The organism is Salinibacterium sp. NG22 (genome assembly GCF_015864925.1).
Lineage (GTDB): Bacteria > Actinomycetota > Actinomycetes > Actinomycetales > Microbacteriaceae > Rhodoglobus.
The window spans coordinates 514393-571547 of sequence record NZ_JADYWG010000001.1 but is presented as its reverse complement, the minus strand read 5'-3'; the positions used below and the strand labels follow the sequence as shown (position 1 = coordinate 571547).

The 57155-nt window shown below is 60.6% G+C and carries 57 protein-coding genes and 1 tRNA gene (2 of these 58 only partly in view); 42 read left to right on the top strand and 16 right to left on the bottom strand.

Annotated features, from left to right (window positions below; all coding sequences use genetic code 11):
• The 4 genes in view from I6E81_RS02780 to I6E81_RS02765 are tightly spaced (at most 9 nt apart) and all read left to right on the top strand, a layout consistent with a single transcriptional unit that may run on beyond the window.
• Positions 1-317: the 3' portion of a permease gene (locus tag I6E81_RS02780; protein WP_307784087.1), read on the top strand. 733 nt of this gene lie to the left of the window's left edge; the window shows 317 of its 1050 coding nt (coding positions 734-1050); the start codon falls outside the window, past its left edge; the stop codon is at positions 315-317.
• On the top strand, positions 307-1056 hold the full coding sequence (locus I6E81_RS02775) for a TIGR03943 family protein (RefSeq protein WP_197105882.1): 750 nt from the start codon (positions 307-309) through the stop codon (positions 1054-1056). The genes I6E81_RS02780 and I6E81_RS02775 overlap by 11 nt, the downstream gene beginning before the upstream one ends.
• The gene (locus I6E81_RS02770; protein WP_307784086.1) at positions 1037-2440 is read left to right on the top strand and encodes an Ig-like domain-containing protein; all 1404 of its coding nucleotides are present in this window, start codon (positions 1037-1039) and stop codon (positions 2438-2440) included. Before I6E81_RS02775 ends, I6E81_RS02770 begins: the two co-directional genes overlap by 20 nt.
• A gap of 9 nt (positions 2441-2449) precedes the next feature.
• The gene (locus I6E81_RS02765; protein ID WP_197105881.1) at positions 2450-2851 is read left to right on the top strand and encodes an ACT domain-containing protein; all 402 of its coding nucleotides are present in this window, start codon (positions 2450-2452) and stop codon (positions 2849-2851) included.
• A gap of 43 nt (positions 2852-2894) precedes the next feature.
• Here the strand turns inward: I6E81_RS02765 and I6E81_RS02760 are convergent, their stop codons facing one another.
• Positions 2895-3167 carry a DUF4031 domain-containing protein gene (locus I6E81_RS02760; protein WP_197105880.1) on the bottom strand — a complete coding sequence of 91 codons (273 nt, stop codon included), beginning with the start codon at positions 3165-3167 and terminating at the stop codon, positions 2895-2897.
• A 315-nt stretch (positions 3168-3482) separates the two neighbouring features.
• On the opposite strand from I6E81_RS02760, the gene rplU reads away from it, so the two are divergent.
• From rplU to I6E81_RS02685, 15 genes are all read left to right on the top strand, one after another.
• Positions 3483-3791, top strand: coding sequence for a 50S ribosomal protein L21 (gene rplU / locus I6E81_RS02755; protein WP_009772527.1), 309 nt, complete (start codon positions 3483-3485; stop codon positions 3789-3791).
• Between the two features lie 31 nt (positions 3792-3822).
• On the top strand, positions 3823-4074 hold the full coding sequence (rpmA, locus tag I6E81_RS02750) for a 50S ribosomal protein L27 (RefSeq protein WP_197105879.1): 252 nt from the start codon (positions 3823-3825) through the stop codon (positions 4072-4074).
• A 131-nt stretch (positions 4075-4205) separates the two neighbouring features.
• On the top strand, positions 4206-5750 hold the full coding sequence (gene obgE / locus I6E81_RS02745) for a GTPase ObgE (RefSeq protein ID WP_197105878.1): 1545 nt from the start codon (positions 4206-4208) through the stop codon (positions 5748-5750).
• The gene (gene proB, locus I6E81_RS02740) at positions 5743-6540 is read left to right on the top strand and encodes a glutamate 5-kinase (RefSeq protein WP_307784084.1); all 798 of its coding nucleotides are present in this window, start codon (positions 5743-5745) and stop codon (positions 6538-6540) included. Before obgE ends, proB begins: the two co-directional genes overlap by 8 nt.
• Before the next feature lie 77 nt (positions 6541-6617).
• Positions 6618-7886, top strand: coding sequence for a glutamate-5-semialdehyde dehydrogenase (locus I6E81_RS02735; RefSeq protein ID WP_197105877.1), 1269 nt, complete (start codon positions 6618-6620; stop codon positions 7884-7886).
• Between the two features lie 30 nt (positions 7887-7916).
• Positions 7917-8111, top strand: a complete 195-nt coding sequence (locus I6E81_RS02730) for a hypothetical protein (protein ID WP_197105876.1) — start codon at positions 7917-7919, stop codon at positions 8109-8111.
• A 9-nt stretch (positions 8112-8120) separates the two neighbouring features.
• On the top strand, positions 8121-8723 hold the full coding sequence (nadD, locus tag I6E81_RS02725; RefSeq protein ID WP_197105875.1) for a nicotinate-nucleotide adenylyltransferase: 603 nt from the start codon (positions 8121-8123) through the stop codon (positions 8721-8723).
• A complete protein-coding gene (locus tag I6E81_RS02720; protein WP_197105874.1) occupies positions 8723-10474 on the top strand; it encodes a hypothetical protein in 1752 nt (583 codons plus the stop codon). Before nadD ends, I6E81_RS02720 begins: the two co-directional genes overlap by 1 nt.
• 42 nt (positions 10475-10516) lie before the next feature.
• Positions 10517-10909 carry a ribosome silencing factor gene (gene rsfS / locus I6E81_RS02715; protein WP_197105873.1) on the top strand — a complete coding sequence of 131 codons (393 nt, stop codon included), beginning with the start codon at positions 10517-10519 and terminating at the stop codon, positions 10907-10909.
• A gap of 119 nt (positions 10910-11028) precedes the next feature.
• Positions 11029-12018, top strand: a complete 990-nt coding sequence (locus I6E81_RS02710) for a methionine ABC transporter ATP-binding protein (RefSeq protein WP_197105872.1) — start codon at positions 11029-11031, stop codon at positions 12016-12018.
• Positions 12015-12716: a methionine ABC transporter permease gene (locus tag I6E81_RS02705; protein ID WP_197105871.1), complete on the top strand. Its 702-nt coding sequence runs from the start codon at positions 12015-12017 to the stop codon at positions 12714-12716. The genes I6E81_RS02710 and I6E81_RS02705 overlap by 4 nt, the downstream gene beginning before the upstream one ends.
• Positions 12717-12788: 72 nt before the next feature.
• Complete coding sequence (locus I6E81_RS02700; protein WP_197105870.1) at positions 12789-13616, top strand: MetQ/NlpA family ABC transporter substrate-binding protein; 828 nt, start codon at positions 12789-12791, stop codon at positions 13614-13616.
• Between the two features lie 199 nt (positions 13617-13815).
• A tRNA-Ala gene (locus I6E81_RS02695) sits at positions 13816-13892 on the top strand.
• Between the two features lie 173 nt (positions 13893-14065).
• Positions 14066-15490 carry a DUF2130 domain-containing protein gene (locus tag I6E81_RS02690; protein ID WP_255528999.1) on the top strand — a complete coding sequence of 475 codons (1425 nt, stop codon included), beginning with the start codon at positions 14066-14068 and terminating at the stop codon, positions 15488-15490.
• Positions 15491-15535: 45 nt separating this feature from the next.
• Positions 15536-16600, top strand: coding sequence for a hypothetical protein (locus I6E81_RS02685; protein ID WP_197105869.1), 1065 nt, complete (start codon positions 15536-15538; stop codon positions 16598-16600).
• Positions 16601-16640: 40 nt separating this feature from the next.
• Here the strand turns inward: I6E81_RS02685 and I6E81_RS02680 are convergent, their stop codons facing one another.
• The 4 genes from I6E81_RS02680 to I6E81_RS02665 all read right to left on the bottom strand — a co-directional run bounded on the left by I6E81_RS02680 (position 16641) and on the right by I6E81_RS02665 (position 20129).
• Complete coding sequence (locus I6E81_RS02680; protein WP_197105868.1) at positions 16641-17840, bottom strand: cation:proton antiporter; 1200 nt, start codon at positions 17838-17840, stop codon at positions 16641-16643.
• Positions 17841-17849: 9 nt separating this feature from the next.
• Positions 17850-18344 carry a cation:proton antiporter regulatory subunit gene (locus I6E81_RS14460; RefSeq protein WP_197105867.1) on the bottom strand — a complete coding sequence of 165 codons (495 nt, stop codon included), beginning with the start codon at positions 18342-18344 and terminating at the stop codon, positions 17850-17852.
• 73 nt (positions 18345-18417) lie between these two features.
• Positions 18418-18657: a hypothetical protein gene (locus I6E81_RS02670; protein WP_197105866.1), complete on the bottom strand. Its 240-nt coding sequence runs from the start codon at positions 18655-18657 to the stop codon at positions 18418-18420.
• Positions 18651-20129, bottom strand: coding sequence for an SDR family oxidoreductase (locus I6E81_RS02665; RefSeq protein ID WP_197105865.1), 1479 nt, complete (start codon positions 20127-20129; stop codon positions 18651-18653). The genes I6E81_RS02670 and I6E81_RS02665 overlap by 7 nt, the downstream gene beginning before the upstream one ends.
• Before the next feature lie 69 nt (positions 20130-20198).
• Between I6E81_RS02665 and I6E81_RS02660 the strand changes: the two genes are divergently transcribed.
• The 3 genes from I6E81_RS02660 to I6E81_RS02650 are packed head-to-tail and all read left to right on the top strand — an operon-like array spanning position 20199 to position 25111.
• Positions 20199-21092, top strand: coding sequence for an EamA family transporter (locus I6E81_RS02660; RefSeq protein ID WP_197105864.1), 894 nt, complete (start codon positions 20199-20201; stop codon positions 21090-21092).
• Between the two features lie 38 nt (positions 21093-21130).
• Positions 21131-23680: an RNA helicase gene (locus I6E81_RS02655; protein WP_197105863.1), complete on the top strand. Its 2550-nt coding sequence runs from the start codon at positions 21131-21133 to the stop codon at positions 23678-23680.
• Between the two features lie 45 nt (positions 23681-23725).
• Complete coding sequence (locus tag I6E81_RS02650; protein ID WP_197105862.1) at positions 23726-25111, top strand: DHA2 family efflux MFS transporter permease subunit; 1386 nt, start codon at positions 23726-23728, stop codon at positions 25109-25111.
• Positions 25112-25162: 51 nt separating this feature from the next.
• On the opposite strand, the gene I6E81_RS02645 is transcribed toward I6E81_RS02650, so the two are convergent.
• Positions 25163-25984, bottom strand: coding sequence for a UbiA family prenyltransferase (locus I6E81_RS02645; protein WP_197105861.1), 822 nt, complete (start codon positions 25982-25984; stop codon positions 25163-25165).
• 68 nt (positions 25985-26052) lie between these two features.
• Between I6E81_RS02645 and I6E81_RS02640 the strand changes: the two genes are divergently transcribed.
• Both I6E81_RS02640 and I6E81_RS02635 read left to right on the top strand, forming a co-directional pair.
• Positions 26053-26523 carry a hypothetical protein gene (locus I6E81_RS02640; protein ID WP_307783856.1) on the top strand — a complete coding sequence of 157 codons (471 nt, stop codon included), beginning with the start codon at positions 26053-26055 and terminating at the stop codon, positions 26521-26523.
• 33 nt (positions 26524-26556) lie between these two features.
• Positions 26557-27747: a glycoside hydrolase family 3 N-terminal domain-containing protein gene (locus I6E81_RS02635; RefSeq protein WP_197105859.1), complete on the top strand. Its 1191-nt coding sequence runs from the start codon at positions 26557-26559 to the stop codon at positions 27745-27747.
• A 25-nt stretch (positions 27748-27772) separates the two neighbouring features.
• Here I6E81_RS02635 and I6E81_RS02630 read toward each other — a convergent pair whose 3' ends face one another.
• From I6E81_RS02630 to I6E81_RS02615, 4 genes are all read right to left on the bottom strand, one after another.
• Positions 27773-28816, bottom strand: a complete 1044-nt coding sequence (locus I6E81_RS02630) for an FUSC family protein (protein ID WP_197105858.1) — start codon at positions 28814-28816, stop codon at positions 27773-27775.
• Complete coding sequence (locus tag I6E81_RS02625) at positions 28813-30609, bottom strand: glycoside hydrolase family 15 protein (protein WP_197105857.1); 1797 nt, start codon at positions 30607-30609, stop codon at positions 28813-28815. Before I6E81_RS02625 ends, I6E81_RS02630 begins: the two co-directional genes overlap by 4 nt.
• 79 nt (positions 30610-30688) lie before the next feature.
• A complete protein-coding gene (locus tag I6E81_RS02620) occupies positions 30689-31741 on the bottom strand; it encodes an App1 family protein (RefSeq protein WP_197105856.1) in 1053 nt (350 codons plus the stop codon).
• A 59-nt stretch (positions 31742-31800) separates the two neighbouring features.
• The gene (locus I6E81_RS02615; protein ID WP_197105855.1) at positions 31801-32484 is read right to left on the bottom strand and encodes an SOS response-associated peptidase; all 684 of its coding nucleotides are present in this window, start codon (positions 32482-32484) and stop codon (positions 31801-31803) included.
• A 103-nt stretch (positions 32485-32587) separates the two neighbouring features.
• Here I6E81_RS02615 and I6E81_RS14585 point away from each other — a divergent pair, with 103 nt between their 5' ends.
• From I6E81_RS14585 to I6E81_RS02590, 5 genes are all read left to right on the top strand, one after another.
• A complete protein-coding gene (locus I6E81_RS14585; protein WP_197105854.1) occupies positions 32588-33238 on the top strand; it encodes a TetR/AcrR family transcriptional regulator in 651 nt (216 codons plus the stop codon).
• Between the two features lie 129 nt (positions 33239-33367).
• The gene (locus I6E81_RS02605; protein ID WP_197105853.1) at positions 33368-34195 is read left to right on the top strand and encodes an ABC transporter ATP-binding protein; all 828 of its coding nucleotides are present in this window, start codon (positions 33368-33370) and stop codon (positions 34193-34195) included.
• Positions 34192-34869 carry an ABC transporter permease gene (locus tag I6E81_RS02600; RefSeq protein ID WP_197105852.1) on the top strand — a complete coding sequence of 226 codons (678 nt, stop codon included), beginning with the start codon at positions 34192-34194 and terminating at the stop codon, positions 34867-34869. Before I6E81_RS02605 ends, I6E81_RS02600 begins: the two co-directional genes overlap by 4 nt.
• Positions 34866-35618, top strand: coding sequence for an ABC transporter permease (locus tag I6E81_RS02595; protein WP_197105851.1), 753 nt, complete (start codon positions 34866-34868; stop codon positions 35616-35618). Before I6E81_RS02600 ends, I6E81_RS02595 begins: the two co-directional genes overlap by 4 nt.
• A 2-nt stretch (positions 35619-35620) precedes the next feature.
• Positions 35621-36532 (top strand): ABC transporter substrate-binding protein, encoded by a 912-nt coding sequence (locus I6E81_RS02590; protein WP_197105850.1) that lies wholly within the window; start codon positions 35621-35623, stop codon positions 36530-36532.
• A gap of 83 nt (positions 36533-36615) precedes the next feature.
• Here the strand turns inward: I6E81_RS02590 and I6E81_RS02585 are convergent, their stop codons facing one another.
• Together I6E81_RS02585 and I6E81_RS02580 are read right to left on the bottom strand one after the other, a co-directional pair.
• Positions 36616-37296 carry a DedA family protein gene (locus tag I6E81_RS02585; RefSeq protein ID WP_197107131.1) on the bottom strand — a complete coding sequence of 227 codons (681 nt, stop codon included), beginning with the start codon at positions 37294-37296 and terminating at the stop codon, positions 36616-36618.
• A gap of 73 nt (positions 37297-37369) precedes the next feature.
• The gene (locus I6E81_RS02580; protein WP_197105849.1) at positions 37370-38134 is read right to left on the bottom strand and encodes an aminotransferase class IV; all 765 of its coding nucleotides are present in this window, start codon (positions 38132-38134) and stop codon (positions 37370-37372) included.
• A gap of 11 nt (positions 38135-38145) precedes the next feature.
• On the opposite strand from I6E81_RS02580, the gene I6E81_RS02575 reads away from it, so the two are divergent.
• The 7 genes from I6E81_RS02575 to holA all read left to right on the top strand — a co-directional run bounded on the left by I6E81_RS02575 (position 38146) and on the right by holA (position 48736).
• Positions 38146-39549 (top strand): anthranilate synthase component I family protein, encoded by a 1404-nt coding sequence (locus tag I6E81_RS02575; RefSeq protein ID WP_197105848.1) that lies wholly within the window; start codon positions 38146-38148, stop codon positions 39547-39549.
• Positions 39550-39724: 175 nt separating this feature from the next.
• Positions 39725-42331, top strand: coding sequence for a leucine--tRNA ligase (leuS, locus tag I6E81_RS02570; RefSeq protein ID WP_197105847.1), 2607 nt, complete (start codon positions 39725-39727; stop codon positions 42329-42331).
• A gap of 23 nt (positions 42332-42354) precedes the next feature.
• Complete coding sequence (locus I6E81_RS02565) at positions 42355-42735, top strand: hypothetical protein (protein ID WP_197105846.1); 381 nt, start codon at positions 42355-42357, stop codon at positions 42733-42735.
• Between the two features lie 179 nt (positions 42736-42914).
• Positions 42915-43505 carry a ComEA family DNA-binding protein gene (locus I6E81_RS02560; RefSeq protein ID WP_307784083.1) on the top strand — a complete coding sequence of 197 codons (591 nt, stop codon included), beginning with the start codon at positions 42915-42917 and terminating at the stop codon, positions 43503-43505.
• Positions 43502-45877 carry a ComEC/Rec2 family competence protein gene (locus tag I6E81_RS02555; RefSeq protein ID WP_197105845.1) on the top strand — a complete coding sequence of 792 codons (2376 nt, stop codon included), beginning with the start codon at positions 43502-43504 and terminating at the stop codon, positions 45875-45877. Before I6E81_RS02560 ends, I6E81_RS02555 begins: the two co-directional genes overlap by 4 nt.
• Before the next feature lie 117 nt (positions 45878-45994).
• Entirely contained in the window at positions 45995-47662 is a 1668-nt protein-coding gene (locus tag I6E81_RS02550) for a DUF2142 domain-containing protein (protein ID WP_197105844.1), read from the top strand.
• A 45-nt stretch (positions 47663-47707) separates the two neighbouring features.
• Positions 47708-48736 carry a DNA polymerase III subunit delta gene (holA, locus tag I6E81_RS02545; RefSeq protein WP_197105843.1) on the top strand — a complete coding sequence of 343 codons (1029 nt, stop codon included), beginning with the start codon at positions 47708-47710 and terminating at the stop codon, positions 48734-48736.
• Positions 48737-48865: 129 nt separating this feature from the next.
• Here holA and rpsT read toward each other — a convergent pair whose 3' ends face one another.
• On the bottom strand, positions 48866-49126 hold the full coding sequence (gene rpsT, locus I6E81_RS02540; RefSeq protein WP_197105842.1) for a 30S ribosomal protein S20: 261 nt from the start codon (positions 49124-49126) through the stop codon (positions 48866-48868).
• Positions 49127-49494: 368 nt separating this feature from the next.
• On the opposite strand from rpsT, the gene I6E81_RS02535 reads away from it, so the two are divergent.
• The 3 genes from I6E81_RS02535 to I6E81_RS02525 all read left to right on the top strand — a co-directional run bounded on the left by I6E81_RS02535 (position 49495) and on the right by I6E81_RS02525 (position 52547).
• Positions 49495-49935 (top strand): DUF4190 domain-containing protein, encoded by a 441-nt coding sequence (locus I6E81_RS02535; RefSeq protein ID WP_197105841.1) that lies wholly within the window; start codon positions 49495-49497, stop codon positions 49933-49935.
• Positions 49936-50035: 100 nt separating this feature from the next.
• On the top strand, positions 50036-51904 hold the full coding sequence (lepA, locus tag I6E81_RS02530; RefSeq protein ID WP_197105840.1) for a translation elongation factor 4: 1869 nt from the start codon (positions 50036-50038) through the stop codon (positions 51902-51904).
• A gap of 4 nt (positions 51905-51908) precedes the next feature.
• Complete coding sequence (locus tag I6E81_RS02525) at positions 51909-52547, top strand: DUF1990 family protein (RefSeq protein ID WP_197105839.1); 639 nt, start codon at positions 51909-51911, stop codon at positions 52545-52547.
• Between the two features lie 47 nt (positions 52548-52594).
• Here the strand turns inward: I6E81_RS02525 and I6E81_RS02520 are convergent, their stop codons facing one another.
• A complete protein-coding gene (locus I6E81_RS02520) occupies positions 52595-53266 on the bottom strand; it encodes an HAD family hydrolase (RefSeq protein WP_231599946.1) in 672 nt (223 codons plus the stop codon).
• A 104-nt stretch (positions 53267-53370) separates the two neighbouring features.
• Here I6E81_RS02520 and hemW point away from each other — a divergent pair, with 104 nt between their 5' ends.
• Positions 53371-54621, top strand: coding sequence for a radical SAM family heme chaperone HemW (gene hemW, locus I6E81_RS02515; RefSeq protein ID WP_197105837.1), 1251 nt, complete (start codon positions 53371-53373; stop codon positions 54619-54621).
• A gap of 43 nt (positions 54622-54664) precedes the next feature.
• Here hemW and I6E81_RS02510 read toward each other — a convergent pair whose 3' ends face one another.
• Positions 54665-55039: a DUF4870 domain-containing protein gene (locus I6E81_RS02510; RefSeq protein WP_231599681.1), complete on the bottom strand. Its 375-nt coding sequence runs from the start codon at positions 55037-55039 to the stop codon at positions 54665-54667.
• Positions 55040-55164: 125 nt separating this feature from the next.
• Positions 55165-55533 (bottom strand): DUF4870 domain-containing protein, encoded by a 369-nt coding sequence (locus I6E81_RS02505; RefSeq protein WP_197105836.1) that lies wholly within the window; start codon positions 55531-55533, stop codon positions 55165-55167.
• A 211-nt stretch (positions 55534-55744) separates the two neighbouring features.
• Between I6E81_RS02505 and hrcA the strand changes: the two genes are divergently transcribed.
• Complete coding sequence (gene hrcA, locus I6E81_RS02500; RefSeq protein WP_197105835.1) at positions 55745-56767, top strand: heat-inducible transcriptional repressor HrcA; 1023 nt, start codon at positions 55745-55747, stop codon at positions 56765-56767.
• Between the two features lie 23 nt (positions 56768-56790).
• A protein-coding gene (gene dnaJ, locus I6E81_RS02495) for a molecular chaperone DnaJ (RefSeq protein ID WP_197105834.1) crosses the window boundary here: on the top strand, positions 56791-57155 show its beginning. 736 nt of this gene lie beyond the right edge of the window; only the first 365 of its 1101 coding nucleotides appear in the window; the start codon lies at positions 56791-56793; the stop codon falls past the right edge of the window.

Genomic DNA, 57155 nt, shown 5'->3' with positions numbered 1-57155 from the left:
GCGCCATTCAGGTTGCGGTACCGCGAGACGTCTTGGTGTCGCTCGGTAGCAATCCACTCTGGTCGATTCTCGCGATGATGGCGCTGGCGTTCGTTATCTCTGTGTGTTCCAGCGTTGATGCGTTCTTTATTTTGCCCTTTGCCAGCACCTTCATGCCCGGTTCGATCGTGACGTTCCTGGTGTTCGGACCGATCATCGACATCAAGATGCTGGCCATTATGCGCACTACCTTTACGGCCAAGGTGCTGCTGCAGCTATCGCTTGTCGTTGCCCTGATGAGTGCCTTTATCGGATTGGTGATCAACTATGTGGTCTAGCCTCCAACGCTGGTGGGGCGTCATCCTGATTCTCGTGGCCGTAAGCGCCACGGTGTGGCTTGGGGCGACTCAGCAGCTTGTTCTCTACATTCACCCCCGCTATGTGGTGTTCACGGTAGTTATGGCGGCTCTCGCGCTCGTGATGGGTGTGCTGAGCCTCGCAATCCGTCCGGCTAACACCGAAGAAGGGGTGGCTCCGCGCGGGTGGTCGCGGGTTGTTGGGGGAGTAGCGCTGCTTCTCTCTGGTGCAATCGCTCTCACGTTGGTCGTTGTGCCTCCGACGACGCTGTCGAGTGCTACCGCAAGTCAGCGCGACATTGTTGGTTCCACGGTGGGCAGTGATAGTCAGAACGTGGATGAGGTCGCGAATGCCGACGATGAACTCATCGCGAGTTTCACAGTCGTCGATTGGTCGTCCTTGCTCCGTCAAACAAGCGATCCGAATTTCTATTCGAACAAGACGGCGGATGTCGTGGGCTTCATCACGGCCAGCGAAGATGATCCCGCCAACATTTTCTATCTCTCGCGCTTCACCGTCACGTGCTGCGCGGTTGACGCGCAGCCCACGGGTGTTGCCGTCTACGCCCCAGACTGGGCGAACGAGTTCGACGTTGATGCGTGGGTGGAGATCACCGGCTCTTTTGAGATCAACCCGAGTTCGCGCAGCGATCTGCCGCTCGTCCTTGTTCCGGAGACGATGACTGTTGTGGAGCGGCCGAGTGAGCCATATCTCTATTAGTGCACGCCCTCCGGAGACGGAGCACAGCATCCACTCGTTTCGGCGAACTTTCGCCTGGACGATTGCTGTGCTGTTGGTGCTGTGCGGAATTTTTCTCGGGCTGGGGTACCTGCAGGGACCCAAGTTGTCGAGCGCTCAGGTCGATGTGGATGCGGTGGTGTCATCGTCAGATCAAACGTTGCGTCTCTTCGCGAATCAGACTCTCGCTGCTGTGGACTCTGGCGCGGTCACTGTTAGTCCGGATGTCGCGGCAACGGTGTCGAGTGAGGGCGACCTGATCTCGGTGCAGTTCGCGGAAGCGTTGGACTACAACACGGAGTACACGGTGTCGGTGGATGACGTCGTGAGTCCCTCTGGTGGGTCTGAGTCCACGCTGAGTTATTCGTTCACGACGGGGGAACCCACGCTGTACTACCTCGACCGTGGCGTGCCGAACGACGAGATCGTGCAGACCGGGATGAGTTCGCAGGAGCGCACCGTGGTGTACTCGGGAGAAGGCATCCAAGAGTTCGTGCCGGTGGGGGACGTGTTTGCGGTTACGACCGCGGCTGCTGATCGCACTGGAACCCTCACGCTCGTGAACCCCGACACGGGAGTCACCGAACAAGTGCTACTTCCCGAGGTCGGTGAAGTCGCAGATCTGGATGCGGCCCGCTCGGGTTCACTCTTAGGTTTCACGATTTCGAGTCTCGATCCGGGGCCAATTCCCACGGTCTCGCACACGCTGTACACGATGGATGTTAATCGTGGCCGTGACGTCGTAGCCGTAACTGACTTGGATGGCGACCCCATGCGGGTCGTTGGCTGGCAATTTGTGCCTGGTTCGTCCACGATTGTGGCGCTCACGACTGAGAGCACGCTCGTGCGGGTCGATACGGCATCGGGCTTGGTGGTGCCGCTCGGCGGTTACTTCGAGTTCGATCGGGTCTCGGCCGACGGCTCAAACGTGGTGGTCGTTGATCCGCGAGGCAGTGCGGCGGTCGCGCTCTCCGACGGTACCGAGTTGCGTTTGAACCCGTCGACAATCGATGGTGAGCAGCCTTTCTTGGGGCAAACCGATGCGGATGCTGCAGGAAACCTGGTGGCCAAGATGGTGTTGGTGGATGCCGACGGCGGCTCGTTCAGCAGTGTGCTGGCTTTCGATGACGGTGAGGCTTCGCGCATCCTGTACCAAACGGTTGATGACAAGGGTGCAATTTTGGACTTCCACGTGTCGCCAAACAACCAGTTTGTGGCGGTCGAGGTGCAACCGAACGTCTCGAACTTCGACTCTGATGAGTATGTGAAGAATCCGCGTCCGCAGAGCGTGACGACCTACCTTGTGGAGATTGCGACGGGCGCGGTGACGCGCAGTGTTGAGGGATTCGGCCTCGTGTGGCGCTAGGTTCGTCCTATGACAGCGATTTCTGATCTCAACGAGTTGGTTGCGTCGATGGAGCCTCATCTCAACGAGGGCGTCTTCGTGTTCGCGACGGTGGGCTCGCTGGCGGAGGTCGACGAGTCTTCGATTGTGGCGCTGATGCGGGAGCCTGAGGGGCTTTCTGTCGTGATGTCCGAGGCGGATGCCGTGCGTCAGGGCATCGCGCATGAGTTCCGCTCGTCGTGGATCACACTTACGGTCACGTCCGCTCTCGAAGCTGTGGGGCTGACGGCAGCGTTTGCGCAGGCGCTTGGTGATGTTCAGATCAGCTGCAATGTCATCGCCGGACGTCACCACGACCACATCTTCGTACCCACTGATTCGACGGATGCCGCCCTTGCGGCGCTACGCGGACTGCAGGTGTCCGCTCGCTAGGCGGACCGCAAATGGCCTGGCGCGCGTCTCAGGAGCGCGCTGACTACTTCGCTGGTCGGTCGCGTTGGGCTACGCGCAGCCCGCTCGCTTCGAGCCTGCGCACGAACTCGCGCACGCCGACGGGTTCCGCTCCGAGAGTGACGAGCTGTGTCCACATGCGGGCAGGTACGTCGTAATGGTCGAGGTCGAACCCGCGGCGGGGGATGCCGGCCCGGCTCGCAAACTCGTGCAATTCGTCGAGTGATACGTCGCTGACGATGTGCGCCCAGACCGTGTCGTGGGCTGGCCAAATTGGCTGGTCGATCAACACGGTCATACTGTGAGCCTAATTGACGGCGAATCGTGAGGTGGAGGTTTTGACCCAGTGCCCCTTCGCAACGTACTATGGACTCTGCTGCACCCGAGTTGTGGTTCCGATCGTCGAGATCGTGACCAATGTTGGTGTACACGTTCTCGTTTTCGTCGGGTCAAGATCATGATTGATTCAGTCGAAAGCTACTGCAGCGTGTCGTTTGACCGGGAGTGCCCACGTCGAGTATTGTTGATCCTTGGCGTGTGCTGGGCAAAGCCCGCAGAATTCGCCACAAGCTTCAGTAGTTCTAGCTATTCAATCGTTAAGTAAGGGTCAAAAGTGGTTTACGCAGTTGTGCGCGCCGGTGGGCGGCAGGAGAAGGTAGAGGTCGGCACGATTGTCGTTCTCGACCGCATCGCAGCCGACAAGAACGGCAATGTTGAGCTCGCTCCAGTTCTGTTCGTTGACGGCGACAAGATCACTCACGACGCCAAGGCGCTTGAGAAGATCAAGGTCGTTGCCGAGGTATTGAACGATGAGCGCGGTCCCAAGATCGTTATCCAGAAGTTCAAGAACAAGACCGGCTACAAGGTTCGCCAGGGTCACCGTCAAGAACTGACCCGTATCAAGATCACCAGCATCAAGTAACTGCTGACGGACGTAAAGGACTTCTAGACAGATGGCACATAAAAAGGGCGCAAGCTCCACCCGTAACGGCCGCGATTCCAACGCACAGCGCCTCGGCGTAAAGCGCTTCGGCGGCCAAGAGGTTCTCGCCGGCGAAATCATCGTTCGCCAGCGTGGCACTCACTTCCACCCCGGCGTTAACGTCGGCCGTGGCGGCGACGACACTCTGTTCGCTCTCGCACCGGGCGCTGTTCAGTTCGGCGCAAAGGGCGGCCGCAAGGTCGTCAACATCGTTTCCGCGTAACTTTCCGCGGCATTTCCACGCAGCCTGCTTGCAGGCACGCGTTACAGCGAAGAGCGAGCTTCGGCTCGCTCTCGCCATTTAAGATGGCACTACAGGCCAGTCATTAGCTCACGAGAACAGGAGGAACCATTGTGGCATCGTTCGTCGACCAGGTAACCCTTCATCTCCTAGCAGGCCATGGTGGCAATGGGTGTGTTTCGGTCAAGCGCGAGAAGTTCAAGCCTCTCGCCGGCCCCGACGGTGGCAAGGGCGGTGACGGTGGAGACATCGTTCTCATCAGTGACCCGCAGGTAACGACACTTCTTAATTACCACCGCTCTCCGCACCGCAAGTCTCAGCACGGTCAGCCCGGTCAGGGTGACCACAAGGCTGGCACCGCCGGCGCAGAGCTGCTGGTTCCTGTTCCCGTCGGCACCGTGGTCCGTGATGCTTCAGGCGAAGTTCTCATCGACATGGATGCCCCGGGAATGCGACTGATCGTTGCTCCCGGTGGTCAGGGTGGACTCGGCAACGCCGCGCTGTCATCCACGAAGCGCAAGGCTCCCGGATTCGCGCTGCTCGGCACGCCTGGCTTTGAGGGCGATATTCACCTTGAACTCAAGACTGTTGCAGATGTCGCACTCGTCGGTTATCCCTCCGCGGGAAAGTCGAGTCTGATCGCCGCCATGAGCGCGGCCAAGCCCAAGATCGCTGACTACCCCTTCACGACTCTCCACCCCAACCTCGGTGTGGTTGAGTCTGGCGAGGTCCGCTACACGATCGCTGACGTTCCCGGTCTTATTGAGGGTGCCAGCGAAGGCAAGGGGCTCGGCCTCGAGTTCCTGCGGCACGTTGAGCGCTGTACTGCTCTGTTGCACGTCCTTGACTGTGCAACGTTGGAGCCCGGTCGCGACCCCATCACTGACCTCGATGTCATTCTTGGTGAGCTTGCGGCGTATCCCGTTCCCGAGGGGCAGAAGCCTCTCCTCGAGCGCGAACAGATCATCGCCCTCAACAAGGTCGATGTTCCTGAGGGCAACGAACTTGCTGACATGGTCAAGGCTGAGCTCGAGGGCCGCGGTTACCGCGTCTTTGAAGTCTCGGCAGTCTCCCGCCACGGTCTCCGTGAACTTTCTTTCGCCTTGGCAGCACTCGTGCTCGCCGACCGTGAAGCCCGCATCTCTGAGCCGGCCAAGGAGCGCATTGTCTTGCGTCCCCGCGCCGTGAACGCGAAAGACTTCGCGGTCAAGGTCGAGGGTGGCACGTACGGCAACATCTACCGCGTGGTGGGCGATAAGCCCGAACGTTGGGTTGCCCAGACAGATTTCACCAACGAAGAAGCAGTGGGCTACCTCGCTGACCGTCTCGCACGCCTCGGCGTTGAAGACGATCTCTTCAAGGCGGGCGCCGTTCCCGGTTCTACCGTCATCATCGGTGCCGGCGGAGGCGTTGTCTTCGACTGGGAGCCGACGTTGTCGTCTGCCGCAGAATTGATTGTCGCGCCGCGTGGTACTGACCCGCGACTCGACGACAACCCCCGCGAGACCAACCGCAGCCGCCGCCGCAACTACCTTGAGCGCATGGATGCCAAGGCCGCTGCACGTGCGGAGCTTGAGGGCGAGCGCGAAGCTGGCGTGTGGCAAGACGATGAAGGTTTCGCTATTCAGCGTGACGATGAGCCGGAGGATCGTGACTAACAAGCCCACCGTGCGCGCCGAGATTCCTCGTGCGCGCCGCATCGTTGTCAAAGTCGGCTCTTCGTCGGTGAGCGGTGCCAACGTGGGCCAGATCGGTGCTCTAGTTGATGCTCTCGTGTCAGCTCATGCCACCGGTTCTGAAGTCATTCTTGTATCATCCGGCGCAATCGCCACCGGCATCCCTTTCTTGAAATTGGATGGTCGGCCGACCGATCTCGCGACCCAACAAGCCGCGGCTGCCGTGGGCCAAAACGTGCTCATCTACCGCTACCAAGAGAGCTTCGACCGCTACGGCGTTGTCGCCGCGCAAATCTTGTTGACGGCGGGGGACATGGAAAACCCCACCCACCACAGCAATGCTCAGCGCGCGCTCGAACGGTTGCTTGGGTTGAAGATCCTGCCCATCGTGAACGAGAACGACACTGTCGCAACCCACGAGATCCGCTTTGGTGACAACGATCGCCTTGCTGCGCTCGTCTCGGTGTTGGTTCGAGCAGATGTGCTCGTGTTGCTGTCGGACATTGACGCGCTGTACACGAAGCCGCCGTCTGAGCCTGGAGCTGAGCGCATAGACGTGGTGTCGTTCGCGAATGACCTCAGCGATGTCACTTTTGGCGACATCGGTGCGGCTGGAGTCGGAACCGGAGGCGCGGGAACGAAGGTTGCTGCTGCCAAGCATGCTGCGGCGGCTGGCATCCCGGTATTGCTCGCTGAAACAGGCAGCGTCGCTGCCGCTCTGGCGGGGGAGTCGATCGGGACCTGGTTCGAGGCAGACCCCGCCGCTCTGTAGCTGCCGCCGTAGTTCGCGCTGTAGTCATCGCCGCGTAACGTTCGAGTGGGGTGGATGAGCGCCGCTACACTCTGATCATGGGTGATTCAGTAGCAACCGCGCTCTCTATTGACGACAAACTTCACGCCGCACGTGCCGCATCGCGCACTCTGGCGACCGTTACTACGGTGCAGAAGAATGCCGCGCTCGAAGCCATTGCGGCCGGTGTGGTTGCTCACGCCGACCGAATTGTTGAGGCGAACGCGCGAGACCTCGAACGTGGTCGCAGCAATGGCATGACCGTGGGGCTCCAAGACCGACTTCGGTTGACCCCGGAACGAATCGCGCAGCTCTCTGCAGCAGTGCTCGAAATCGTTGAGCTTGCTGATCCGGTCGGCACCGTTGTGCGCGGCTCAGTACTGCCCAACGGGCTCTCGGTGGCGCAAACGCGCGTGCCTTTTGGCGTCATCGGGGCGATCTACGAAGCTCGGCCCAATGTCACGATCGATATCGCTGCCCTCGCGCTCAAGAGCGGTAACGCTGTGCTCCTTCGGGGTGGCTCGGCTGCCGAAGACTCCAACCGCGTGCTCGTAGAGGTTATTCAGTCTGCGTTGTCGAGCGTCGGCATCGACCCGGCATCCGTCCAGACCGTCGACGAATTTGGTCGTGAGGGGGCTAAAGCGTTGATGCAAGCCCGTGGCTTTGTCGATGTGCTGATTCCGCGCGGAAGCGCTCAGCTGATCCAGGCCGTCGTTACTGAGTCGACAGTTCCCGTGATCGAGACCGGAGCGGGAATCGTTCACATTTTCTTGGATGAGTCTGCCGACGAGACCACCGCGGTTGAGATCGTGCACAACGCGAAAGTTCAACGCCCGAGCGTGTGCAACGCTCTCGAGACGCTGCTTGTTCACGAGCGTGCAGCCGAACGATTGATTCCCGCAGTGCTGGCGCGATTGGCCGAGGCGGGCGTCACGATTCATGCCGATGAGCGCACTCGCGAGCTGTTCCCGTCGGCAGAGATCGCCGACGTCGACGCGTGGTCGGTCGAGCACTTGAGTTTGGATGTCGCGGTGCGGGTCGTCGCCGACCTCGATGCTGCGATCGAACACATCGATACCTATTCCACGAAGCACACGGAATCGATCATCACGAATGATCTCGCGAATGCGGATCGTTTCCTTGCAGAAGTGGACTCCGCCGTGGTCATGGTCAATGCCTCCACCCGCTTTACCGACGGTGCGGAGTTTGGTTTCGGTGCCGAAGTGGGCATCTCGACCCAGAAGCTGCACGCGAGAGGCCCCATGGGGTTGCCGGAACTTACGAGTACCAAGTGGGTTGTGCGCGGCAGCGGTCAAGTCCGCGGCTAGACTGTTAGTGGTTTTGTGAATGGAGATCTGATGTCGATTTTTCTGAACGTTCTTGCGTCGAGCGAAGAGCTTGCGCCTCTCGTGCTGCCTGCTCTTGCTTTCCCGCTCATTGCAGCGGTCGTGTTGACCACCCTCGGTTTCGTCACGTGGAGCTTCCGTGATGTTGCGAACCGTCATGTGGCTAAGCCGGCGAAGGCTGGCGACGCTCACGGCGCAGGCCACTAAGGCCTTTTTGTGACCGCCGAGACGGCGCCACGGCGCGAACGCATCGGCATCATGGGTGGAACCTTCGATCCCATCCACAACGGCCACCTTGTTGCGGCCAGTGAAGCTCAGCTTCAGTTCGACCTCGATCAGGTTGTGTTTGTTCCCACGGGTAAGCCGTGGATGAAGGACACCGTAACGTCGGGGGAGCACCGCTACCTTATGACGGTCATTGCGACCGCAGCGAACCCCGGCTTCAACGTCAGCAGGGTCGACCTCGAGCGTGAAGGTGCGACCTACACGATCGACACCCTGCGCGACATGCGCAAGACCTATCCTGACGCCGACCTTTTCTTCATTACGGGCGCGGATGCCGTGGCTCAGATCATGGAATGGAAGGACGTTGACGAGGTCTGGACACTCGCCCATTTCATAGCAGTTTCACGGCCAGGACACGCCTTAACCATTAGTGGATTGCCTGAGCAGGGCGTAAGCTCGTTAGAAGTGCCGGCGCTTGCGATCTCATCTACCGATTGCCGAAACAGGGTCAGTCGGGGTTACCCGGTCTGGTATCTGGTTCCGGATGGTGTCGTTCAGTACATCGCCAAGCACCACCTATATCGGAGTATTTAATGACCACTTTTCACGATCCGCCGCCGCAGTCGCGACGTGCGGCGCGTCAGAGTGAGCGCACACACTCGTCCGACGAGCAGCCCACAGTTGAAGGATTCACCACCTTCCCGTCGCAAGCCGACGACACCGACACTTCTGACGTTAGCCACACACCTCGCAGTGCGCCCACCTCGCCGCCGGCAGCCCCGGTTTCGGCCCCTGTCGCACCGCCTGCCGCTTCTCAACCCGCCGCAGCCGCTTCATATCTGAATGCGCCACCGCCCGCTGTCAGCGGCCAGAACAATTCCGCTCTCGCACCGCCTGCGCCTTCTGTTCCTGCCGCGGCACCCGCAGCTTCCGCCGCTGCCGACGTGAGCCAGTTGACGCGCCGTGAGTTGCGCGAACTGCGTGCTCGCGAAGAAGCCGCCAACGACACGACTGCTGCTCCCGTTGCTCCCGTCGTTCCACCGGCTCAGGCCGCGCCGACACAAGCTGCTGCACCTGCTGCACCTACTCAGTCGGCGCCTGCGCCTGCTGCCTCGACTCCGCCGGTTGCTCCTACTGTTTCGGCGCCGGCTTCAGACGCGGCACCAGCTGCCGCAGCACGTCCTAGCCTTGCCGATCTCGCTGCTGCCGCATCCGCTGCTGCCGTCGCTGAGTCAAAGCCGGCCAGAACAGCCGACGAACTCTCGTTCACGCCTGATGCTCAGGTCTACATTGAGCCGCCAGCACTGGTGGACCCTCTTGCTGTTGTTCCAGAAGCGGCCGCTGCGGCTCCCACGGATGCGCTTAGCGCCTTCGAGTCGCTCTTGGCCAACCCCGACGGTTCAGCCAAGGGCGCGCCAACTCCCGCAGCTCCACGGTCTCCGCTCGCAGATCTTCCTGCACCCAGCGGTGCTGCCGTACCGAGCGCGAGCGTTGCGGCTGACCCCGTCACCAAGGTGATGCCGGCTGCCACGCCCGAACAAGGTGCGAAGTCTGACTCGACTGCCACGACTGCGAAGCCTGAACAGTCGACGCGTCCCACCGTTGAAGGCCTTCTCGGGTTCGACGCAGCGCCAGCGGCTACGAAGCCGCAAGCGTCGTCGACCACGACCGGTTCGACTCAGACCACATTGAGCAATGCCCGAGCAGAGTTTGATGAGCTCGCGCGCAAACGTCTTGATGGCGACATAGCGGCACCAGTGGCGACGACGAAGCCCCCCATCGCTCCCGTTGCGAAGCCCACGACTGCTCCTGCTGCTCAAGCTCCTGCCGCACAAGCTCCGGCAGCTCCCGCTGCGGCGCCAGTTATTGCAGCCTCCGGTATTTCGATCGGACACTGGTCCAGTCAAGCAAAGGCTGACGACGAGACGAACAACGCGATCGTCACGCGCACCATTGGCAGCGGAAGCAGCGCAACCAACGCTCTTGTCTTGCCAGCGATTCCGTTTGCTACCGACATCCGTGGTCCGCTGACCTCGAGTGGCGAAGCGATGCTCACCGGCTCAATCGACCTCCCGAGCACTCTCTCGGCGAGCGGTGTTTCTGACCGCTTCGACAAGGGCGACATTGACTCTCTCCTGGATCTCAACGACAGCGACATGGTGTCGACTGATTCGGCGCCCGTGCGCGCGGTCAAGGCCGTCAGCACCTTCTCCAACCAGTCCGTTACGCAGACGCAGAAACCCAAGGGCACGCGTGCTTTGACGGTACTGCTCATCTCAGCAGCGTCGATGGCTGTTGTCGTGGCTGGGCTGCTCGTGGCGGCCTTCGCCTTCAACATGTTGTAGGTTTAACTCTTTGCCTTCAGCTTTTTTCCGATTAAGGATCCTGTGACTGCTTCTCCTCGTGCCAACGAGCTACTTTCCATCGTCGCGAATGCCGCCGACGCCAAGCAGGCGACGGATATGGTTGCGCTCGACGTCACCGGTCCCATGCCGTATGCCGATATTTTCTTCCTCGCGACCGGTCGCAACGAACGTAACGTTCAGTCGATCGCCTCCGAGATCGAAGAGAAGATGATCGCAGCTGGCGCTAAGCCATTGCGTCGCGAAGGCCGTGCTGAGGGTCGCTGGATCCTGCTCGACTTCGGCCACGTCGTTGCGCACATCTTCCATGAAGAAGACCGCCTCTACTACTCGCTCGAGCGCCTCTGGAGCGACTGCCCCGTCATCCCGATCACCATCACGCCTGTGGCAACAGACGCTGATGCTGATTCGGAGTAACAAACTTCACACTTCGTAACCCAATTTGTGTGGGTTGCACCGTGCTGGTTTGCTTGTTTTAGCCGGGCAGTTCGACCCCGGGGCGACTTTCACCAGTCACCTTCTCCCACTGGGGTTTCATGATTACGCTATCTTCCGTCACCAAGACCTTTGGTGATGCCGCGAATCCAGTTCGCGCCCTCGATGACGTGAGTCTCTCCGTCGCGAGCGGCGAGATCTTCGGAGTTATCGGCCAGAGCGGTGCGGGCAAGAGCACGCTCATCCGGACGGTCAATCTTCTTGAGCGTCCCGACTCGGGAACGGTCACCGTTGCTGACCGCGAACTCACCGCGCTCAGCGACCGCGAACTGCTTCAGGCCCGTCGCGAGATCGGCATGGTCTTCCAGCAGTTCAACCTGCTCGATAGCCGCACCGTTCGCGGAAACGTTGAACTCGCTCTTGAAATTGTGGGCGTTGAGCGTCGTCAGCGCACCGCACGCACCAATGAGATCCTCGAACTTGTTGGCCTTGAGCACAAAGCTCAGCAGTACCCGGCTCAGCTCTCGGGCGGTCAGAAGCAGCGCGTCGGTATCGCCCGGGCGTTGGCATCCCGCCCCCGGGTGTTGCTCAGCGATGAAGCGACCAGCGCACTCGACCCCGAAACCACCGACTCGATCCTGCAGTTGCTGCGCAGCCTCAACAAAGAGCTGGGGCTCACCATTTTGCTCATCACGCATGAGATGGATGTTGTCAAAAGCATCTGCGATTCTGCAGCACTCATGAGCGGTGGCCGCATTCTCGAACATGGCCGTTTGGTCGATTTGCTGAGCCAACCGGGCTCGCAGCTGGCTCGTGGGCTCTTTCCGCTTGGCGAATTGCCCGAAGGAACCTCCACCGTTATCGACGTCACGTTCGTGGGCCTGTCTTCTGAGCGCCCTGTCGTGGCCCAGCTGGCTAGAACCCATCACCTCGATGTTGGTCTGCTCGGCGCTGCGATGGAAACTATCGGAGGCGCACAGTCGGGTCGCACGCGCCTTGAACTACCCGGCACCATCGAGCAGCACACTGCTGCGATTGATGACCTGCGCGCTCAGGGCCTCGTTGTTGAGATTGTGAGGAGCGGACGATGATTGATTCCACTGCTCCCGGCTTCTGGTCGCAGCTGTTCGAAACGCTCCTGAAAGCAACGGGGGAGACCCTGTACCAAGTGGGCGTCACGATGCTCATCACACTCGTGATCGGGCTGGCGCTCGGAACGCTTCTGGTCGTCACCGACCGCGGCGGCATCCTCGAGCGTCCGTTCGGCAGCATTGTCGCCGGCCGCATCATTAACGCGGTCACCCAGACGGTCGTGAACCTGGGGCGCTCCATCCCGTTCATCATTTTGATGATCGCGCTCATTCCTTTCACCCGGCTTCTTCTCGGCTCGGCGTTTGGTGTTACGGCCGCGATTGTGCCGCTGACCGTGGCGGCGATCCCGTTCTACGCCCGCATCGTCGAAATCTCGTTGCGCGAAGTAAACGAAGGGCTCGTTGAAGCGGGCCATTCGCTGGGAGCGACTCGCTGGCAGCTGGTATTGAAGGTAATCATTCCTGAGGCTGTTCCTGGCCTCATCCGTGGCTTTACAACGACAGTGGTGTCGATTGTGAACTACTCCGCCATTGTGGGCGCGATTGGTGGTGGAGGTCTGGGTGATGTTGCTATTCGCTACGGTCACCAGCGCTACAGCGTCATCCACATTGTGGCGGTCATCATCGTGTTGGTGGCGATTGTGCAGATCGTTCAAGTGGTCGGCGCGCGCCTGGCCAACCGAATGTCTCACCGCTGACGCGGTCGGCGGCTTACCCCCACGTAGTTCTCTTTTATCCCATCTGTTTGACCCTTCACCAAAGGATTAGTAATGTCACGCTCCAAATTCTTCTCACTCTCGACCGTTGCCGCCGCTGGCGTGCTCGCTCTCACTCTGGCCGGATGCTCGGCTCCCGCCGAAGAGGCCGCTCCGACTGATGGCACTCTCGGTTCATTGACCGTCGGCGCCACGGCGACACCGGCTGGCGAGATCGTTCAGTTCGTTATCGACAGCGGACAGGCTGAGGCTGCTGGCCTTGAACTCGACATCGTTGAGTTCACCGACTACACCACGCCCAACCCTGCGCTGAGCGAGGGCAGCCTCGACGTCAACCTGTTCCAGCACGCACCGTTCCTCGACCTGTACAACGAGAACACGGGTGACACCCTCGCCGTTGTTGGCCAGGTGTACCTCCCGCCGCTGGCGCTGTACTCGAAGACCGTTGACGAGCTCGCTGATCTGCCGGATGGCGCCAAGATCGCCCTGCCGAACGATGCCAGCAACGAGGGCCGTGCGCTTCTGTTGCTTGCGGAAGCCGGACTCATTGAGACCACGGATGCCCCGTCGACCGTGTCGGACATCACCGCGAACCCCAACGACTACAACTTCATCGAGATTGACGCAGCAAGCCTGCCGTCGGCTCTCGATGACCAGGACGCGGCGATCGTGAACTTCAACTACGCCGGCGCTGCTGGCCTCTCGGGTGACCTGCAGCTGGTCACCGAGGGCACCTCGAGCGTGTACTACAACGTGCTCGCCACCCGCGATGAGCTCACGAGTGACCCTCGCGTCACCACGCTCTACGAGCTGCTGACCTCGGACGAAACGAAGGCGTACATCAACGACTTCTACAACGGACTCGTTATCCCCGTTTCCTAGCCAGAGGCCAAATGCGCCTAGCGTAAGCGGCACTTCATGGTGAGAAGGGCGGCCAGCATCCATCGGGATGCTGGCCGCCCTTCACTCTTTCCCCACAATTTTCAGAGACAATTGGCTGGGAATCGCTCAGATGGTTCTGGATGCGCCAAGCGTGTAGTAATCTTGACAAGTTGCGTTTTCGAAAGAAAACAAAACAGATGGGTCCATGGCGCAGCCCGGTAGCGCACCTGCATGGCATGCAGGGGGTCAGGGGTTCGAATCCCCTTGGATCCACCATCTAGCCCCGCAATCGTAAAGATTGCGGGGCTTTTTTTGTTCCCGCCCGGCGCCTGATGCAGTGCGGCAACTCCCACGGCATCCGCGCAGCCGTTAGCCTGAGCGAGAACGATCTGGAGAGCGTCGCGCGAAGTAACCGCAGCCGGCGTGCATCCATCTGAACGTTGAGACGAATGGATTACGCGCCGATGCACGAAGTTACCTGCCCTCACTGTGGCAAAGCGTTCACGATAGATGAGGCAGGCTATGCCGACATCGTGAAGCAGATTCGCGACCGCGAGTTCGAGAGTGAACTGCACGAGCGACTGGAATCGGCCGAGGCAACGAAGAAGGCCGAGATCGAGCTAGCCGAGGCGAAGGTCGCGCGCGAGTTGCAGGCGGAGGCATCGAAGAAGGATGCCGCCATTCAGGAGTTGAAGGCGCAGCTGGATGCGGGCGCTGTTGCCCAGAAGCTCGCGGTGTCTGAAGCATTGAGTGCTGTGCAGACCGAGCGCGATTCTCTCGCGAATGAGCTTGAGAAGACTCAGCGAGAGCGCCAGGCTGCGACCGATCTCGCCGAGGCCAAGCGGGTCAATGAGCTGCAGAAGGCGACAGCCGAGAAGGAAGCCGAAATTCAGTTGCTGAAGTCGAAGCTTCAGGCAGCGGGCTCGGAGCAGCAGCTGGCGCTTTCTGCCGCGGTAGGCGCCGTGGAGAAGGAGCGCGACGGGCTCAAGGGCACCCTCGAGCGGGTGGAGCTGGAGAAGAAGCTCGCCGAGACGTCGATGAAAGACAAGTACGAGACCCAGATCAAGGATCGCGACGATGCGATTGAGCGACTGCGCGACATGAAAGCGCGGCTGTCGACCAAGATGATCGGTGAGACGCTCGAGATCCACTGTGAGACCACGTTCAACCAGATTCGAGCTACCGCATTTCCGCGCGCGTACTTCGAGAAAGACAATGACGCTCGCAGTGGCAGCAAGGGCGACTACATTTTCAAAGAAGCGGATGAATCGGGCACCGAAATCGTGTCGATCATGTTCGAAATGAAGAACGAAGCCGACACGACCGCGACCAAGAAACGCAACGAAGACTTCTTGAAAGAACTCGACAAGGATCGCAACGATAAGGGCTGTGAGTACGCGGTGCTGGTCTCGTTGCTTGAGCCCGAGAGTGAGCTCTATAACTCGGGCATCGTGGATGTCTCCCACCGCTACCCGAAGATGTACGTCGTTCGCCCTCAGTTCTTTATCCCGATCATCACGGTGCTCCGCAACGCGGCGCTCAACTCACTCACGTACAAGAACGAGCTCGCTCTGGTGAAGGCGCAGAGCATCGACGTCACGAACTTCGAAGAAGAGTTGGACTCCTTCAAGTCGGGCTTCGCGCGCAACTTTGATCTGGCATCCCGCAAGTTCCAGACTGCGATCGATGAGATCGACAAGTCGATCGATCACCTGCAGAAGACCAAGGATGCGCTGCTCGGCACCAACCGCAACCTGCGGCTTGCCAACGACAAGGCTCAAGACGTAACTATCAAGAAGCTGACGCGCGGCAACCCGACAATGGCCGAGAAGTTCTCCGACTTGGAAGGCCAAGCCGCTCCGAGTGCGGAGTAATCCCTTCAGCGCGATTAGTTGAGTCTCGACCGCTACTCTTATGGCATGGGGCAGACGATCGACTACATCGCGTTGACAGAGCGGATCGATCGAGCAGACCTCAAGAGATCCACCGCTGAGGCGCCGGAATCTCATAAATTCGATCGCGGCGCCTGGGGTGTGGTTGCGGCCCTCGTCGGCGTTCTGGTAGTGCTTCTGTCGGCATTTTTCGTAGGGATGGCCGTCCTGTTCGTAGCGGGCGAATCGCAATGGGAAACTCTGAGCTGGCGGCCATTCGTAGTTTTAGGACCGATCATCGCGCTCTTAGCCTTTGGGTACGTGCGCGCACTAATGGCGTTTCGCAACGTCCTGATCGAAGGGTTAACTGACGCGAAGCGGTACCGCCTGCGCCGGTTTGCATCGGCGAACGGGCTTATCTTCGATGTCGCTGGCAGCGATCCACTCCGTCCTGGGCTGCGATTCGGCGGAGGTATTTCGGTAACGCTGAGGGAGTATTTGCGCCCCAGCCAGGGAGAGTCGTTCGAATACGGCAACATGACCCGGCTCGACGCGCAAAGCTCTCATAAAAGCAGCAGCAGTGGCGGTGGTTACCTGGCCATCAAGCTCGAGACTTCACTGCCTCACATAGTGCTTGACGCCCGTCGGAACAACTCCCTCATCATGTTTAGCGCGCTTCGCCCTCTAGCCAAAGATCAAATTTTGAGTCTCGAGGGTGACTTCGATAAGTACTTCACGCTATATTGTCCAGTCGGATACGAGCGAGACGCCCTCTATATTTTCACGCCGGACCTGATGGCGCTTCTCATCGACCGGTCCGCAAGTTTCGATGTCGAGATTGTCGACAACTGGCTGTTCGTCTACCCTTCCGAAGAATTCGATTTGAGGAAGCCGGAACTGCATCGACAGCTCTTAGCGATCGTCGATGTGGTTGCCGCGAAGGCCATCAGTCAGACGAAGCGCTACCGGGATCCACGCCAGGAGTCGTTGCGCCCGCGCAGCGTTGCGTCAGGTGGTCGCCGCCTCATTGGAAGCGTTTCTATTCCGGGAGTGATCGTGATGGTCGGGTTAATCATCTATCCGTTTCTGATTATTGTCGTGACAGAATTCTGATTCTCATAGCTACGAACTAAAGCGTGCCGGTAAATGGGAATTAGGCGGTCGCTACCGGCGTCGTGGGCGCCGAAGCGGCTGGTTTGCGCACCCGCGCCTTGAACCACGCGGTGTCGGGAATGCGAGCGAGCAGGGGCCCGGCGATGATTGTCATGAGCACGTAGGCGGTGGCGAGAGGGGCGAGCATCGGTTCGATGCCGGCACCGACCGCGAGCCCCGCGATCACGATGGAGAACTCTCCACGCGGCGTGAGAGCCAATCCGGTGCGCCAGCGACCGGGCGCCGCAATTCCGGCGCGCTTCGCGGCCCGGTAGCCCGAGAACGCTTTTGTGCCGATGGTGAGCACGGCCAGAGCGAACGCAGGAAGCAGCACCGGGATGATGTCTGCCGGTGATGTTGAGATCCCAAAGAACACGAAGAAGACGGCAGCGAAGAGGTCGCGCAGGGGAGTGATGAGCTGGGCGGACTGATGCGCGACGGGCCCGGAGATGGCGATGCCAACGAGGAACGCACCAACCGCCGCTGAAACGTTCACTCCTTCGGCGAGGCCGGCGACGAGCATCGTAAGCCCGACAACGCCGAGCAGGAGTGCTTCCGCATTCTTGTCGGGGAGCAGCCGTGACAGGAAGCGTCCGTGGCGCAGCGCTACGTAGAGGATGGTGACGACAACAGCAACAGCGATCGCCACCGTGATGGCACCCTGCATGAGACCAGCGCCGATGACAAGAGCCGAAAGCACCGGCAGGTAGAAGGCCATGGCGAGGTCTTCCATCACCAGGATCGACAGAATTACCGGCGTCTCGCGGTTACCGAGACGCCCAAGATCGCGTACGACTTTGGCGATAACTCCGGATGATGACACCCAGGTCACTCCGGCGAGAGCAACGACGGCGGCCGGTTCCCAGCCCAACAGAATCGCAAACAGGGCACCGGGAATAGCGTTGAAGACGCCATCCAGAATTCCCGAAAGCCGCGAGGTCTTGAGGTTCGACATGAGTTCTTCGGCTGAGTATTCAAGGCCGAGCATGGCGAGCAGCAGAATCACGCCAATTTGTGATCCGACTTCGAAGAATTCTTCGCTGGCTTGCAACGGAAGGAGACCACCCTCACCGACGGCGAGACCGGCGAGAAGGTAAAGAGGGATCGCCGAAAACCCAAAGCGTGCGGCAACTCTGCCGAGCACACTGAGCACGAGCAGGAGAGCGCCAACCTCGATGAGTAGCTGCGTCGTCTCATGCATACGCAGCTCTTAGCTGGGGCCGTTATTGATGAGCTTGCCGAGGGCGTCGAGACCCTTGCGAGTACCGACAGCAACGATGACGTCACCAGACTCGAACACGACCTCGGGGCCGGGCGACGCGACAACATCGCTGCCACGCACGATGGCAACGATGGAGGCACTCGTGAGGGTGCGGGCTTTCATGGCGCCCATGGGGTGGCCGACGAAGCCGGAGCCATTGGGCAGCGAGATCTCTTCGGTGAAGAGCCCCTCGGCCTTCTCGCCGAGTGCAGACAGGCGGCTGAGCGTGAGCGACGACCCGAGAACTTCGGCGATGGCAGATGCTTCATCATCGCTCAACGAGATTGACGCCGCGTTCGAGTCAGGGTCATCCGCGTTGAAGAAAGCGAGATCGCGTTCTCCTGATCGCAGCGAAACTACGCTGACGCGGCATCCTGACGTGGTGATGACGTCATTACGCACACCAAAACCGGGAAGGTCAATTCGTTCGATTCTTACGCCCACGGTTCCAACTTACCAATTCACTAGTGGCCAATAGTCCAGCGAGAATCCTACGCCTCATTACGCTGATCCCCTACTATTCGGGAGACCCTGCCCGGGGGCGGGGTGCCGGAGGTGGCGGGATCTCTTTGGCGGCGATTACTTTCGCCAATTCAATCGTCTCGAGACCGCGATTGGTCGCAACCACGCAGTGGGTGTCGTCGGCGAGATGAAAGTAGCCGAGGGAGTCAGTGGCGCGGCCATCCTCAATCAGATGACGCACGACAACCCGCGTACCGCTCGCGGTCGCCTTCAGAAACTCGGCCGGGGTCACCATGAGCTCTTGTCGTAGTCCTTCAAGAAGATGCCAAAGAGATCTTCGCCGTCTTCGCCGCGCACGATCGGGTCATAGACCCGGGCCGCACCATCGACGAGGTCGAGCGGCGCATGAAAGCCCTCTTCTGCCAACCGCACCTTGGTCGGGTGGGGGCGCTCATCCGTAATCCAACCGGTGTCGACGCTCGTCATCAGAATGCCGTCGCTCTCAAACATTTCGCGCGAGCTTGTGCGGGTGAGCATGTTCACGGCTGCCTTCGCCATGTTGGTGTGCGGATGCCCCGGCCCCTTGTAACCGCGACCGAACACGCCTTCCATTGCCGACACATTCACAATGTATTTGCGTCGAGCAGTGGAGGCTGCCATCGAGGGACGCAGCATTGAGATCAGCACGAACGGCGCTGTGGTGTTCGCGAGCTGCACTTCGAGCATCTCGAGCGGGTCAACCTGGTCGACATGCTGGGTCCACGAGTTGATCGAGTCGAGGTCGGGAACGAGCCCGCCAGCATCAATCGCCGTGCCCGCAGCGAGGCGCTCAAGCGAACTCGAGCCAGCGGTCATCGCTTGCTCGGTAAGTTCTTCCGCCCGCGTCGCTGCTGCAGCCAAAATCGGGTGAGCCGACACGGACTGCGCGAGCGCCTGCGGATGCGGGTCGTTCGTGTGGCCAAAGGTCGTGAGCTCGGGCAACGGGCCATCGGGCAGCGGTGCCAGCTCGCCGTCGACGAGCGACTGGTAGGCACCGGGGGAGCGGCGCACCGTCTGAGTCGCATTGTTGATGAGAATGTCGAGCGGACCCTGGGCCGCAACCGACTCGGCGAGCCCGATCACTTGAGCGGGATCGCGGAGGTCGATTCCGACAACACGGAGCCGGTGCAGCCAGTCTGCCGAATCGGGCAAGCTCGAGAAGCGACGAACGGCATCCCGCGGAAAGCGGGTCGTGATCGTCGTGTGCGCGCCATCCCGCAGCAAACGCAACGCGATGTACATGCCGATCTTGGCGCGGCCGCCCGTGAGCAGGGCACGCTTGCCCGTGAGATCGGTGCGGGCGTCACGCTTGGCGTGGTTAAACGCTGCACAGCTAGGGCAGAGCTGGTGGTAAAACGAGTCAACGGTCGTATACGGCTGCTTGCAGATGTAGCAGGGGCGCGCCTTGATCAGCTCGCCCGCCGTCGGCGCTTCAGTATTCGTTGAAATCGGGATGCCGCGAGTCTCGTCATCGATGCGGTCGGCAGCGCCCGTGGCTGTTGCCGCAATCACCTCGCGGTCGGCATCGGCGATCGCGGCGCGCTTCTCAAGACGACGCTCCTTCTTGACGGCCTTGAACATGGCGGCGGTAGCGCGGCGCACCGTCACGAAGTCGGGGTGCTCCTCGTCCATGCCGGCCATCTGGCTGAGCACCTTGAGCGTGGTTTCAAGCTCACCCGGATCCACAACGGCGGGGTCATGTTCGGGGAGATCGCTGGAATTAAGCACACCCAATTCTACCCGCGCCGGCAGCCCCGTTTGGCTCGTACGGGAGCGTACGAGCCGTATGCTGGCGGAATGATCCTCAGCGTCGTGCTCGCCCTCGCCGGCTCCGTGTTTTACGGTGTCTCAGACTTCTTCGGAGGCTTGAGCACTCGACGCTTGCAGGTGGTGCCCGCAACCACGATCATCCACGTCTTCGCCACCGTCTCTCTCCTGATTGCGATGCTCTTCGTTCCCGTGAGCTTCGAGCCGGGTGCCCTGCTCTGGGGCGGAGTCTCCGGCGTGGCCGCCATCGTGGGGTTGCTCACCTTCTACGCTGCCCTCGCGGATGGCCCGATGAGCTTGGTCGCGCCATTGATTGCGGTTGTAGGCGCGGTGGTGCCGGTCGCGTTTGCGGTTATTGCTGGCGAACAACTCCCGGCGCAAGCGTGGATCGCCATAGTGCTCGCGCTCGTCAGTGCTCTTCTGGTGTCGGTCACTCGCTCAGATTCTGCTGCGCGGGTTCGCCCCCGCACCGTCGTGGTCAGCATTGTGTCCGGGGTCAGTCTCGGTGGTGCCCTCATTGCGCTTGACCATGCGCCAGAATCCGCGGGACTCGCTACCGTGGTCGTCGAGATTGTGGTTGGCCTTGCCGTGATGCTCCTGCTGCTTGCTTTCACCCGGGTGAGTGCTCCGCTGCGTGGCTTCTTCGCCCAGTTCGATCACCAGCCCGAGGGCGGGCCCGTCGTGAGCGTGAGCCGGGCGCGCATTCTTGCCGCCGCCGGTGGTGTGCTCGTTGGGGCATCCAATGCGTTCATTCTTTTTGCGCTTCAGGCGGGAAGCTTGGCGGTTGTTTCAGTGCTCGTGAGCCTGTATCCGCTCGCCACGATTGTGCTCGCACGCTTCACGCTGCACGAGAAGGTCAGCCGTATTCAGCTTCTCGGAATGCTGCTCGCCCTCGTCGCTTCGGTGATGCTCGCGCTCAGCTAGCGTGCTCAGAGGGTTGCTGACCCGGCTACGGTGGAACAATGGCCTCACTTCTGGATGCGCTTCCGACGCCCTTTGACGCAGACGCAACCTATGACGCTTTCGTCGGGTGGGCATCCGATCGCGGGTTGACTCTCTATCCCGCGCAGGATGAAGCCGTCATCGAACTCGTCTCGGGCGCGAACGTGATCCTCTCAACCCCCACGGGCACGGGCAAGTCTCTCGTCGCTATTGCCGCGCACGCCATCGCGCTGGCCCAGGGCCAACGCACGTTTTACACGGCCCCGATCAAGGCGCTGGTGAGTGAGAAGTTCTTCGCGCTCGTCGAGGTCTTCGGTGCCGAAAACGTCGGCATGGTCACCGGCGATTCATCCGTCAATGCCGATGCACCCATCATTTGCTGCACGGCAGAGATCCTCGCCAATCTTGCGCTGCGTGAAGGCGCGGATGCCCGGGTCGACCAGGTGGTGATGGATGAGTTCCATTTCTATGCCGACCCCGATCGCGGCTGGGCGTGGCAGGTGCCGCTGCTGATCTTGCCGAAGGTGCAGTTCGTGTTGATGTCGGCCACACTCGGCGACATGCAGCCGTTGGCGGATGACCTCAGCCGCCGCACCGGCCGCGAGACGAGCCTCATCACGGGTGTGGAACGCCCCGTTCCTCTGCACTACTCGTGGGCGCTCACCCCGATTCACGAGACGGTCGAAGATCTTCTCTCGACGGGCCAAGCCCCGATCTACATTGTTCATTTCTCGCAGGCCGCTGCGTTGGAACGTGCCCAAGCGATGACGAGCCTCAAGGTCGTGACACGCGAGCAACGCGACGAGATCGCTGATGCCATTGGTGACTTCCGCTTCACGACGGTGTTCGGTAAGACGCTGTCACGCCTCATCCGCTCGGGCATCGGTGTGCACCATGCCGGCATGCTGCCCAAGTACCGTCGCCTCGTCGAACAACTGGCTCAGCGCGGACTGCTGCGCGTCATTTGCGGAACCGACACTCTGGGTGTCGGCATCAACGTGCCCATCCGCACCGTTCTGCTCACCCAACTCACGAAGTACGACGGAACGCGGATGCGCCAGCTCACCGCGCGCGAATTCCACCAGATCGCGGGCCGAGCGGGCCGTGCCGGCTTCGACACCGCCGGAACAGTGGTCGCTCAAGCCCCCGAGCACGAATCTGACAACGCCAAGATGGTGGCCAAAGCGGGGGACGACCCCAAGAAGCTGCGCAAGCTCGTGCGTAAGAAGGCTCCCGACGGGTTCGTGACCTGGAGCGAAGCGAGCTTCAACCGCATGATCGCGGCCGAGCCGGAACAGCTCACGAGCAACATGCGCATGAACCACGCCATGATCCTTAACGTGATCGCCCGCGGGGGAGATGTGTTCTCGAACGTGCGCACTCTCGTAGAAGACAACCACGAACCCCGCACCAAGCAACGTGAACTGGCGAAGCAAGCGCTGGCGATCTACCGCACCCTGCGCACCGCCGAGATTGTCGAAGAACACCGCGTCTCCGACACCATGATCGTGGATGGCGAAGAAGTCGAGAGCTTCGACGAACGTATTGAGATTCGACTGACCGTCGACCTGCAGGCGAACTTCGCTCTCAACCAACCCCTCTCGCCGTTTGCCGTGGCATCCTTCGACCTGCTCGACAAGGAATCACCCACGTATGCGCTGGACATGATTTCGGTACTCGAAGCAACGCTCGATAACCCGCGACCGATTCTGTCGCAGCAGCAGTTCATGGCCCGGGGTGAAGCCGTCGCGGCGATGAAGGCCGAAGGCATCGAGTATGACCAGCGCATGGAACTGCTCGAAGAAGTCACCTGGCCCAAGCCGCTCGAAGAGTTGCTCACGGCGGCGTTCGACATGTACAGCGCGAGCCAGCCCTGGATCGGCGACTTCGAACTCAGCCCCAAGACTGTCGTGCGCGACCTCTACGAACGAGCCATGACCTTCGCCGACTTTGTTGGCTTCTACGGTCTTGCGCGCAGCGAAGGTCTGGTGCTGCGCTATCTGTCCGATGCCTACCGAGCAACACGTCAAACGATTCCGGATGACGCCAAAACCGACGAACTTCTCGACCTCATCGAGTGGCTCGGCGAACTGGTGCGCCAGGTCGACTCGAGCCTCATCGACGAGTGGGAAGCCATGACAGCGGGGGTCGACTCCGCCACCAGCGGCGAGCCCGTGCTGCCGCCGACCCCGGCATCCGTTGTCACGAATGGTCGGGCCTTCCGGGTGCTCGTGCGCAACGAAATGTTCCGCCGTGTGCAGCTGGCGGCCCGCGACGATGCGGTCGCTCTTGGCGAGCTGGATGCCGCAGCCGGCTTCGATGAGGAGGCCTGGGGTCAGGCACTCGACCGCTACTTCGACGAGCACGACACCCTCTCGGTGGCGGGCGACGCGCGCGGCCCCGCCATGATCGCCATCACCGAGGAGCCGGGCCAGTGGCACGTGCGTCAGATCATTGAAGACCCCGCGGGCAACCACGACTGGGCGATTACGGCGACGGTTGACCTCGCCGAATCTGCCGTTGAGGGTATTGCTGTGGTTCGCGTGACGGGATTCACTCGCCTTGATTAGCCGCGGCTCGGCATATTCGCGCCCAGATCGGTGTTGAATTCTTCTATGCTCCGCAATCAGCGTTTCGTTCTCGTTGTCGCGATTCTCGCGTCCTTTGTAGCGTTTCTCGACGGCTCTGTCATTAACGTTGCCCTTCCGGCGATCAGTGCTGAGTTGGGCGGTGGGCTGAGCACGCAGCAGTGGGTTGTCGATGCGTATCTCATTACGCTCGGTTCGCTCATTCTGTTGGCGGGGTCACTCTCCGACGTTTTCGGCCGCATCGTGATTGTGCGCGTCGGGCTTATCGGATTTGGGGTGGCGTCGCTGTTGATCGCGGTCGCGCCGACGGCAGAATTTCTGATTGCGTTCCGTGGACTGCAAGGGGTGGCTGGAGCCTTGTTAGTTCCGAGTTCGCTGGCGCTCATCATGTCGTCGTTCCGGGGTGCTGCTCAGGCGCACGCGATTGGCCAATGGACCGCGTGGACGAGCGCCGCCTTTCTCGTCGGGCCCGTTCTCGGTGGACTCTTCGTCGACCTTCTGAGCTGGCGCCTTGTCTTCGCGATCAATGTAATCCCGATTGCCGTCACCCTCTGGATGATCGTGTTGCTCGGTCACAAAGACGAACGTAAGGCCAATACCCGCATCGATTACCTGGGTGCAGTGTTGGGAATCGTCGGTCTCGGCGGCCCCGTCTTCGCGCTCATCGAGCAAGGGAACTACGGCTGGGGGAGCCCCGTCGTGTTCGTACCTCTCGTGGTCGGCATCCTGAGCCTTGTCGCTTTCGTGTTCTGGCAGAGCAGGGCGCCGCAGCCCATGTTGCCTCTCGAGCTGTTCCGCCACCGCAATTTCAGTATGGGCAATATCGCCACGATGTTCATTTACGGTGGGCTGGCGCTCGGCGGTTTCATCGTCGTCATCTACCTGCAAGAAGTGGCGGGCTACTCGGCCACTTTTGCGGCGCTGGCCTTCTTGCCATCGTCGATCGGCATCATCCTGCTTTCTTCCTACTTTGGGCGGCTCAGCGGCCGGTATGGGCCTCGCTGGTTCATGACGCTCGGGCCGCTCTTGGGTGCCAGCGGCTACATCACGTTCTTGGGGATGGGAGAGACGGTGAACTACTTCACCGAGGTCTTGCCGGGCGTGCTTCTCTTCGCCGTGGGCATGTCGATGACCGTTGCTCCACTCACGTCAGCGATCTTGGGGGCGATCTCCGCGGAACAGGCCGGCATCGGTTCTGCCGTCAACAATGCCGTGTCCCGCATCGCTGGGCTCATCACCGTCGCCCTCATCGGTGTGATCGTCGTGGGGCCGCTTGCTCCCGAAAACTTTCACCGGGTTGTCATCGTGATGGCATCGCTGCTGTTCGCCGGGGCGCTGGTGTCGTTCCTAGGCATCCGCAATGCCTCTTCGGTAGATCCTGCGATTCCGGATGCCGCTCCGCCGCTGTCCTGAGGCCGCTCTGCGGTTCGGTTGCTCTGCTGTTCGGCGGCTCAGCCGAGCGCGTTAGCTGAGCTGCGGTGCCGACAGCAACAAGAGCACCACGCTAATCAGCGCCGCGGCGATGCTGAGGCGAAACAGCATCCGCTTCATGATGTTGCGGGCGATGAGCGTCAGGCTCACGACGGCAATCGCGAGGATCGCGGCGACGCCGAGATAGCCGACGATGGTGGGTGGTGTGCCCGGTCCGAACACAATGGTGAGCGATGCGGCCACGAGGCTGACCGCAATGATGATTCCGGATGCTCGGGAGCCAAGGTAGTGCGGCAACCCCCGCACACCGGTCTCCCGATCATCCTCCAAATCCGGAAGCACGTTGCTGAAGTGCGCGGCCACGCCGAGCAGCGAGCCGGCGGCGATCACCCACGCCGCTGCGAGGTGCGGCGGTTGCGCGGCCAGTGTCACGATGGCGGGCAGGGCTCCGAAGCCGGTGATGTACGGCACGACGGAGGCAGCCGTCGACTTCAGTCCGAGGTTGTAGAACCAGCCGCTGGCGAGAAAGACGGCATGGGCGAGAGCGGCGAGCGGGCCAAGAGTCAACGACAGACCGACGGATGCCACTGCCGAGACGATGGCAATGGTCGCCACGAGTCGTGTCGACACTTCGCCGCTCGCGATGGGTTTGTCTGTGCGTCCGGTGCGGCGATCGCGGGCGACATCAAGCCAGTCGTTGGAGAGTCCAACGGAGATCTGGTTGAGCAGAATCATGACCGTCACTACAGCAACGCGCCAGCCGTCGAGGCCGGCACCCCACGCCAACGCGCACGCAATGAGGGTTACGGCAACGGTGGGTCCAGGGTGGGTGGACCGGGCAAGGGCGCGCAACATGAGGCAAGAGTAACGTTTGGCACGAGTCGTGATGCTTACTCACAGACATTGTGTCCTATGTTGATCCTGTGAGTGATGTTTTTGATGCTTCGGTGCTCGCCGCCAAGCTGCCAGGTACGTGGGCGATTGCGGCGACCAATTTTCCGATGTGGCTCGATGGCACCCGTCATAATCCTGAGTTCACCTATGAGCCTGCAGAGGGCGAAGAGCTCACGCTTTCCGACACAGTCAGCTACACCACCCGTTCCGGCGAAACGAAGACAATCGTGGGCACAGACCGGCTGCTGGGCGACGAATTTGTGTGGCGCGGTCAGGGCTGGCTCAAAGTGTTGACGAGCCGCTGGCAGGTAGTCGGGGCCGATGACGCTTTCGACACCGTTGTGTTGCGGTTCTCGCGGTCGAGGCTTACCCCGTCGGGGATCGACATCATTACGCGCAAAAATGTCGAGGTGCCCGACGTGCGCACGACGGTCGCCCATGCAACAGACGAGTTTGGCCTCACCGCCGAAGATTTCGCCTCCCTCACGTGGCTTTCTTAACCTCGGTTTTCTGATCCCGGGTACCATCGCAGCATGACGAGTGCGCGCCGACTTCCTGCGTTTGCGGTCGCACTTGCTGTCGCCGTCGCGCTCGTCGGCTGCACGGCCACCACGCAATCTGCCGTCGTGCCAGCACCGACCTTTGCGCCGCGTGCGGATCCGGTGCAGGCCGATCCGATTGCGCAGTATGCCCGCGATCGTCTCTCCACGATGACGGTGAGGCAAAAAGTCTTGAGCATGCTCATGGTGCACATTCCGGGAGTGTCTCCGGCCGAGCGGATCAGCGCGGAGTTCGCGGATGTCGGTGGCTTCATCCTGATGGGCGACAACATCCCGAGCACGCTCAGCCAGCTCACCGCGGACACCGCAGCACTCAGTGACGAGGCTGGCTTGCCAGTATTGGTCGCCACCGACCAGGAGGGCGGCATCGTGCGTCGCGTTCCGACGGATGATGCGGCATCGGCCAATGAACTGCGCGATCGTGACCCGCAAGCCACCTTCGACGCCTTTGCCCAACGCGGCGCCCTGCTCGAGTCGGTGGGGGTATCAGTCAACTTCGGAATCGTTGCCGATGTGGCAAGCGACCAATCAAGCTTTATCTACGAACGCTCGTTTGGCGGCACGGGGGCGGATGCCGGGGCTCGCGTCGCCGAGGCGGTGGAGGGTGAATCTCCGATTCTTTCCACTCTCAAACACTTTCCGGGTCACGGGGCAGCGGCGGGGGACTCACACTCGAGTATTCCGACGACTGCGCTGTCATTTGACGACTGGAAATCCACTCACGCGGTGCCGTTCGAAGACGGCATCGCCGCCGGCGCACCGCTCGTGATGTTTGGGCACCTTCAGTTCACCGCGGTTGACCCGGAGCCGGCCACCTTTTCGGCACGCTGGCATGACATCCTGCGCGACGATCTGGGGTTTGACGGGGTGTCAATCACCGATGACATGGGCATGCTCGAGCGCTCCGGAGTAGCGGAATATTCCGACCAGATCGCTAACGCGGTGCGCGCTATCGGGGCGGGCAACACGATGCTCCTGTATGTCGGCGCTGTTGATGCTTCCGGCATCGTGACGGCCGTGTCGCACGCTATTGATGAGGGTGAACTCGACGAAGCTGTCATCGACGAGGCTGCGCTGAAGCTACTCGAATTGCGCCGCGGCCTATCGGGCGAGACCGGTCGCTTCGTACACTGTCTCGCTGACTGCGTCACGATCGCAGGCTGACGAACGACGCTCGCCGGCTCAATTGCTAGCCGGTTGGCTTGTCGCCGACGATTTCTTCGTGCACGCGACGAACATCCTCCAGTAGTGAACCGATCAAGATCCAGTGCTGCGGATGCGGTGTCAACACCGTGAGCGGAGCGGTGAGCGTGAGTAATTCCCGCGTCGGAGGCGCGGTTTCTCGCTCGCTCGGGGAACGGCCACGCAGCCGCAGGTCGTGGGCGGCGCGTTCGAGCTCGCCCGCGATGGAGAGCGCAACGGGGTCGGTCGCGAGGTCGGAGTCGTAGCGGTCGTGAATGGCACGCGCCATCCCGAGCGTTCGTGTCACAAGCACGGTGAGCATCGCGAAGAGCTCCCGGTCGCGGTGCAGCATCCGGTGGTGTTTGCTGCGCCGGGGATTCAACGTCAGGCTGTCCGCACCCTTGCGCAGGGCGGCGGCGGCGGCGTCGCGAAGCTCTTTGAGGTGGCGTGAGTCGGCAAGCAAAACATCGAGTTCGGCATCCGTTTTTGGTGAGCGTAGTGCGGAAGCGAGGGATTCCAGCGCAGCGGCGGTGTGCTTCGTGAGCAGTGACACCGCAGTGTGCGCGGGGCTCACGATGACGGGCGCAACAATCGCAAGGTTCACGATGAGACCGATCATGGCACCGATGATCGTCTCGATTATGCGATCAACGGCATATTCAGCATTCTGGCCACCCAGCGCAATCACGAGCATGGCACTGATGGGAATCTGGTTGGCAGACCCCGCACTGAGTTTCAACGCCCACGCGAGCACCACTGCAAGCACGATCACCATCAGGATGACCCAGCTGGAGTCTCCGAAGAGTTGCCCGGCCCCGAGAGCGATAACGACTCCCGCGACCACACCGATACTGCGCTCGAGGCCCTTTTCGATCGACTGCGTGACGCTGGGCTGCACCACAAGCAGCGCCGCGATCGCGGCGAAAATGGGAAGCGGTTGTTGCACGACGAAGCCCGCTACAAGCCACGCAATAATTGCTGCGACAGATGTTTTAACTACCTGCAGCAGCGGAGAACGACGTGCAATAACAAGCGTCGTTACAAACTTCACCGGGGCATCTTTGCTTCCGAAATTGCATCGGCGGCGCGCACGAGTGCCAAGTGGCTGAGTGCTTGAGGGGTGTTTCCCGCCTGGCGGTTGTTCACGGTGTCGTATTCCTCGCTGATGAGTCCGACGTCGTTCGCAAAGCCGACGAGACGATCCATGAGAGTCGTCGCATCATCCATCCGGCCGGAGGAGGCGTACTGCTCAACCAACCAGAAGGAACACGTGAGGAACGGGTTTTCGCCATCAGGCAACCCGTCGACGCCACTTTCGGTGAGGTAGCGCAACACGAGCCCATCGGAGAGCAGCTCTTCTTCAATCGCAGCGACTGTTCCCAGCATGCGGGGGTCATCAGCGGCAAGGTAGCCGACCTGGGGGAGTTGCAGTAGCGACGCATCGACTCCGGTGCCACCGTAATACTGCGTGTAGGTGCCGCGTTCGGCATCCCAGCCTTCGCGCTCGATTTCTTGGTGAATCTCTTCGCGGATCTCTTTCCACGTCTCAATGGGGCCATCGAGACCGAACTCTTCGACGGCAGTGATCGCGCAGTCCATCGCGGCCCACAGCATGACGCGAGAGTGAGTGAAGTGACGTTCTGGCCCGCGGATCTCCCAGATGCCGTTATCGGGGCGTTTCCAATTGTCTTGAACGTGAGACATGAGGGCACGCTGCAGGGGCCACGAAAAGTCGTTCTCGTGCACGCCGGAGCGTCGAGCAGCCTGAAGGGCCACCATAACTTCGCCAAAAACATCGCCTTGGAACTGGTCGAACGCGCCGTTGCCCACACGAACGGGCGACGCGCCCTCGTAGCCGGGCAGAGAGGTGAGTTCGCGCTCTTCGAGCCAACGTTCTCCCGACAGTCCGTACATAATTTGAACATCGGCGGGGTCACCAGCAATGGCGCGGAGCAACCACCGGCGCCAGTCTTCGGCCTCGGAAACATAACCGTGGTCGAGCAGAACGTGAAGAGTCAGTGCCGCGTCGCGGAGCCAGACGTAGCGGTAGTCCCAGTTGCGGGTGCCGCCGAACCACTCCGGGAGACTGGTCGTCGCCGCAGCCACGATTCCGCCGGTGTCTTCGTGGGTGAGCACGCGGAGAACCAGTAGCGATCGTTTGACGATCTCGCGATACTGTTCCGTCGGCTCGCAATGAGCCGACCAGTTGAGCCACCACTGACTTGTGGTCTCGAGCACAGAATCCACGTTGACCTCGGCGGGTGGATTGCGGTGCGCGGGGTACCACGTCATGGTCAAGTCGCGAACCTCGCCAGCGCTCACGGTGAATTCACCACGGTGCGTGTGGTCTGACGCGTGCATCTCAACGCCGCGAGCAACGATGGCATCGGGACCAGCAACGCCGATGATGGCGTGACCGCCCGATTCGGGCGCTTGGTGCAGCCACGGCAAAGCGGTGGCGTAGCCAAAGCGAATCAACAGTTCTGCGTACATCTCCACGCTGCCGCGGATTCCGCGCACGCGGCGGATGACATCGGCCCGCCGGTTGCCGTGCGGCATGAAGTCAGTGACTTCAACTTCGCCGTCTTCCGTCACCCAGTTGGTGACGAGGATGAAGGTGTTGTCTTGGTACTTGCGCGTGGTCGTGACGGTAGCGGGAGCATCCACGCTCGCCCGCGGAGCCACTAACCAGCGGCCATGGTCCTCGTTGCCAAGCAACGCTCCAAACATCGATGCGGAGTCGAATCTCGGAAAGCACAGCCAGTCAATACTGCCGTCTTTTCCGATGAGGGCAGCAGTCTGACAGTCGCCGATGAGGGCATAGTCTTCGATAGGTAACGCCATTGTTCAATCATTGCAGCGTAAAAGGCCGTGACCCTGTACATCGGTGCATCGTGCGCCAAATTTAACAAAAAATGTGACGTTAGTCGTTGATGAGACCGAGTTCACGCAGCTCAATAGCAAGGCGTGCACCGTCTGGCGCAAAACGCCACGGGATCGAGGACGTGTCTTCGTCCTCTGCCGACCGGCTACGTCCACCGGCGAGAACTGCTTCACCGGTCGAGAGCTGGCGGATGGCGACGGCGGAGACGTTGTCGGGATGACTACGAGCGAATTCGCCATAGATCTCTTCGTCATGTTGGCCATCGTCGCCTACAAGGAGCCACTTCACGTTCGGAAACTCTGCGGCTAGACGTCGCAGCTCGGCACGTTTGTGCTCAGCGCCGCTGCGGAACCAACGATCGTGGGTTGGCCCCCAGTCGGTGAGCAGCATTGCTCCGCGCGGGTAGAGATTGCGCCGAAGAAAGCGAGTGAGAGTTGGGGCCACATTCCACGCGCCGGTCGAGAGATAAATCACGGGAGCGATGGGGTTCGCGCGAGCGATCCTGTCGTACAGCACGGCCATGCCCGCTACCGGGCGTCGGGCGTGTTCGTCGAGCACGAAGGTGTTCCAGGCGGCGAGAAGCGGGCGAGGAAGCGCGGTAACCATGACGGTGTCATCGACGTCAGAGATCACGCCGAAAGTCGACTGGGGGTCCACTACGAAGATGTGGGCGGTCGCGGGCTCCGCACCAGCGGAATCAAGGGTGGCGGTCTGCCAGCCGGGGCTGAGGGTGGCACTAATTTGAGTATCAATAACGCCACCGCGGCTCGGGGTGACTTCCACTTTCGTTCCGCCGATGGTCACGGTGACGACTTCGTCATCAACGGGGATGCTGAAGAAACTGCGCCAGCCACGTACTTTCTCGGCGCGCTTCTTTGATGTCTCGGTTCCTCGAGTCAGCACTACACGGCACAGCACTCGGGCCCAGCCGGGAGCACCATAACTGCTGTACGGGATGATCGTGGTGGTGAGGCCGCGCTTGCGACCACGACGTTCGCGCCACCGGTGAAACGAATCCTCGATGCGGGCGGCTCGATGAAGGAACTCGCCCGCCGTTTTCGACGGAGTGCTGGATGTGCTGGTTCGAGCCATTACTCCAGCCTAGGGCGACTGGTGGTCATCCGGGGTGCACATGCGTTCGCTCCGGTGGCCTAACGCTGCGGCTCAGCGCGCAATTGTTCACTCAACGTTGCGGATGCGGTAACCATCGCGTCGACCAATAACCGGTCACCACGGGTGTGAGGGTCGATCCATTCGTCGATGGCGTCCTTAGCGACAATGACCGGCATCCGATCGTGGATGTCGGCAAGTGCTCCGGTTGCCGCCTGCGTCAACATTGTGGTCGTCAGATGCCAGCGTGCGGGATCACTCGGGTCGGCTGCGGGGTCTTTCCACCATGAGTAGAGGCCGGCGAAGAAGAGGAGTCCTTGGGGCGGCGCTATGTAATAGGGAACAGGCTTCGGCCCGCTCTTTTGCGTTTCGAAGTACCCGATCGCGGGCAACACGGCACGTTGGTTGATTACGGCGGAGCGAAAAGTAGGTTTCTCGGTCACTGTCTCGCTGCGAGCGTTGAAGGTTGGATACTTTCCGCGCAGTACGGGAGAGAACGGGGGAGTAAGCCACCACTGGGCGAGTGCGGCTCGGGGGATCACCTCTGACTCCGAATCGTCGCGGTCGCTCACCGTCTTGAGCAGGATCGGCACTTGATCGGTCGGCCGCACGATGGGGGTCGCTAGCCAGTCAGCTTGCCACTCCTCAGGTGGTCTACCGGTCGCCGAAACAAATTCGGTGATCATCTGATTCACCGTGTCGTCCATAGCAAATCGACCGCACATATATGGATTTTACGGCTCTTTGTCAGAAAAAGTGAGCTTCTACCCCACGTAGAACAATCGTTCTAAAGGTTAGGATTGATCAGACACCGAGAAGGGGGCCATTGTGTCCGCACAAACAAGCACCGTTGAAATCGTGACTGAACCAGCAGTCTCGCTACGCAACGAGCCCGTGCAAGCACGAAGCACAGCTCGTTTAACCGCACTACTTGATGCAGCTGCATCCATCGTCGACGAGGTCGGCATTGAGCGACTCACCACCGCTATGGTTGCCGAACGCGCGGGAGCGTCGATCGGTACCGTTTACCGTTACTTCCCCGACCGCATCGTTCTGCTTCAGGCTTTGGGTTCGCGCAACTTTGAGCGCGTCATGACTCGCATCACGGATGCGATTAACGACCCAGCCCACACTGACTGGCGTACAGCGCTGAGCACCGCGTTCGAGTCCGTTATTTACACGTACCGCACCGAACCGGGCTTCCGCGGATTGCGCGTAGGAGATCAACTTGACTTGCGCCCGCTGCCGAACGGCCGCACGCACAAGTCGTTGGTTGCTGAGCGCATCGTTGAAGCACTGTCGGCTCGTTTTGGCGTAGAGAACTCTGCGGCAACGCGGTTCACGCTTGAAGCGGCTCTCGAGATGAGTGATGCCCTTGTGGCGCGCGCATTCTTGATGAACCCCCAGGGCGATGACGAATTCATTACGGTGAGCACCTCGTATGTTCGAGGCTTCATTGTGGAGAACATCGGCTGGTAGTTCAGTTCGCTCTCTGCGAATTTGCCTTAGTTATGCCCAATCGGGAATGACAGCGGCGTCGAATACTGTTTAGCTAATAGTGCTGGCAAGTGTCGATCCGCGTAGAGGCGCGAGGAATGAGCCGAAATTATGATTGAATTTCGAGCAGTAACCAAGCGTTTCCCCGATGGGACCGTGGCCGTAGAAGACTTTAATCTCGTGATTCCGTCACGCAAGATTACGGTCTTCGTCGGCTCGTCCGGCAGCGGCAAGACAACGCTGCTGAGAATGATCAACCGCATGGTCGATCCCACGGACGGCGACATCGAGATCGATGGCGTCAGCATCATGAGCAAAGAACCCGTAGCTCTGCGGCGCAGCATTGGCTACGTTATGCAGAACTCCGGGCTTCTTCCGCACTTCAAAGTGATCGATAACGTCACTACGGTGCCCATGCTTAGTGGCGTGCCGAAAAAGAAGGCGCGCGAGCAAGCGCTCGAACTGCTCGATACGGTTGGCCTCGGCCGCGGTTTGGCAGACCGCTACCCGAGTCAGCTTTCAGGTGGGCAACAGCAGCGCGTCGGTGTGGCGCGCGGTCTTGCCGCCGACCCCAACATCCTGTTGATGGATGAGCCCTTCGGCGCGGTTGACCCGATCGTGCGAGCGGAGTTGCAGCAAGAAACTATTCGGCTGCAGCATGAGCTCGATAAAACGATCGTGTTTGTGACGCACGACATCGACGAAGCATTCTTGCTCGGCGATCAGGTTGTCATTCTCGAAAAGGGCGCCAAGATCGCTCAAGTTGGCAGCCCCACCGAAATCATGGCAGCTCCTGCCAGCGATTTTGTGGCCAATTTCATTGGCACCGACCGCGGCAAGCGTGCGCTCACGCTCAAGAAAACCGCGAACGGCACGATTCTTGTCGACAGTGAAGGCCGCGGCGCCGGCGTTCTTGTAGGAGGGTCAGAGCTCGCGTGACCTGGATCATCAATAATCTTGATCTGATCTGGGGCCTCACGCTCGAACACGTTCGGTTGAGTATTTTGCCGATCGTTCTTGGCTTCCTCATTTCGATCCCCCTCGGGTGGCTGGCGTATCGCTTCAAGCTCACTCGGGGCATCCTGCTGACCCTCGCTGGTCTGCTCTATACGATTCCCTCGCTCGCGCTTTTCGTGATCCTTCCACCCTTCTTGGGCATCAGCTTCTTGAGCGAGCTCAACATCACGATCGCGCTCACGCTGTATGCCGTGGCGATCATGGCTCGCTCGGTGGCGGATGCTCTGGCCTCGGTTGACCCTGCAATCCGTCAATCAGCGACCGCCGTCGGGTTCGGCGGCTGGCGTCGTTTCTGGACTGTGGACTTTCCGCTCGCGGGCCCCGTCGTACTCGCCGGCCTCCGTGTCGCCGCGGTGTCGACGGTGAGTCTGGTTACCGTCGGAATCCTGATCGGTGTCGAGAGCCTCGGCTACCTCTTCACTAACGGCTTTCAGCGTCGCATTCTGGAAGAGATCTTCGCTGGCGTGGTCATGACCGTGATCGTCGCATTGCTCATTGACCGTGGGCTTGTGCTTCTTGGGCGGCTGCTCATGCCGTGGGCTTCTGTTTCGAAGAAGAAGTCGCCTGCTCCCGCACTGGAAGGAGCACCCGCGTGAACCTTCTCGCCGAAGCGCTGCAGTGGCTGTTCTCTCCTGAGCGCCTTGAGGGCAGCAACGCCATCCCGTTGCGTCTCGAAGAACACCTTTTTTACACCTCCATTTCCGTGATTATCGCGGCGCTCATTGCAGTGCCGCTCGGCTTCTACATCGGGCACACGGGCAAGGGTCGCGACTTTGCTGTCGGGCTGTCAGGAGCGGCACGAGCGCTACCGTCGTTCGGGCTCATCCTGCTTCTCGTGTTGTTGATCGGCGTAACCTCGGTCCAACTCCAGCTCGCCGCGATCACCGCGTTTGTACTGCTCGCTATTCCCTCGATTTTGGCCGGTGCCTATGCGGGAATTGAGGCGGTAGACCGTCGAGTGATCGATTCTGCTCGTGCAGTCGGCATGACGGAATGGCAGATCCTGTGGAAGGTGGAGGTTCCGCTCGGGCTCCCACTGCTGATCGGTGGGCTCCGCGCCGCAACCCTGCAGGTGGTCGCGACGGCAACTCTCGCGGCCTACGTGGGTCTCGGCGGTCTCGGGATATACATTTTCCGCGGGCTACCGCTTCAGCGCTATGACGAGATGCTGGGCAGCGCACTACTCATTGCGGCGTTAGCGCTCGTGCTCGATGGTGTTTTCGCACTCCTCCAGCAATTCGCGATTCCCCGCGGAGTTTCGGCTGGGCGTGCTAAAGATGTCCGAACGTCGTCACCTCGACGACGTCCGGTGGCAGCAAAAGTTGCCCAAGAAAGAAGAGGATAGAAATGTTCACAGCTAAGAACAAAGGCCGGCTCGCGCTTGGCGCCGCCGCGGTCGGGGTTGCAATTGCCCTGTCAGGGTGTGCAACTAGTGATCCCCTGGACACTGGATCGAGTGATGACAACGCCTCTAGCGACACCATCGTCGTAGGATCGCAGGCTTATTACTCCAACGAAATCATTGCGGAAATCTACTCGCAGGCACTCGAAAACGCCGGCTTTGATGTGGAGCGTCAGTTCCAGATCGGTCAGCGCGACGCCTACCTTCCTGCTCTTGAAAGCGGCGAAGTAGACATCATGCCCGAGTACACGGGAAACCTTCTCCAGTTCTACAGCGCCGACACCACGGCTACCGCTTCAGACGAGGTCTATGCAGAGCTCGCTGGCGCACTTCCTGAGGGTCTCACCGTTCTCGATCAGGCATCTGCCACCGATCAGGACTCCTACAACGTGACTGCTGACTTCGCCGCCGACAACTCGTTGACGACTCTTGCGGATCTCGCGGGTGTCAGTGACCTTCAGCTCGGTGGAAACGCTGAACTCGAAGAGCGTCCCTACGGTCCCGCAGGACTCCAGGACGTGTACGGCGCCACCGTCGGCTTTACGGCCACCGGTGACACCACGGTTGACGCCCTCGTAGCGGGAACGATCAATATGGCCAACGTGTACAGCGCTGACCCGCGCATCCAGACGGAAGGCCTTGTCACTTTGGCCGACCCCGAGGGCCTGTTCTTGGCTTCGAACGTAGTTCCGATCGTCAATGCAGATATCGCTGACTCTGTTGCTGACGTACTCAACGCTGTGAGCGCCAAGCTCACGCCCGAGGGCCTTGTTGCTCTCAACGTGCAGAGCACCGTTGACAAGATGTCGTCCGACGACATCGCTAGCGCATGGTTGAGCGAAAACGGTCTGAGCTAACGCAGGCTAAAAAACAACACACTGCTGGCTAGTCCAGCACCGAGGGGCGGATGCACGTGCATCCGCCCCTCGGTCGTTAACGCCTATTCGCTGTCCTGATGTTCCATGTGACGCTGTTGCGAGCGGTGCAGCAGTTTTTTGGCGATCACGGTGCCGATGGCGAGAACCGCGACGATCGCGACGAAGACGTAGCCCGCGTAGTGGAGTTGATCGAGAAGCTCACGAAAACTGCCTGCCGTGAGCGCGCCGACCGAAACGTAGGCGATCGACCAGATGCTCGTCGCAGGCACGGTCCACGCCATAAAGGTGCGGTAACGCATCGTGCTCATGCCCACTGTTACGGGAATCAGCGAGTGCAGCACGGGAAGAAATCGCGAGATAAAGACGGCAATGCCACCGCGGCGTCCGAGATAACGTTCGGCCTGCACCCAGTGTTGTTCGCCAATGCGTTTACCCAGCCGCGAGTGCCGAATCTTGGGGCCGAAATAGCGTCCGAGAGCAAAACCAACGCTCTCGCCAATGAGGGCTCCCACAATCACGACGGCGATCAGGATGCTCGCCTCGAACACACTGCCTACCGCGCTGCTCGCCACTAACACGACGGTGTCGCCGGGCACCAGAAGGCCAACCAAGATCGAAGTTTCCAACATGATGGCAACGCCAGCCAGAACCGTGCGCAGGACCGGGTCGACCGACTGCACCGTGTCGAGAATGTAGCTCAGCGCATCATTGACCCACTGACTGAAGCCACCAGCGGCAGCGATCGGCTCAGTGTTTAGGGCGAGGTCAACGAGATGCACAGATCGAGCCTAGCGAGCGAAGCCGAAAGCGAACTGGCTAAATTCGCCGAGCCAGAGCGCCAAGCCGCGTGCGCCACTGTTCGAGGCGACCAGGCTTTTCAGCCAGCTCCGGGCCATCGATCCATTTCGAGACAATACGGATGCCGTGCAGGGCATTCACCACCCACACTTCGGTGCCCTCCAGTTCTGCCGGGGTCACTGCTTCTTCGTGAGTATCGAGCCCGAGCGCCCGCGCCAAGGTGAGGACGCTGCGCGCCGTAACGCTATCGATTCGCTCGAATTCTGTCGGTGGGCCGCACAGGATCTCGCCGCGCCACCACAACACAGCGCTATAGGCACCCTCGATGACGTAGCCCTCTTCGGTGAGGAGTATCGCTTCGTCTGCTCCGTGGGCGCGGGCTCCCGCCTGCAACGCTCCCATCGCGTCGATATCGGGGCCCTTCACCGTGGGTTCAGTGCGCGGGTCATCACCCTGAAAGCTCGCAGCCGTGGCGGAACGGCGAAGTTCGGGGTTCGCGCGCAAGCGCAGAAAGAACTCGGCTCCGCGGAGCTCTACACGCGGAAACCACGTGCCAGCGCGGGGGAGAGCGGCGATCGCAGCCGTGAAAAAATTGTCGGCAGTTTCTTGCTGGCTGGCGGGTACGGCATCCAGAAATCGTTGGCGGTGAAGATTGAGGGCGAGCACCGAACCTGACATGACGAGCCACGAATCGGCAACGATCATCGGGGTTGCCGGCACCTCCTGAGGTGAGATCTCGAGGAGTTTGTCGTTCTGCCACCGATATATTGCGTCCGCACTCATAGGCTTAGGTTATGCGCTCTCGCGTCTTGACTGCTGACCTGCCGCGCTGGGTTGATCCCGCGGCGGTGTTTAGCGAACTTATGGCGCAGTGCGCTTCGGATGCTGCTGGCGCAGTCTGGCTCGACAGCGGTGCTGCGGCTCACTCTGGGCGCAGCTATCTCGCTGTGTCGAGCAGAGCCGTGCTGAGCACTGATCTCAACGAACCTGTTTTCGAGTGGATGCGGCGCGAGTTCACCATGCCGGAGGTCGATCACTCCGCCGCCCCCGCTGGCTTCCGTTTGGGCTGGATCGGGTGGCTGGGCTACGAACTGCGCGGCGAATCCCTCGGTGTGCCCATCACGACACCCGCAGCGACCCCGGATGCCGCCTGGTTGTGGGTAGACCGCGTCATTGTTTTTGATCACGGGTCTCAGTCGCTGAGCCTGCTCGCTCTCGGCGAGAGTTGGACGGGAGAGCTCGCGCAGTGGCGCGAGCGTATCGCGGCGCTCGTAGAGGCCGCGTCGACGCGCCCCACAGCTCCAGCCGCGGCGCCGCTAGTAACCTTTGGCTCGGACCCAGCCCCGGCGCCGACTTCAGCGCCCGTGCCCCTCGCCGTCTGGCGCGACTCCGACTCCGAGTATCTCGAAATGATCGCGGCCTGCCAGCGGTCGATCGTTGAGGGCGATGCCTATCAGTTGTGTCTCACGACGAGCGTGCACGTCGACCACGTCGCCGATCCGGTAGCGACGTACCTCGCCTTGAGGCAGGTAAACCCGAGCCATCACGGCGGCTTCCTGCAGGTGGGGGAGACCGCCCTGCTCAGCTCAACGCCCGAACAGTTCTTGGCAATCGATCCCACGGGGCTGATTGAGACGAAGCCCATCAAGGGCACCCGTCGCCGCAGCACCGATCCTGCGGAAGACCAGCGGCTTGCCGCCGAGCTTCTCGCGAGCGACAAAGAACGCGCCGAGAACCTCATGATCGTGGACCTCATGCGCAACGATCTCGGTCGTGTCTGCGAGGTCGGGTCCGTTACGGTGCCGACGCTGTTCGCCGTGGAAAGCTACGCCACTGTGCACCAGCTCGTCAGCACCATCCGGGGTCAATTGCGCTCTGATGTCAGTACCGTCGACGCGATCGAGGCATCCTTCCCGGCGGGATCAATGACGGGCGCCCCCAAACATTCGGCGACCCTCATTCTCGACACTCTCGAGCGTGCTCCGCGCGGCATCTACGCCGGGGTCTTCGGGTATGTGGGGCTCGACGGTGCCGTAGACCTAGCTATGGTCATCCGCTCCATCGTCATGGATGCTCGGGGCTCAACGATCGGCGCCGGCGGAGGTATTACGGCTCTCTCGGTGCCTGACGAAGAGCTCGCCGAGGTCAAGTTGAAGGCGGCAGCACTGCTGCGAGTGCTCGGTGTTCCGGCCGGCTAGGGCCCCGTGCATCCGCTCTCGGCTGTAGTGAACGACCGGTCTACCGTGCGGCTGTGTACTGTGAGAGACGTCAACTCATAGACAATGGAATTGCCCGACACTTTTTGGCCCCCTCGAGCGCGGCCGTGAGTTGGGTAATCTTAGATCTTCCCTGTAACGAATTGAGAGTGTTTACGTGACTGAGCAGCCCAACTTTGCTGGTGCACACGACGACCGCGATGGTGCCTCGGACTACGATGTAGCCGCCATCCACGCCAAGTGGCAAGCCAAGTGGGAAGAGCTCAAGCCGTTCGCGACGAGCGACCCGGACGACAAGCGTCCGCGCAAGTACATTCTTGACATGTTCCCGTACCCCTCGGGCGACCTGCACATGGGCCACGCCGAGGCGTATGCCTTTGGTGACATCGCGGCACGCTACTGGCGTCAGCGCGGTTTCAACGTTCTGCACCCCATCGGCTGGGACTCCTTCGGTCTCCCCGCCGAGAATGCCGCCATCGAGCGCGGTATCGACCCTCGTGGCTGGACGTACGACAACATCGACCAGCAGAAGAAGAGCATGAAGCTCTATGGCGTTTCCTTTGACTGGGATCGCGTTCTGCACACGAGCGACCCCGAGTACTACAAGTGGAACCAGTGGCTGTTCCTCAAGATGTACGAAAAGGGCCTCGCGTACCGCAAGGATTCCTGGGTCAACTGGGACCCGGTAGATCAGACTGTTCTCGCGAACGAGCAGGTTCTGGCTGATGGCACGTCCGAGCGTTCCGGCGCCGTCGTTGTCAAGAAGAAGCTCACGCAGTGGTACTTGAAGATCACCGACTACGCCGACCGTCTGCTCGACGACCTCAACCAGCTTGAGGGCGCATGGCCGTCGAAGGTTCTCACGATGCAGCGCAACTGGATCGGCCGCTCGGTCGGTGCGGATGTCGACTTCGAGATCGAGGGTCGTGACGAGAAGGTCACGGTCTTCACCACGCGCCCCGACACTCTCTACGGTGTGACCTTCTTGGTCGTCGCCCCCGACGGTGACTTGGCGGCTGAACTCGTGGAGACTGCGAGCGATGACGTGAAGGCGTCATTCGCTAGCTACCTCGAGCAGACGCAGAAGCAGACGGAGATTGAGCGCAAGGATGCCGGTCGCGAGAAGACCGGTATTCCTCTCGAGCGCTTTGCCATCAACCCGGTCACGGGCGAACGCATCCCGATTTGGGCTGCCGACTACGTGCTGGCTGATTACGGTCACGGCGCGGTTATGGCAGTGCCTGCCCACGACCAGCGCGACCTTGAGTTTGCGATCAAGTTCGACCTGCCGGTGCGTGTCGTTCTCGACACGAATGCGCCGATCACTGGCCTGATTCCTGTTCTCGAGCTCGACGAAAACGGCATGGCTATCCTCCCGGATGACCTGCCGCCGTTGAACCCGCGCGAGACAGGCAAGTCGCTGCAGGGTGATGGCCGCATGATCAACTCGGGCCCTCTCGATGGTCTGAGCAAGAACAATGCGATCAAGAAGATCGTGGAGCAGCTTGAGGCTGCTGGCACCGGTCGTGCTGCGAAGACGTACCGTTTGCGTGACTGGCTGATCAGCCGCCAGCGTTTCTGGGGAACCCCCATCCCGATCATCCACGGTTCGGATGGCGAGCTGATTCCGGTTCCCTTCGATCAGCTGCCTGTTGAACTGCCGTCGACGGAGGGTCTCGACCTGAAGCCGAAGGGCAAGTCGCCTCTCGCCGCCGCCGAAGACTGGATCAACGTTGAAGACCCGCGCGATGGCAGCCCAGCTCTTCGCGACGCTGACACGATGGACACGTTTGTCGACAGCTCGTGGTACTTCTTGCGGTTCTTGTCGCCGAACGACTCTGAGCAGGCATTCGATCCCGCAGAAGCAGAGAAGTGGGCTCCGGTTGACCAGTATGTCGGTGGCGTTGAGCACGCGATTCTGCACTTGCTGTATTCGCGCTTCATCACCAAGGTGCTGTTCGACCTCGGCTACGTCAGCTTCACTGAGCCCTTCAGCGCGCTGCTGAACCAGGGCATGGTGCTGTCTGAGGGCAAGAAGATGTCGAAGCGCAGCCGCAAGGCTGTCACGTTCTCGGGCGAAATCGCCGAGCACGGTGCCGATGCGCTTCGTTTGACGCTGGCCTTCGCTGGCCCGCCCGAGGAAAACATCAACTGGGAAGATGTGTCGCCCGCGGCGTCGCACAAGTTCCTGGCTCGCGCGTTCCGTGTTGTGCGGGATGTCACGAGTGCCCCCGAGATCGAGTGGAAGACGGGCGACCCGGCCCTGCGTCGCGCCACCCACCGCTTCCTCGCCGATGGCCCCGGTCTCGCCGAGTCACTCAAGTTCAACGTGCTCGTCGCTCGCATCATGGACCTCGTCAACGTGACGCGCAAGACGATCGACACCGGTGCCGGCGGCGGCGACGCAGCCGTGCGTGAAGCAGCCGAAGTTATCACCATCGCGCTGAGCCTCTTCGCGCCTCACACCGCAGAGGAGATGTGGGAGAAGCTCGGCTACGAGCCCACCGTTGCTCTCGCGGGCTGGCGCAAGGCCGACCCGTCGCTCCTCGTTGAGGAATCAGTGACTGCTGTTGTGCAGGTTGATGGCAAGGTTCGTGACCGCCTCGAAGTTTCGCCCAAGATTGCGGGTGCCGACCTCGAAGCTCTTGCCATGGCATCCGAAGCCGTCAAGCGCACCGTCGGTGACCGCGAGATCGTCAAGGTCATCGTGCGCGCTCCCAAGATCGTGAACATCGCGACTCGTCAACAGCCCGCCGACGGCTAAGCCAGGCTTCGAGGGGGAGAATCATGTCGAAAGTTTTCAACTTTTTCGGCCGTGTGTTCGGATTCGTAATGATCATCGGTTTCTTGGTTGGAATGCTTTGGATGTTCGGTTGGCTGACCCCATTGGGGCTCTCCGGGATACTGGGCAGCGACGAGATCCAAGATCTGGAGCGTCCGGAGAAGGAAGCGATTGAGCCGGAGTCGGAAACACCCAGCGACGACAGCGTCGCCACACCGTGGCGGTGTAGTTGGTCTCCCACGATGAACGACGACTGGCATGATGATGTCGTGTGTCAGCGGGGCGCCGAAACGGCCCGACCGCGGCTGCTAACCGACTGGTCATACGTGACCCAAGACGACATGATGCTCGCAGCCCGTGAGTATGAGTCGGTCCTCAACGGCTGAGAGAGGTTTTTGACTTTCACAACGCTCTGTCAGAGTGTCTGCGAAATTGTCGAGATCATTGTGTGGGCGCGGAAGGTCGGGAGTATCGCGACTCGTCAACAACCAGCCGAAGGCTAAGACACTCCACATCCTTTAACTAGGCGCGCTCCGAGCGATCGGGGCGCGTTTAGTTTGTGGGGGTGGAAGAGTTTGAGCAGGCCCGTAAAGCGCGGCTACGGGTGCGCGTTGGCGCTGTCATCGTGGTGGTGCTCGTTGCGCTCGGCTGCGCCGTGCTCGCGACCGCACTCACAGGCAGCCCCACTGCCGTAGAGATTGCGCGCGGTGAACTGGGCTCGGGTGACGACGAGTTCGTGGTGGAATCGCCCGCGCTATTTGTGCACGTTACTGGGGCAGTGGCTCGCCCGGGGCTCTTCGAGCTGGCTGAGGGATCACGCGTGATCGACGCGATCGCTGCCGCTGGGGGTTTCACCGAAGACGCGAAGCGGGATCAACTCAATCTGGCGCGTGTGTTGACTGATGGAGAGCAGTTCGCCGTGCCCGCAGCTGGCGACGAGGCTGCCGCGGCCACGGCATCCGATGGACGAGTCAACCTGAATACCGCGGATGCCGCAGCCCTCGATACGCTGCCTCGTATCGGGCCCGCGATGGCCGCTCGCATTCTGGCGTGGCGTGAGGCAAACGGGCGCTTCACGAGCATCGATGATCTGCGCAACGTCGCCGGAATCGGAGACGCTACCTTCGACGGGTTGCGCGACCTGGTCACGGTATGAATCTCGACCTGCGGCTCAGCCTGCCCGTAGCGGCTGCGTGGCTTGTTGCCGTTGTCGTGATTGGGGTGCCGGGGTGGGCGCCTGCTGTCGCCATCGCATTGTGGCTTGCTGCCGGGGCGCTCATTGCGGGTGCGCTGCTGAGCCAACGGCGTTTTTTCGCGAGCGTCGCCTTGGGATGTGCTCTGGCCGCGTTGTGCTCCACGTCCGTCGCTGTTCATGCTGAGACACGTCAGCCCGAGGCGCTGGGCGAGCTGGCTGCGAAGCACACGACGGTTACTGTCATCGCGACAACCACCTCTGCCGTCAGGGACAGCGCCGACTTCTTTCAGGCAACCATCACCACTCTCGAGGCCGACGGCGAATCAATCCAACTCGAGTCGCCCGCTCTGATCTTCACGGAACGTAGCGGCTTTGGTGGGGTCGATGCCGCGCCTGCTGCACCGAAGCCCGCTCTAGACACATCGGATGGCGACCGCGAACCGTGGGGGATCGGCGTCACATTCACGGTCACGGGTACCTTGGCGAGCACTGCCCCGGGCGATGGGCGGGCAGTGCTGCTCTTCGCTACTGACGCGCCAGAGTGGCGGGCCGATCCTGACTGGCAATTCGACTGGGCGAATCAACTGAGACGCACGTTTGCGACTGCCACCTCGTCGTTGCCGGGTGGTGGTGGGGAACTTCTGGGCGGGCTCGCTATCGGCGATACAAGCGCCGTGAGCGATGATCTGGATGCCGCCATGAAGACAAGCTCGTTGAGTCACCTCACGGCGGTCTCGGGCGCGAACTGCGCAATAGTCGTCGGCCTCATCATGGCGCTCGGGGGAAGACTAGGAGCCCAACGCGTGGTGCGGATCGGGCTCTCGATCCTTGTGCTGCTTGCATTCGTGATTGTTGTCACTCCCGATCCGAGTGTGCTGCGCGCAGCACTCATGGCAACGTTCGTGCTGATCGCGCTCGGCAGCGGCCGGCCGATCCGAGGAATGGCGGTGCTGTCACTCGCGACGATCGCGCTCCTCGTTGTCGACCCATGGCTATCACGCAACTTCGCGTTCGTGCTCTCGGTGTTCGCCACGGCAGGCCTTCTGCTCTTTGCCGAGCCGCTCTCGCAGTCTTTGGGGCGTTGGATGCCGCGGTGGCTGTCACTGGTGATCGCCGTACCGTTGGCCGCCCAGCTGGCCTGCCAGCCCGTGCTGCTCCTGTTGCAGCCCTCGTTGCCCACCTATGGAGTTCTCGCCAACATGTTGGCGGCACCCGCAGCGCCCATCGCTACGGTGGTTGGCCTCGCGGCCTGCGTGGCGCTTTCCGTGATTCCGCTGATCGGATTAGCGCTCATGTGGATTGCGTGGCTTCCCTCCGCCTGGGTCGCGGCGGTGGCGGAGTTCTTTGCAGAAGCGCCGTGGGCCCGCATTCCTTGGTGGGACGGTTGGGTGGGCGTCGTGACGCTCAGCGTCCTGACGGCACTTCTCCTCGCGGCCCTCGTGGCCAGTGGCGTCTGGCGGGCCCACGCGCTGAGGTTGCTCGCGATCGCAACCACGTGTGCGCTTGCTGTCGTGGCGGGCTCAGCCGTGAGCGCCGCCGTGACCTGGCCGAGGGACTGGCAGTTCGCGCAGTGCGATGTCGGGCAGGGAGACGCGGTCGTCGTTCGTAGCGGCGGCACAACGGCACTTATCGACACCGGCGCTGAGCCTGAACTTCTCGAAAGTTGCTTGGAACGGTTATCAATAGACCACATTGACCTGTTGGTATTGACCCATTTCGATCACGACCATGTCGGCGGGACTGAGACAGTCGTAGGGCGGGTAGGCGCTGCCGTGGTTGGTCCGGTCAGTTCACCAGAAGACGAGGCTGTGCTGGAGGCTCTCGCGGCCGCAGGGGCAGCGGTAACGGAGGTTCACGCGGGAGACCGTGGTCAGCTCGGGGAACTGCAGTGGAGCATCTTGTGGCCGACTACGCAACTGTCCGGCATAGAACCCGGAAATGACGCCAGCGTAGTCATCGAGTTTCGTCCGCGACCCGATTGCGTGGAGCAGTGCCTCAGCGCCGTGTTCCTCGGCGACCTTGGCGAGAGTGCTCAAGCGCGACTCACCGCGGCTCAGACATTCAGGCCAGTGGATGTCGTCAAAGTCAGCCATCATGGCTCTGGCGATCAATACCCGGCCCTCTACACCGAGCTAAAGGCCACCCTCGGACTCATCGGAGTCGGAGCGGAGAACGGCTACGGGCATCCAACCGCTGATGCCCTCGCCATGCTCGACGATGCAGGCACCGCGGTGGCGCGGAGCGATCTCAGCGGACTGGTTTTAGTGTCACCTACCAGGCGCGCTGGAGTGGTTTCTTTGTGGTCTGAACGGGGAGCAGCCGTTTCACACTAGCGATGGTCGGCGCATGGCTGCTCCAGGAATCGTGGCGGCGCACCCGCACTACTAAGCTGGAGGATGTTTTGGGGCGGCAGTGGGTGGCGCTCACACATCAAGGCTAGGAATCTGTGCGTGGGAGAAAAACGAAAAGCCAGCGAGCGCGTGTATCTCGTTCATATCGCGGCAGCAACGCTTCTTGTGTTTCTTGCCGGGGTTCTTTCCGCGATAACTGTCCCGTTTTTTGGAGGGCCAGATGAGAAAAACCACTACAACTCCGTAGTTCGCGTGGTCGACGGTGGCGGTTGGCCGCTTCCGTACACGGCTCGGGTGATGCCGGCAGTTGATCTTGCGTGGCTCGAGTCTGGTCGCGCCTTAGGAAGTGCTCCTGACTTCGATCAGGTCCCTCTTGCGCAGGACCGTTCTAACGTTCTTGCGGAACCTGATTTTGTCCTGTCGTCGGCAGAGATCGACAACATGGTCCAGCATCCTCCGGCCTACTACTTTCTTACGGCGGGCGTTGTAGCGATGACCGACCTTGATAGTTTGAGGTGGGATCAAGCTATTCTGCTGATGAGAATCTTCTCTGCTTTCCTCGTCAGTTTGTCGGTGCCAGCGATTGCAGGAACTGTTCGACTGATAACTGGCTCCCGCTCGCTAGGCGCTGTCGGGGGCTATGCATTGCTGTCGATCCCCTTCTTCACGGGTTTTGGGGGGCTTGTTTCGAACGACACGCTCTTGGTACCGACGATCAGCGGTGCGCTATACCTGCTCGTTCGAGCGTGGAAGACGAGCGCGAAACCCTATGGCCTCTTAGCCGGAGCGGGCGTCTTGTTGGGAGTGGCTCTTCTCACTAAAGGGTTCGCGCTTTTCGCGATTCCGCTGTTTGTCTGGCTTTCGTTTCTCGCCGCGTTCTCGAAGAAACCGACGAAGACACAGGGCGCCGTTGTCGCTTTGATCGCGCCATCTATTGCGGCGCTCATGGGTGGATGGTGGTGGATACGAAATCTCATACTGCTCGGATCCGTGCAGCCCAGCGTGTCGGGTAGCCTCCGAATTCCACTCGACGATCCCCTCGAGAACATCAACATGTTTAGCTACGTTGGTAACTTTTGGTTGCGATTCAACTCGCTATTTTGGGCCCGCGGTATTCGTCCAGTTGACGGAGGAAATGAGCTTCCCGCTGTGATTCTGGGGTGCGCTGGCGTGGCCTTCATGATCGCGTTTGTTGTGGTGGCGCTGTACTCGCGCAACCGGGGAATCACGCTACTGCTCTTCTTGTTTCCCGCAATTATTGTCGCGACTCTCTTCGCTAACTCCTACACCGTTTACGAGACGTATGGCGTAGCGGAAAGAGGCGTCCAAGGTCGTTACGTATTCGCGGGCATCGTGGCCTACTCAATGGTGTTCGCGGGGTTTGTCGGCATTCTGGGGAGAAAATTGTCGCTTCAGAAGAGGAATCGACTCTTCGTGTCCGTTGTCGCTGGAAGCGCAGCGATCGCCTGGGCAAACATTGCGTGGTTGTTGATTAGTGCGTGGCCGAATGGGTACTCGCCAGCATTGCCGGGGCTGGAAGCTGTGACGCACTACTTCGGCATTCCTCTGTTCGTCTATATTGCGCTGACCGGCTCGGCCCTCGCTATCCTCGTCGGCGCGTACATCGCGCATTCTTCGCTCGCGAAGCCCGACGGTTTCGCGGCGGATCTCACTGACATTCGTAGTCAATCGACTAATTCCATAGCTCAGCCGGGTTCGATTGACAGCACTGTGAGTGCAGAAGGGCACGGAAAAGCCCCGATGTAGGTGCCCGGCATTAGGCTGGGTTTGCAGTTCTAATTGAGGAGTCTTGTGGCCGCCAGAACCCCCGCCCGATCGCCGGCAAAGTCTAAAGTCGCGATCCCGCAATTGGCGTGGAACAAGGTGCGCCCAGCTCCCATTGTGCTTGTTAGCGGCACCGAAGGTTTCTTGGCCGACCGTGCCATCCGCATGCTGCGCGACACCCTCAAAGTCGAAGACCCCAGCCTCGAGGTCAACGACCTAGAGGCAGACCATTACGGTCCCGGCGAGCTCATCAGTCTCGCGAGCCCGTCACTGTTCAGTGAGCCCCGGATGATTCGGGTGACCAACGTCGAGAAGTGCACAGATGCTTTCATCACCGAAACACTGTCCTACCTCGAAGCGCCGGCCGACGACACCTATCTAGTGCTTCGTCATGCCGGGGGAGTGCGCGGCAAGAAGCTGCTCGACGCAATCCGGGCGGGCAAAGGCGGTGGCATCGAAGTCACGTGCCTCGAGCTCAAAAAGGATGCCGAGAAATACGATTTCGCGTCCGCCGAGTTCGCAGCACAGCGTCGACGGGTTACCCCCGGAGCGCTCCGAACGCTCGTCTCCGCCTTTTCAGCTGACCTCGCGGAGCTCGCCGCAGCCTGTCAGCAGCTACTCGCCGACGACGCCGATGAAATCAACGAAGCAACAGTCGCCCGCTATTACTCGGGGCGAGTTGAAACGAGCGCGTTCAAGGTCGCCGATTCCGCGATCGCCGGGCGTTCTGGAGAAGCTCTCGTGCTTCTGCGTCACGCGCTAGCTTCAGGCGCCGACCCGGTACCCATCGTTGCCGCGTTTGCTTCGAAACTGCGCACCATGGCCAAACTTTCCGGAGGATCAATGTCTTCCGGCCAGGCCGCCAAGATGTTCGGAATGGCCCCCTGGCAAGCCGATCGGGCGATGAAAGATCTGCGGGGCTGGAGCGATGCGGGGCTGGGCTCCGCCATTGAGGCAATTGCCGATACGGATGCTCAGGTGAAAGGTTTGGGGCGCGACCCTGTCTTTGCGCTGGAACGCATGATCTCTGTGGTGGCCGCGCGCGGCATCCACTAGACCGACGGAGCCGCGACGCCGCGACACCGCGTCATCGCAGCATTTCAACGTCGCGCTTAACCACGAAAGCCCCTCACCGCGAACGATGAGGGGCTTTCGTGTGTTCGGCGTACTGCCGATCAGAGGTCTTTAGAGTGCTGCAACCTGCTTGGCCATTGCCGACTTGCGGTTGGCTGCCTGGTTCTTGTGTACGACGCCCTTGCCGGCTGCCTTGTCGAGTGACTTGGAAGCGAGCTTCAGGTTCGCGAGAGCGGCGTCTTTGTCGCCGGCCTTGATCGCTGCGCGCGTTGCGCGAATAGCGGTCTTGACTTGGCTCTTGACCTGGCGGTTGCGGTCTTGTGCCTTCTTGTTGGTACCAATGCGCTTGATCTGCGACTTAATATTTGCCACGTGTATGTGCTTTCTTGTTTGTGGATCAGAGATGGTGGGCGGCCGTGGAAGAGAATCGACGTTCTGATTCCCGGCCGCGATGCGCATACTGTTCGACGAAGAACCTTATGCATAAGCCAACAGGCAACATTACCAGCGCGGTGGAGCTATGGCAATTGCAGAGCAAACCTGCGCGGTGTGCTTGTCGGCTTGTTACAGACTACTGACCATGAGCGCCTCACGTTCTGTGCCACGCCTGAGTCCCCGAAGTGCACCGCAGCACTGCCAGTCTGTCCGGAGCCTCGGCTGCCGAGCATCCGGTCGTCCCTCCCTGTTTTTCGGGGGTTACCCCGCTACCCGGTCCGGTTCAGTTTTTCTATCGTGGAGGTATGACTTCAAACGCTTCTTCCACTGTCGTAGTTCCCGAATCCGCAGCAGCGGAGGCTCCCACCTTTGATGCGCGTGCCGAGCTGGCGGCTGGCCCTGATGGGGCGAGCGATGCGTCGGCCGATCCTGCAACCGAATCACAGCTTCCGTCGACGTCACCGCAGCCGGCAGCATCCACTCCCGTGGGGAAGTCGAGTGCTCGCACGATGAGCATCCTCGCTCTCAGCCTCGGTATTGCGTCGGTCTTTTTTGCGCAGACCATCGTGGTGCCTTTGGCTGCCGTGATTCTGGGCGTTTTCGGCCTGCGAGATGAACCAACCGGGCGCGGTTTCTCTATCTGGGGCATTGTCTTGGCGTGTGTAGCAACGTTCGGCTGGGTCTTTATTGTTATTGCCGGCGCCCTGATTTCCTTGCCCTTTATCCTTCTCGGCGCCGCACTTTAGGCGAATCGCAGTCCAGCCCGCACCGGTAACGGCGCGGGCTTTGGCCTGTCGCAGCGGTGGGTGCGCGCAGGATCGTCGGCTTCATGGGAGAATTGGGCGGATGTCTCCTCGCGCCTCTTACACACTTGAGCCTGCTTCGACCGATCCTGCGTTTATCCGCAACTTTTGCATCATCGCGCATATCGATCACGGCAAGTCCACCCTCGCTGACCGCATGCTGTCGGTCACGGGGGTTGTTAGCGACCGCGATATGCGGGCGCAGTACCTCGACCGCATGGATATTGAGCGTGAGCGCGGCATCACCATCAAGAGCCAGGCTGTGCGCATGCCCTGGTCCCTTACCGATGAAAACGGTAAGGAGCAGTCCTACGCGCTCAACATGATTGACACTCCCGGCCACGTTGACTTCACCTACGAGGTCTCGCGTTCGTTGGCGGCCTGTGAGGGCGCAATTCTTTTGGTGGATGCGGCCCAGGGCATCGAAGCTCAGACTCTCGCCAACCTCTACTTGGCGATGGAGAACGACCTCACGATCATCCCCGTGCTCAACAAGATCGACCTTCCGGCGGCTGATCCCGACAAGTATGCCGAAGAAATCGCAGGCCTCATCGGTTGTGACCCCTCGACCGTTCTTCGCGTCTCGGGCAAGACCGGCATGGGTGTTCCGGAGCTTCTCGACGAGGCAACGCGCCTCATCCCGGCCCCGGTCGGTGACCCATCGGCTCCTGCCCGCGCGATGATTTTCGACTCGGTGTACGACGCGTACCGCGGCGTCATCACGTACGTCCGCATGATCGACGGCAAGATGTCACCGCGTGAGAAAGTCATGATGATGTCGACGAAGTCGGCCCATGAGTTGCTCGAGATCGGGGTGAGCTCGCCCGAACCGACCCCGACGAAGGGGCTCGGCGTTGGTGAGGTCGGTTATCTCATTACCGGTGTGAAGGATGTTCGCCTGAGTAAGGTCGGCGACACGGTCACGAACTTTGCCAAGCCGTCGACGCAGCCGCTTAAGGGTTACTCCGAGCCGAAGCCGATGGTTTTCTCGGGTCTGTACCCGATCGATGGTTCCGATTACCCGGTGCTGCGTGAGGCTCTCGACAAGCTCAAGCTCTCGGATGCTGCGCTGGTTTACGAACCCGAAACGTCTGTGGCGTTGGGCTTTGGTTTCCGTTGTGGGTTCCTCGGCCTGCTGCACTTGGAGATTGTGCGCGAGCGTCTTGAGCGTGAGTTCAATCTCGACATGATCGCTACGGCTCCATCCGTAATTTACGAAGTAATGGGCGACGACAAGAAGTTCACGACTGTCACGAACCCGAGCGAGTTCCCTGGCGGCAAGATCGCGAGCGTTTCTGAGCCGATGGTGAAGGCATCCATTCTGACGCCGAAAGACTTCGTCGGAACGGTCATGGAACTCTGCCAGTCGCGTCGAGGCACCATGCAGGGCATGGAATACGTCGGCACCGATCGCGTTGAGCTGCACTACACGATGCCGCTTGGCGAGATCGTGTTCGACTTCTTCGATCACCTCAAGAGCCGCACTCAGGGCTATGCGAGCCTCGACTATGAGCCCAGCGGCGACCAGGAAGCTGACCTGGTGAAGGTAGACATTCTTCTTCAGGGCGAAGCGGTTGACGCGTTTAGCGCGATCGTGCACCGCGATAAGGCGTATGCCTACGGCGTGCTGATGACTGAGCGTTTGAAGAATTTGATTCCGCGCCAGCAATTCGAGGTGCCAATTCAGGCCGCGATTGGTGCACGCATCATCGCCCGTGAGTCGATCCGCGCGATGCGCAAAGACGTTCTCGCCAAGTGCTACGGCGGTGACATTAGCCGTAAGCGTAAACTCCTTGAGAAGCAGAAGGAGGGCAAGAAGCGCATGAAGATGGTCGGTCGTGTCGAAGTTCCGCAGTCTGCCTTTATTGCTGCGCTTTCCGGTGAAGTCGAAGCCGGGAAAGAGAAGAAGTAGACCTATGGATGCCCGCACCTACCCCAATGCGCCCGTCACGTACGGAGCGGTAGGTGCCACGCGCGGCAGCACTTTCACGGTGCTGCCTCCTGCTGGTTTCCGTCGTGTGCAGCGAAGTGCTCGCATCGGGCATGGTGAGCAGCGCTGGGCTTTTGCTCGCGAACAGATCCTTACCTGGGGCGTAAAGCGTCGCAGCGGGTTTGGTGTCACGTTGTTGCCCCGCGATCCACATGGCGAACTTCGCGATCTCTCCGCTGATAGCGCGGATCACCCTTTCGTTCGTCCCGGCGACACCATTGTTCTCTCGGTAGGCCGTGGGCGGTACACAGCGCACGAGCCGGTGCGCGTTGTGTATGTCGTTGATGACCCCACGGTTGCTGGCTTTGCCTATGGAACCCTTGAGGGGCATCCTCTGCGTGGTGAAGAGTCGTTCATGATCGAACGTCGCGACGACAACTCGGTGTGGATGACGGTGCGTTCGTTCTCGCGGCCGGCATCCTTCAAATGGATGTTGCTCTCACCTGCGTTGCGAATCTTTCAGTACCTCGTGGTGAGCCGCTACTTGCGCGCCCTCGCTGGAGCAATTCCCGCGAAGCTGCCGGGTGAGCAGGATGGCGCTGCGCCGATAGAGCCTGCGGCGTAGCTCGCAACGCTAGCGGGCAAGTATGCCCTCTCGCACAGCGCGTGCTATTAGCCGCGCGTCGCTAGCCGGTCGATTGCCTCGAGCACATCGTCGAGGCCGTTCTCAAGGTTTTCGACAACGACGAGTGCACTGGTTTCGCGGAGGTCGGCGACGCTGTAGGCGCCGGTAGCAACCGCGATGAAGGGGATGTTCGCAGAATCCGCGGCGAGGCCATCATTCGGGGTGTCACCAACGATCACGCTGGGTTGGTCTCCGAGCACGGTGGCGACGAGCGCGGTGAGGTGATGGCGGTCGGGGGAGCGATCGCCGAAGAACGAGGTCTCCCAATTGAAGTCTTCTGCGGCATAGCCTGCAGCAAGAAGCTTGACGCGGGAATGCTGATGGCCATTGCCGGTAAGGAGCGCGTTTGCCCAGCGATGGTCGGCGGCGGCCCGAAGTGCCTGCGGCCCTCCGGCAACAGCGGAACGCACGTAGCCATTGTCGTGCAACGCCTGCGTGCGCACATCGAGCTCGGTGAGCACATCATCGAGCAGAGTGGCGGCATATCCGTTGAGCACGAGCAGATCGGTGAGGATCTGTCCCTCGGTCTTGCCGTGGGGGTTTGTGATGAGCTTCGCGGGCGCAGCACCGGTGACTCTGGTGAATGCATCGAGGTAGACGGCAGCTCCGTCGGTCGAGTTATGGATGAGCGTTCCGTCGATGTCCCACAGGATGTGCATAGTCACTCATCCATGCTCCCATGTCCGAGGTGCGACAATTGACGTGTGCCCGCATGTCATAGTGTTGGCACGCTTTCTTCACCGTGTGTTAAGGGGATTAGTTCGTGCCAGGTGCGTTGCCGATTGCTGATCCTGCCCCTCTAGACGGGGCGCTGCCCGAGAGTGTCGCTGTTGACTCTGCGAACCGCGACTGGAGTGTGTACATTCACGTGCCGTTCTGCCGGGTTCGTTGCGGGTATTGCGACTTCAACACCTATACGGGCGAGGAGCTGCGGGGAGCGAAGCGCTCGGACTATGCCACCGAGGCGATTGCTGAGATCAGGCAGGCATCCACGGTGCTGTCGGATGCGGGCGTTGCGCCCCGCAAAGCATCAACCGTTTTCTTTGGGGGTGGCACGCCAACGCTCTTGCCCGTTACTGATCTCACGCGGATGCTCGCTGCGGCCCGGGACACCTGGGGCTTCACGGATGACGTCGAAGTCACCACCGAAGCTAACCCTGACTCTGTCGACCGCGACTACCTTCTCGCTTTGAAAGAGGCCGGCTTCACGCGGGTATCCTTCGGCATGCAGTCCGCGGTGCCGCATGTGCTTGCTACTCTCGAGCGCACTCATGATCCTGAAAAAGTTCCTCACGTCGTGAAGTGGGCGCGCGACGTTGAGCTCGACGTGAGTGTCGACCTCATTTATGGCACGCCGGGGGAGTCGCTGGCTGACTGGGAGCGTTCGCTCGATCACGCGATCGCCCAAAACCCGGACCACATCTCGGCGTATGCGCTCATTATCGAAACGGGCACGAAGCTAGCCGCCCAGATCAAGCGTGGTGATGTCGCCCCCGTTGATGACGACCTGCAGGCCGACATGTATGAGCTGGCAGACGCGAAGCTCGCCGCGGCCGGTTACGACTGGTACGAGGTCAGCAACTGGGCCAAGCGTGATGCGAACCCGGCGATCAGTCACGTGAGCCGCCACAATCTCGGCTATTGGTTGGGCAACGACTGGTGGGGTGTTGGCCCGGGTGCACACAGCCACGTGGGCGGGGTGCGATGGTGGAATGTGAAGCATCCGGCAGCCTATGCCGATCGAATCGCAGCCGGTCACTCACCGGGGGCGGGTCGAGAGACGCTCGCAGATTCCAGTAAGTATCTTGAGCATGTGCTTTTGCGTGCTCGCGTTCGCAACGGTCTGACCACGGCGTCGCTCGATGCAGAAGGCCGCACGGCGGTTGCCGGTCTTATCGCGGATGAGTTGGTGGAGGCCAGAGCCGCTATCGGTGGCACTATCAACCTCACGCTTAAGGGGCGCCTGCTTGCGGATGCCGTGGTACGACGATTGCTAGCAGACGCCCCTGTTTAGAGCGACACGGTGAGTGACACTGTGTTAGAGCGCCACCGTCGAGTTACTTGATGAACTCGATGGTCAGCGGGTACTTGTAGGCCTCGCCCTTGTTAGCAGCGACGGCGGCGATGATGCTGAAAATGATGATTACGATGCCGACACCGATGATCAAGAAGAGGCCGATGAAAATCGTGGTGAGGACGACACCGATCGCGTAAGCGATCGCCATCGTGATCTGGAAGTTCAGTGCGGTGCGGGTGTGGGCCCGCACGAACGGTCCGCGGTCCTTGAGTACGAGGTACCCGATAAGAGCGGGAATGAAGCTGAAGAAGATTCCGCCGACGTGAATCAGCGTCGACCAGAGCTTCTCGTCGCTCGGACTCATTGGTTGGATCGGCGCGTACGGCGAGGTGGGTGGTGGTGTGGAATCTGACATGACTCCATTAAACCCTGCATTGGCTCAAAGCGTGCATTGGGAAATAGGAAAGCCCCGAGAGCCGAAGCTCTCGGGGCGAAACCCGATCGGTCTAGCCGATGAGGGCCATTACTGCGAAGAAGACCCTACTTGATGAGGCGAAGTGCGAAGGGGTAACGGTAGTTTGCGCCGTCCTTCGCTTTGGTGAAGCCGATGATCGAGAAGATTACCGACACGACGAAGACGATCGGGAGCAAGATAGCGCCGATGAAAACGGCTACCAAAATGTTCGAGATAATGTAGGCGATCGCGATGGTGATCTGGAAGTTCAGCGCTTCTTTGGCTTCAACGTTGGTGAAAGCACCGCGGTCTTTGAAGACCAACCAGATGATCAGTGAGGGAAGGAAGCCGATGATTCCGCCCAAGTGAGCGAACGATGCCCACTGGTTGTCTTCGGTTGCGGTCAATTGTGCGGCCGGCTGCGGTGCTGCGGGCTGCGGATTTGCGTCAGTCATGTGTTCGTGCCTTTCAGGTGAACGAGGGAACTTCCCGGGTTTCATCAAAGTGCTCGGTGTCACACCTGAGCATTTCCACAGAAAGGTAGCGCTCAAGTACAAAGACACGCTAGCGGTATGGCACGCGCGGTGCAACGGGTGTGTCGCGGAGTGTCGAGTAAGATTGGCAGTCGAACGGATTGAGTGCCAATCAGGAAAGGTGGGTGGTGGCATGGTTTCCGCCCGCGGACTTGACGTGCTTCGAGTCATCGTGCAGGACTACGTTGCTACGCGCGAGCCTGTCGGTTCCAAATCGATCGTGGAACGGCATTCCTTTGGGGTGTCAGCAGCGACGATTCGCAACGACATGGTTTTGCTCGAGGACGAAGAACTCATTACGGCGCCACACACCTCGTCGGGGCGTGTGCCCACTGACAAGGGTTATCGAATGTTTGTCGACCAATTGGCCGACTTGCGACCCCTTACGAGTGCGCAGCGCCAGGCAATTGAGTCGTTCCTTGGCCAAGCCGACGATCTGGATGACGTGCTTGCGCGGTCCGTCCGGTTGCTGTCTCAGCTGACCAACAGTGTCGCTCTCGTGCAGTATCCGTCGCTCGCAACAGCCAGGGTGCGCCACGTGGAGCTTGTTCCGCTTACGGCGACTCGGATCATGACGGTGTTCATCACTGACTCCGGTCGGGTAGAACAGCGAATGATCGATCTGGCTGAGGCCCTTGACGATGTGTTCTTGGGCGAATTGAGGGCGAAACTTAACTCGGCGCTTAACGGCCAGTCCTTGCCGGCTGCCGCTGAGCGGCTGGCGAGCTTTGCCGAAGTTTTCCCCGTAGAACGCCGCCCGTTCGTCGCCCAAGTGACGTCGAGTTTGGTGGAGCAAGTGTTGGCGAACCGGGCCGACAAGCTCGTTTTGGCGGGCACAGCAAACCTTGCGCGAACCGAGCAAGACTTTACGGGCAGCATTTTTCCTGTGCTTGAGGCAATAGAAGAGCAAGTAACGTTGTTGCGCCTCTTTGGGGAGATGGAAGTAGCAAATGGATCAGTATCTACTCGCATCGGGCGAGAGAACGCAGAATTTGGATTAGAAGAGACATCGGTCGTCACGGGAGGGTATTCCTCTTTCGGCGGCGGTGTTTCGCGGTTGGGCGTACTTGGCCCAACGCGGATGGATTATTCGAACAACATGGCAGCGGTTCGCGCGGTAGCGCGGTACCTGTCACGACTTTTGGAAGAAAACTGAGCTCGTAAGGAGCAATCGGAACTTTGGCAGATCACTACGAAGCCCTCGGCGTTGCGCGCGAAGCGACGCCAGAAGAAATCAAGAAGGCATACCGCAAGCTTGCTCGCGAGCTGCACCCTGACGTGAATCCGAGCGCAGATGCGTCGGAGCGCTTTAAGTCGGTGACGCATGCGTACGACGTATTGAGTGATCCGCAGCAGCGCCAGCAGTACGACATGGGCGGCAGCGGCGGAGGTTTCGGCGGAGCCAACTTCGGTTTCGGCGACATTTTCGAAACGTTCTTTGGTGGCGGCGGTGGCGGCCAGACCGCCGGTCCTCGTTCGCGTCGTGAGCGTGGCCAGGATGCTCTGCTGCGCATTGAGATCAGCCTCAAGGACACGATGTTCGG

Coding starts and splice junctions, on each gene's coding strand:
- I6E81_RS02690 (WP_255528999.1), top strand. CDS start 14,066: ATGGATTACGCGCCGATGCACGAAGTTACCTGCCCTCACTGTGGCAAA.
- I6E81_RS02575 (WP_197105848.1), top strand. CDS start 38,146: ATGCGCTCTCGCGTCTTGACTGCTGACCTGCCGCGCTGGGTTGATCCC.
- I6E81_RS02580 (WP_197105849.1), bottom strand. CDS start 38,134: ATGAGTGCGGACGCAATATATCGGTGGCAGAACGACAAACTCCTCGAG.
- lepA (WP_197105840.1), top strand. CDS start 50,036: ATGTCTCCTCGCGCCTCTTACACACTTGAGCCTGCTTCGACCGATCCT.
- I6E81_RS02680 (WP_197105868.1), bottom strand. CDS start 17,840: ATGCATGAGACGACGCAGCTACTCATCGAGGTTGGCGCTCTCCTGCTC.
- I6E81_RS02520 (WP_231599946.1), bottom strand. CDS start 53,266: ATGCACATCCTGTGGGACATCGACGGAACGCTCATCCATAACTCGACC.
- I6E81_RS02625 (WP_197105857.1), bottom strand. CDS start 30,609: ATGGCGTTACCTATCGAAGACTATGCCCTCATCGGCGACTGTCAGACT.
- I6E81_RS02760 (WP_197105880.1), bottom strand. CDS start 3,167: ATGACCGTGTTGATCGACCAGCCAATTTGGCCAGCCCACGACACGGTC.
- I6E81_RS02685 (WP_197105869.1), top strand. CDS start 15,536: ATGGGGCAGACGATCGACTACATCGCGTTGACAGAGCGGATCGATCGA.
- I6E81_RS02590 (WP_197105850.1), top strand. CDS start 35,621: ATGTTCACAGCTAAGAACAAAGGCCGGCTCGCGCTTGGCGCCGCCGCG.
- I6E81_RS02535 (WP_197105841.1), top strand. CDS start 49,495: ATGACTTCAAACGCTTCTTCCACTGTCGTAGTTCCCGAATCCGCAGCA.
- I6E81_RS02735 (WP_197105877.1), top strand. CDS start 6,618: ATGGGTGATTCAGTAGCAACCGCGCTCTCTATTGACGACAAACTTCAC.
- I6E81_RS02670 (WP_197105866.1), bottom strand. CDS start 18,657: ATGGTGACCCCGGCCGAGTTTCTGAAGGCGACCGCGAGCGGTACGCGG.
- rpmA (WP_197105879.1), top strand. CDS start 3,823: ATGGCACATAAAAAGGGCGCAAGCTCCACCCGTAACGGCCGCGATTCC.
- I6E81_RS02660 (WP_197105864.1), top strand. CDS start 20,199: ATGATCCTCAGCGTCGTGCTCGCCCTCGCCGGCTCCGTGTTTTACGGT.
- hrcA (WP_197105835.1), top strand. CDS start 55,745: ATGGTTTCCGCCCGCGGACTTGACGTGCTTCGAGTCATCGTGCAGGAC.
- I6E81_RS02650 (WP_197105862.1), top strand. CDS start 23,726: ATGCTCCGCAATCAGCGTTTCGTTCTCGTTGTCGCGATTCTCGCGTCC.
- I6E81_RS02555 (WP_197105845.1), top strand. CDS start 43,502: ATGAATCTCGACCTGCGGCTCAGCCTGCCCGTAGCGGCTGCGTGGCTT.
- I6E81_RS02635 (WP_197105859.1), top strand. CDS start 26,557: ATGACGAGTGCGCGCCGACTTCCTGCGTTTGCGGTCGCACTTGCTGTC.
- I6E81_RS02720 (WP_197105874.1), top strand. CDS start 8,723: ATGACCACTTTTCACGATCCGCCGCCGCAGTCGCGACGTGCGGCGCGT.
- I6E81_RS02620 (WP_197105856.1), bottom strand. CDS start 31,741: ATGGCTCGAACCAGCACATCCAGCACTCCGTCGAAAACGGCGGGCGAG.
- I6E81_RS02710 (WP_197105872.1), top strand. CDS start 11,029: ATGATTACGCTATCTTCCGTCACCAAGACCTTTGGTGATGCCGCGAAT.
- I6E81_RS02730 (WP_197105876.1), top strand. CDS start 7,917: ATGTCGATTTTTCTGAACGTTCTTGCGTCGAGCGAAGAGCTTGCGCCT.
- I6E81_RS02645 (WP_197105861.1), bottom strand. CDS start 25,984: ATGTTGCGCGCCCTTGCCCGGTCCACCCACCCTGGACCCACCGTTGCC.
- I6E81_RS02655 (WP_197105863.1), top strand. CDS start 21,131: ATGGCCTCACTTCTGGATGCGCTTCCGACGCCCTTTGACGCAGACGCA.
- I6E81_RS02565 (WP_197105846.1), top strand. CDS start 42,355: ATGTCGAAAGTTTTCAACTTTTTCGGCCGTGTGTTCGGATTCGTAATG.
- I6E81_RS02775 (WP_197105882.1), top strand. CDS start 307: ATGTGGTCTAGCCTCCAACGCTGGTGGGGCGTCATCCTGATTCTCGTG.
- I6E81_RS02505 (WP_197105836.1), bottom strand. CDS start 55,533: ATGACTGACGCAAATCCGCAGCCCGCAGCACCGCAGCCGGCCGCACAA.
- I6E81_RS02615 (WP_197105855.1), bottom strand. CDS start 32,484: ATGTGCGGTCGATTTGCTATGGACGACACGGTGAATCAGATGATCACC.
- I6E81_RS02510 (WP_231599681.1), bottom strand. CDS start 55,039: ATGTCAGATTCCACACCACCACCCACCTCGCCGTACGCGCCGATCCAA.
- I6E81_RS02705 (WP_197105871.1), top strand. CDS start 12,015: ATGATTGATTCCACTGCTCCCGGCTTCTGGTCGCAGCTGTTCGAAACG.
- I6E81_RS02605 (WP_197105853.1), top strand. CDS start 33,368: ATGATTGAATTTCGAGCAGTAACCAAGCGTTTCCCCGATGGGACCGTG.
- I6E81_RS02525 (WP_197105839.1), top strand. CDS start 51,909: ATGGATGCCCGCACCTACCCCAATGCGCCCGTCACGTACGGAGCGGTA.
- I6E81_RS02765 (WP_197105881.1), top strand. CDS start 2,450: ATGACAGCGATTTCTGATCTCAACGAGTTGGTTGCGTCGATGGAGCCT.
- I6E81_RS02700 (WP_197105870.1), top strand. CDS start 12,789: ATGTCACGCTCCAAATTCTTCTCACTCTCGACCGTTGCCGCCGCTGGC.